We start from the raw sequence: 57,671 nt of genomic DNA on the forward strand, positions 1-57,671 counted from the left end.
TAGGTTGCTCTTTGATTTTCATTGAGTATAAACGTCACAATTATTGAGAGTGGAAATGAAATGATTTTTCTCCACTCTCTTTTTTCTTTCTTCCTTTCATGGTACAATAGCAACATGAATAACTATCAAAAGAATATTTTTAAGGGAACCATTTATTCTCTCCTATCTGGCTTGATCTGGGGAATCTGCGGAATCTTTGGAGAGTACTTTTTTTCACATTATCAGGTCTCTTCAGGGTGGATTACTTCTATGCGTTTACTCGTCGCAGGTAGTTTCGTAATCATCTTATCTAGCCTTAAACTCCGGTTCCAGCTTTTCGATATCTGGAGAAATCGAAACAACTACCTTCCTTTTCTCGCCTATGCTATCTTAGGGATCTTCTCCGTACAATTTTTCTTTTATCTCTGTGTGGAGTACTCCAACGCTACAACTGCAACCATCCTCCAATTTATCAGTCCTGTCTTTATCCTCTTTTACAATCGCATCATCTACAAGAAAAAAGCTTCTAAAAGTGCTATTTTTTATGTCTTGGTCACTATGGTTGGGGTCTTTTTGATGGCTACCAAAGGAGATCTATCCAAATTATCAATTACACCACTTGCTTTACTGACAGGACTTCTCAGTGCACTAGGTGTCATGTTCAATGTCATCTTACCCCAACGCTTTGCTAAAAAATACGGTTTTGTGCCTACTGTTGGCTGGGGAATGATTATCGCTGGGATTTTTAGTAATTTTCTCTATCCTGTTTATAAGATTAGCTTCCAGGTTGATGCCATCAGTATCTGTATTTGTTTGACTATTGCCTTTTTGGGAACAGCCTTTGCTTTCTTCCTATCGATGAAGGCTGTCTCGCTCGTTTCTCCCTTGGTGGTGTCAGTCGTTAGTGCAAGCGAACCTTTATCATCTGCTATTCTAAGCGTTCTCTTTCTAGGTTTAGTCTTGGATGGGTATCTGCTACTGGCTATGATTTTGATTATCATCCCAATGATCTTTCTATCCATTGAAGAATCAAAAAACAAAATGAAAGAATCTTCTTTTAACACTTAAGGCTTCAAAATTGAAGCCTTTTTTGGTAGAATAGTAAGCATTATAAAGAATGAGGAGACACCTATGACTGCTACAAAAATGAATGCACAAGAAATTATCCAATTTATCGCAAATGCTGAGAAAAAGACAAGTGTAAAAGTGACCTTTGAGGGACAACTTGCCGGAGCTATTCCTGCTTCTGTTATCAAGCTTGGGAATGTTCTCTTTGGAGACTGGAAAGATATCGCTCCACTTCTAGATGGACTTACAGAAAACAAGGACTATGTTGTTGAACAAGACGCTCGCAACTCGGCTGTACCTCTCCTTGATAAACGTGCTATCAATGCTCGTATCGAGCCAGGCGCTATCATCCGTGACCAGGTTGAGATTGGTGACAATGCTGTTATCATGATGGGGGCTGTTATCAATATCGGTGCTGAAATCGGTGCTGGCACTATGATTGACATGGGTGCTATTCTGGGTGGACGTGCTATTGTTGGTAAAAATAGTCACGTAGGTGCTGGCGCTGTTCTTGCAGGTGTCATCGAACCAGCTAGTGCAGAGCCTGTTCGTGTCGGTGATAATGTACTCATCGGTGCTAACGCTGTGGTTATCGAAGGTGTTCAAATCGGTAGCGGATCTGTTGTTGCAGCAGGTGCCATCGTCACTCAAGATGTTCCAGAAAATGTTGTGGTGGCAGGTGTTCCGGCTCGTATCATCAAAGAAATTGATAGCCAAACTCAACAAAAAACAGCGCTAGAGGATGCGCTTCGCACCTTGTAATTAGTAACAGAGGCGGAAATATTTCCAGCCTCTTTATCGTATTAATAGAAGGAAATTAGATATGTTAGATTTAATTCAAACTCGACGCGATCTTCACCAAATTCCGGAGATTGGTTTAGAAGAATTCAAGACTCACGCTTATTTACTCAATGTTATTGAGAAATTAACAGCTGGTAAGGATTTTGTTCAGATTCGTACTTGGCGAACAGGTATTTTAGTATACTTACAAGGAAGTCAGCCAGAACGTACCATTGGTTGGCGGACAGATATTGATGGACTCCCAATCGTTGAACAAACTGGTCTTCCTTTTGCCTCTCAATATCCAGATCGCATGCATGCTTGTGGGCATGATTTTCATATGACCATTGCACTTGGAAGTCTCGAACGTGCTTTAGAAAAACAACCAAAAAACAACCTCCTCTTTCTCTTTCAACCTGCGGAAGAAAATGAGGCAGGCGGTATGCTCATGTATGAAGATGATGCCTTTGGTGACTGGCTGCCTGACCAATTCTATGGACTTCATGTTCGTCCGGACTTAAAAGTTGGACAAATTGCGACCAATACCCATACACTCTTTGCAGGAACTTGCGAAGTCAAGATTCGTTTCAAGGGTAAAGGTGGTCACGCTGCCTTTCCACATGAAGCAAACGATGCTCTGGTTGCAGCTAGCTATTTTGTGACTCAAGTTCAGTCGGTTGTCAGCCGTAATGTCGATCCTATCGAGGGAGCTGTTGTCACTTTCGGTGTTTTTCAAGCTGGTACAACCAATAATGTCATCGCTGATACAGCTTTCTTGCATGGAACCATTCGAGCTCTTACACATAGCATGAGTCTCTTGGTTCAAAAACGTGTCAAAGCCATCGCTAAAGGTGTGGCAGCTGCTTTTGATATGGAAGTGGAAGTTGAACTCAAGCAGGGAGGTTACCTACCTGTCGAAAACAACCCTGAATTAGCCCAGGAATTGATGACCTTCTTTGATGAAAAAGAGGGCATTGAACTAATCGACATCGAACCTGCCATGACAGGGGAAGACTTTGGGTATCTTCTATCAAAGGTTCCTGGTGTCATGTTCTGGCTTGGAATTGATAGTCCCTATGCTCTTCACCATCCAAAGATGAGTCCTAAGGAAGAAGCTCTGGCAATCGGTGTCGAGGCTGTATCAAGCTTTTTAGCCAAGAAAGCTGCGGAGTAAATTAAATTATGAAAAAAAGCTTACGCAAGCAGGTCTTGCAAGGACTTAAGTCTCTATCAGCCGAAGAAAAGGAAGTCATGGACGCTTGGTTGACTGAGCAACTACTCCTACATCCCTTCTACAAGGAAGCAAAAACCATCGCCACTTACCTGTCTTTTCCTCATGAATTTCAGACAGCTGAGCTCATTGAACAAGCTCAAAAAGATGGGAAGACTATTCTCATTCCCAAAACTTATCCACAAGGGAAAATGGACCTGGTGCTCTATGAACCAGAGAAACTTGAAAAAAATTCTTTTGGTCTCCTTGAACCTCAGGGGGAAGCTATTGTCTTTGAACCTTCTCAGATTGACTTGATCCATGTTCCCGGTTTAGCTTTCAATCCTTCTGGCTATCGAGTTGGCTATGGAGGTGGCTATTACGACCGCTACTTGGAGCATTTTACTGGTCACACCATCAGCACACTTTATCCTTGTCAGATTCAGGACTTCCATCCTTATCCACACGATATTCCTGTTGAGGAGGTACTCATCTATGAAAGAAATTTTTGATCGTCGGTATCCTGCCACGAGCTTCTTTCTACTCGTGACAACCCTGGTTTTTATACTCATGTTTCTAACTAGTGGTTTCAATTACACAAGCGCAGCCACCTTGTATAAATTCGGAGCTGTTTATCCCCCAGCAATCAAGGCCATGCCTGAACAAATCTGGCGCTTATTCTCAGCAACCTTTGTCCACATTGGCTTGGAGCACTTTTTAGTCAATATGCTATCCCTTTACTTCTTGGGACGTCAGATGGAGCAAATCTTTGGTTCCAAACAGTTTTTCTTTATCTACCTTCTATCAGGTATGATGGGAAATCTCTTTGTCCTCGTTTTTAGTCCCAATGCCATTACTGTTGGTGCTTCAACTGCCCTCTATGGTATGTTCGCTTCTATTGTCGTTCTCCGTTATGCCTCACGCAACCCCTATCTTCAACAGCTTGGTCAATCCTACCTCTCCCTCTTGGTCATCAACCTAGTAGGAAGTGTTTTAATGCCTGGGATCAGCCTTGCTGGACACGTAGGTGGAGCTGTCGGTGGCGCATTACTAGCTATCGTCTTCCCAGTTCTAGGCGAACGAAAGATATACAGCCCAGGCCAACGTGGTCTTGCAACCCTAGCTTTCATTGCTTTATCAGCCTTGATGCTTTTTATCGGACTATTATAAAAACAAGAAAAACCATTGGAAGTTCTCAAATTGAGAAGTTCCAATGGTTTTTTGAATCTATATAAAAAGTTGCTTAAAATCCATTGTTATCGCTGAGTTCTTTGAACCAGTGGCCTGATTTTTTCAGGCGACGCTCTTGTGTTTTTAAGTCTAGCTCGACCAAACCATAGCGATTTTTGTAACTATTGAGCCATGACCAGCAGTCGATAAAGGTCCAGATCAAGTATCCTTTACAGTTGGCACCGTCTTCGATAGCACGATGAAGCTCACGAAGATGACCTTTGACAAAGTCGATACGGTAGTCATCTTGTATCATGCCATTTTCACGGAATTTATCCTCACCTTCAACACCCATCCCATTTTCTGTCAACATCCACTCGATATTGCCATAGTTTTCCTTGATGTTTTGAGCGATATGGTAAATTCCTTGCTCGTAGATTTCCCAACCGCGGTGTGGATTGATCTTACGACCTGGCATAACGTAAGGTTCATAGAAATGTTCTGGTAATAGTGGACTATCAGGATGCTTAGCAAAACGTGGCGCCATAACACGCAAAGGCTGATAGTAATTGACTCCTAGGAAGTCAACGGTGTTCTCACGAATGAGTTCCAATTCTTCGGCTGTGTATTCTGGTAACAAGTCATGCTCAGACAAAATTTCCACTAACTCTTCTGGATAAGCTCCCAAAACTGACGGATCTAGGAAAGATTGTGCTTGGAAGAGATCGGCAATACGAGCAGCCTTGACATCCGCAGGATGCTGGCTACGTGGATAGGCTGGTGTCAAGTTGAGGACAATCCCAATCTTAGAGCCAGGCAAGACTTCATGACAAGCCTTAACTGCAAGAGTGCTCGCCAGTTGTGTATGATAGGCAACCTTAACCGCTGCTTTGGCATCCACCTTATGTGGATAATGGGCATCATAAAAATAGCCAAACTCTACAGGAACGATAGGCTCATTGAAGGTAATCCATTGGTCCACAAGGTCACCGTAGGTCTCAAAACAGAAACGAGCATAGTCTTCATAAGCCTTAATAGTTGCTTTATTTTCCCAACCATCGCCATCTTCTTGAAGGGCAAAAGGCAGGTCAAAGTGATAGAGATTGACTAAGAGGCGAATACCCTTAGCCTTGATGGCTTCAAATACCTGGCGGTAGAAAGCCACACCTTGAGGGTTGACTTCCCCACGTCCCTGTGGGAAAATACGAGACCACTGGATAGAAGTTCGAAAGGCTGTGTGGCCAGTTTCTAACAAAAGTTCGATATCTTTTTCCCAGTTTTCATAGAAGGTCGACGTTTTGTCTGGTCCAATACCATTGTAGTAACGATTTGGCTCTACTTGAAACCAATAATCCCAGAGATTATCTCCCTTGCCATCACCAGGTACTCGTCCTTCTGTCTGCGGCCCAGAAGTTGAAGAACCCCAGACAAAATCCTTTGGAAATTTTAGCATAGTACTACCTCTTTTTACGCTTTTAATGTTTATACTCAATGAAAATCAAATTCAAACCGCGTCAACTTCCATCTGCAACCTCAAAACGATGTTTTGAGCAACCTGCGGCTAGTTTCCTAGTTTACTCTTTGATTTTCATTGAGTCTTACTTTCTCTCATTATAAAGAAAAAACAAGGCAAAAACTAGTTACATTTTTGTCTTGTTTTTCTTCTGATTATAGATTTTATTTGTTGGTTAAGATTTCAAGGGTTTCAAGCAAGTTATCTGCATGAACTTCGATTGTATCTCCTGTCGCCTTGATCTTCACTTCTACGATACCGTCGGCTGCTTTCTTTCCAACAGTGATACGGATTGGAAGACCGATCAAGTCGCTATCACTGAATTTAACACCGACACGTTCGTTACGGTCATCTGTCAAGACTTCATAGCCTTTGTTGACCAAGGCTTCTTCGATACGATTAGTCAATTCAAGACTTGCTTCGTCCTTGACATTAACTGGAATCAAATGCACATCAAACGGAGCCAATTCTTTAGGGAAATTGATACCCCAAGCGTAACGGTATTCCCCTTTAGGCGTTTTGTTCACAAAGAGGCGAGCGTGTTGCTCCATAACCGCTGAAAGGAGACGGCTAACACCGATACCGTAGCATCCCATGATGGTTGGCACAGCACGGCCATTTTCATCCAAGACATCTGCACCCATACTTGCTGAGTAACGAGTTCCCAGTTTAAAGATGTGACCGATTTCGATACCACGCGCAAAGTTAAGAATACCTTGTCCGTCTGGAGAAATTTCACCTTCACGAACTTCACGGATATCCACATACTCAGCAGTAAAGTCACGACCTGGGTTCACACCAGTCAAGTGGTAGCCATCTTCGTTGGCACCAACAACCGCATTACGGCTATCTTGTACCTTACGGTCAGCGATAATTTTAACATTTTCTGGAAGATCTACTGGGCCAAGAGAACCAAAGTCTGCTCCCAATAATTCTTTCACTTCTGCCTCAGTTGCAGGTTCCAAGAAATCTGCTCCAAGGTAGTTTTTCAATTTGACTTCGTTGAGCTGGTCATTGCCAACAAGTAGGGCCACAACTGGCTCCTCATCTGCGATATAAACCAAGGTCTTGATTGTTTGCTCTTCAGAGACATTCAAGAAGGCTGCGACTTCATCAATCGATTTGACACCTGGTGTTTCCACGCGAGCTACTTCTTCTTCCGCAACTACACGGTTGCTTGGTTTGTACTCGTTGGTTGCCATTTCCAAGTTAGCTGCATAGCTTGATTCACTTGAGTAGGCAATGGTATCTTCACCAGAAACCATCCATTTGAGCAATTCTGCCTTGATTTCTTCTTGCACTTCTGCAGGGATTTCATCAAATGATGCGACGGACTTGTCTAAAACAACCCAACGGTCAAGATCTGTACGAGCAGGTGTGATGGCCATGAATTCTTGGCTATCCTTACCACCCATAGCTCCACCGTCACCGATGATGGCTTTGAAGTCCAAACCACTACGAGTGAAGATACGCTCATAGGCTGCCTTGTACTCATCATAAGTTACATCCAAGCTATCGTAGTTAGCATGGAAGCTATAACCATCTTTCATGATGAATTCACGGGTACGAAGAAGTCCATTACGTGGACGTTTTTCATCACGATACTTAGGCTGGATTTGATACAAGTTCAGTGGCAATTGCTTGTAAGACTTGACAGAATCACGGACAATCGCTGTGAAAGTTTCTTCGTGAGTTGGACCCAAGATAAAGTCTGACTTCTCACGATTTTTCAATTTGTACAAGTCCTCACCGTAGGTTTCATAACGGCCAGACTCACGCCAAAGGTCTGCACTGAGAAGGGCTGGAGCCAACATCTCAACAGCACCAATCTTGTCAAACTCTTGACGCATGATCTTCTTAGCTTTTTCGATAACACGGTTAGCAAGTGGTAGGTATGAGTAAACACCTGCTGATACTTGACGAACATAACCAGCACGCAACATAAGGGCGTGACTGATAACTTGAGCATCGCTTGGCATTTCGCGAAGCGTTGGGATAAGCATTTTACTTTGTTTCATAATGACTCCTCTATTTCTTAAAAGAAGGTACGCATGATGTCGTTCCAAGTCACGGCGAGCATCAAGACGACCATAATGACAACTCCGACCAGAGTGACATAGGTTTCAATTTCTTGTTTTAGTGGTTTGCGACGGATAGCTTCTAGGATATTGAGCACGATTTTTCCACCATCTAGCGCAGGGATTGGAATCAGATTGAAAATTCCAATATTGATGGAAATTATAGCCAAGAAGAATAAGACATTCTCAAGACCATTTTTAGCGGCATCACTACTTGCTTTAAAGATAGCAACGGGACCGCCTAGTTTATTCAAATCTGGTTGGAAAATCAAGCTTTTCAAAGCATTAAGAATGCGCAAGGCTGAATCAGCCGCACTTGTAAATCCACCCATAAACATAGACCAGATATCTGATTTGATCCTTGGCTGAACACCCAGTATATAACGACCTTGGCTTTCTTCAGGTGTCACACTGACTTGTTTTTCAGTGCCATTTTCAGAAACCGTCACATCCAAAACGGGCGCTGTTTTGTCCTTGGTTTCTGCATCGACCGCCTGAATCAAATCTGACCAGTTTGAAATCTCATAACTGCCGACTTTAGTGATTTGGGCCACATTTTCAACACCAACCTTAGCCAAAGCGCTATCTGGAATAATACTGAAATTGTTCGTTTGCGTATCACGAACGCCACCTTGCATGAAAATCAAAATCCAGAAGACGATAACTCCTAGGATAAAGTTATTCATAGGACCAGCAAAGTTGGTAATCAATTTGCCCCAGACAGTCGCATTTTGATATTGGACGTCTAATGGAGCGATACGAATTTCCGTTCCATCAGCTTCCACAATGGTTGCATCATGGTCAACTGAGAAAGTCTTTTCCTCTTCTAAGACCAAGCCTCTAATAAAGAGTTTATCCTCAAAATCAAACTGAGTGACCTGCATAGGCAGAGCTGTCTGGTCAACCTTTTTCCCAGAGAGATTGATACGCTTGACCTTACCATCCGCTGCCAATGTTAGACTTGCAGGGGTTCCAGTCTTAATCTCTGTCGTATCTTCACCCCAACCTGCCATCCGAACGTAACCACCCAGTGGCAGGAGACGAATAGTATAAGCAGTCCCATCTTTTCCGATATGGGCAAATATTTTGGGACCCATACCAATGGCAAACTCACGAACCAAAATCCCGGACTTCTTAGCAAAGTAAAAATGCCCGAACTCGTGAACTACCACGATAATCCCGAAAACTAGGATAAATGTTAGTAATCCTATCATTTAATTTCTATTTACCTTTCCTTAAAATAAGCCAAAGAGGTGCATAATCGGGAACACAGCCAGCATACAATCAAAACGGTCCAGTACCCCACCATGGCCTGGGATAAACTTACCTGAGTCTTTGACACCAAAGTGACGTTTCATAGCACTTTCGATCAAATCCCCCAACTGACCAGCTATACTAAAGAAAATAGCAAAGACCATCATTTTGTAAATCCCATAAGGTAAAGCAACGGTACTATCAACTAGCATAAAGATTAAGGTTACGAGCATAGCAGCCAAGATACCTCCCATAGCACCCTCTATGGTCTTGTTAGGGGAAACTCTCGGAGCTAGCTTTCTCTTACCAAACTTCATTCCTACTAGATAGGCTCCACTATCGGTTGCCCAGACCATACAAAGTCCCAAAAGCGCCTTATCCAAACCTGCAATACGAGCATCGACCAAAGCATTAAAACCAAAGCCAACATAAAAACTCACGGCAATCGGAAAAACAGCATCCTCAATGGTATAGTTCTTGCTAAAAACCGTTGCTCCTAGCAAAATGAGAATCACGACACTATAAGCAACAACGTTCCCATCCACGGGCAAAAACTTCAGGTAGTTTTCCAAAGGAATAGTCAGAAAAAAGGTTGCTAGTAAAGTCAAGAGCCCTTCAGGCGTCATGGTATTTAACCCCTTCATACGAAGCAACTCATGTACTCCCAACATAGCCACAATCCCCATGGCAATCTGGAGCCATAAGCCACCAATCGCCAAGATTGGGATAAAGATAGCCAAAGCCAAGATAGCAAAAAGGGTTCTTTTTTGTAAATCCTGTATCATAATATCTCCTACACTCCTCCAAAACGACGGTTGCGACGATTGTACTCGATGATAGCTTCTTTCAAGGCTTCCTCATCAAAGTCAGGCCACAAGACATCCGTGAAATAGAGCTCGCTATAAGCAGCCTGCCATGGCAAGAAATTACTCAAACGAAGTTCACCGCTGGTCCGAATAATCAAGTCAGGATCACGCAAAACTTTTGGCAAATGACCCGTAAAGAGGTATTCCCCAATCAATTCCTCTGTGATATCACCAGGATTGATCTTAGCATCTAAAACATCCTGTGCAATAAACTTGACCGCTTGTGTAATCTCAGCTCGTCCACCATAATTAAGGGCAAAATTGAGAATCAAACCTGTATTTAACTTAGTCAGCTCTTCTGCCTTTTTCAAGGCATCAAAAGTCTGCTTCGGCAAACGATCAGTCTCCCCAATCATTTGAATTTTCATGTTCTTCTGATGCAATTCAGGAACAAACTTATCATAGAATTCAACTGGCAGGTTCATGATAAATTTGACTTCCTGATCTGGACGGGTCCAGTTTTCAGTTGAAAAGGCATAGACTGTCAAGGCTTTGACGCCCATATCACTAGCAGCAATAGCTACCTTTCTCAAAGCATCCATCCCAGCCTTATGGCCAAAGACTCGTGGCTGCATCCGTTTTTTAGCCCAACGGCCATTCCCATCCATGATCACACCGATGTGGTCTGGCACCATTGTGGGGGTTTCTGTTGCTTTATCTTTTTTTAAAAATCCAAACATGATTGTATTCCTATTCAAAAATCTATCGTTTCATTATACCATATTTTTCACTTTTCTTCTATTATTGCCTATCATTCTACGGCGAAATTTCCCATATATCTCCTATATTTCCAGTATATCAAGCCTTGCAATTCCTAAAGAAAGTTGATACAATAAAACCATAGAGATTCGATCCTTGTTCAGCCACAGGGATTTTTTATTGAAAGGATTTTATCATGTCAAAGACACTCCAACGTAAAAAACAATTGAGAAACAGCCTACGTCGCTCAGGTGCATTTTCAAACACTGTAAACAAGGTTGTCGAAGAAACAAAAAAAGTTGTGAAGCACGCTGAAAAAGCAGCAAGCGATGCAGGGAAAGCCGTTTCTAAAAAGGTTGAAAAAACTGTAGAAGCAACCAAAGAACAAGCTCAAAAGGTTACAAGCTCTGTAGAGGAATTCGCAGCCAACCTAGGTGGACTTTCAGTAGATCGCGCTAAAACTTTCTACGATGAAGGAATCAAGTCTGCTGCTGACTTTAAAAACTGGACAGAAAAAGAACTCCTTGCCTTGAAAGGAATCGGTCCAGCAACTATCAAGAAATTAAAAGAAAACGGCATTAAGTTCAAGTAATCTTTCTTGTTCCTTGCTTTTCCGTCAAAAACTTGTTAAAATAAAGCCATTAGAGGTGTTTTGAGTCCCACATTTTACAGAAAGTGGCGGTGCTGAGAAGTCCACAAATGTGTCAAAACTGGTTGCTAATGGATGAAATTTAAAAATGAAATATAAATCTTTTTGTTTCCTTTTAGGACTAGGCAGCGAGTTGCAAGCCTAATCAAAGAGAAACAAGAAGACAAAAGTTGCGGGCGTTGCCCGAAATTGGGTGGTACCGCGGATAAACATGTTCGTCCCTGTCAGATTGATGACAGGGGCGATTTTTATTTTGCACCCCTAGCCAAAGGAGGTTGTCATGAAACAATCTTTTAAAACAAGTAAGCTCTACTATGGTTTTCCTATCTTCATTTTGGGCTATCAGGACCAGAACTTTGGGCACAATATCACGACCTGCAGTTCCTCTTATAGTCTGGGAGATTGGTTGGTCATAGGTGTTGGTGCTGAGGAAAATGCAGCTGACCAGATTAAGCATTACCAACAGTTCACTGTCAACATCCCTGACGAAAACCTCATGATCCAGATGGAGCAGGCTGGCTTTATCAGCCATCGGGAGAAATTGAAACACCTAGGGCTTGACTACGAGATTTCTGAACGAACTCAGGCTCCGATTTTGGAGGCCTGTCCAGTCGTTTTGGATTGCCAGGTTGATCGGATTATCGAGGAAGATGGCATCTGTCATATCTTTGCCAAAATTCTCGAGCGACTAGCTGATCCAGAGCTCTTGGATGACAAGGGACATTTTAAAAATGACCGTTTTGCGCCGACTTACTTTATGGGGGACGGCCACCAGCGCGTTTATCGTTATCTAGATGACCGAGTCGATTCCATGGGAAGCTTTATTAAGAAAGCGAGGCAAAAGAATGACAATAGCAACATTACCTGAACGAATCGAAACCGAGCGTCTGGTCTTGCGAGTCCGTACCGTGCCGGATGCTGAGGATATCTTTGACTATGCTAGTCGTCCAGAAGTCTCTTACCCAGCAGGTTTTCCACCTGTCAAGACCTTGGAAGATGAGATTTATTACCTAGAACATATCCTTCCCGAGCGTAATCAAAAGGATAATCTCCCAGCAGGCTATGGAATTGTGATTAAAGGGACCGATACAATCATTGGTTCTGTCGATTTCCCCCATCGCCACGAAGATGATGTGCTAGAGATTGGCTATACCTTGCACCCAGACTATTGGGGTCGAGGCTATGTGCCAGAAGCAGCGCGTGCTTTAATCGACCTAGCTTTTAAAGAATTGAGTCTTCACAAGATTGAACTAACTTGTTTTGGTTACAATGTCCAAAGTCAACGAGTCGCTGAGAAACTTGGTTTCACCCTTGAAGCTCGCATAAGGGATCGCAAAGATGCCCAAGGCAATCGTTGTGATGATTTGAGATACGGCTTGCTGAGGAGTGAGTGGGAGGCGGATTGATGCATGTTTTCATCATTGGAGCTCCAGCCTCAGGGAAAATGACCATTGGTCAGGAACTTTCAAAACTCACCGGTGCGACTCTCTTTTTCAACCATCAACCAATAGATTTCGCACTCGAAATCTATCAGGATTTTACGGAAGAAATGTGGGAATTTGTTCGTAGCGTTAACTTTTCTTTTCTTGGAACAAGCGCCAGGCATCATCGGTCGGTGATTTTAACAGGTGTAACTGATTTTTCAAATCAATACCATCTGATGTATTTGAAGGACATTCAAGATTTGTTAAATGAGTATCATCAAGAGATTCTTTTTGTTGAATTGGAAACAAGCCTTGAGGAGCGCTTACGTCGCAATCGGACGGAGAATCGGTTGAAATACAAACCTTTGAAACGGAATTTTGAGGTATCTGAAAGAGAGATTTTAGATACTGATAAAACGAATCAACATAATTCTCAAAAGCAACCGAGTGATCTTCACCACTACCTTAAAATTAATAATACGAATCTGTCTGCAGAAGAAGTTGCAAAGCAGATTCAAGAAAAAATGAAAACAATAGAGAAAGGACAAACACATGTCTAAAGAACTTTCACCTAAATACAATCCAGCCGAGGTTGAGGCTGGTCGTTACCAAAAATGGCTTGATGAAGATGTTTTCAAGCCTTCAGGCGATAAAAAGGCTAAGCCTTATTCTATCGTTATTCCACCACCAAACGTAACTGGTAAACTCCACCTTGGTCACGCTTGGGATACAACGTTGCAAGATATCATCATCCGTCAAAAACGTATGCAAGGCTTTGATACGCTTTGGCTTCCAGGGATGGACCACGCGGGGATTGCGACCCAAGCTAAGGTTGAGGAGCGCTTGCGTGGTGAGGGCATTAGTCGTTACGACCTTGGTCGTGAATCTTTCTTGAGTAAGGTCTGGGAATGGAAAGACGAGTATGCCACTACCATCAAGGAACAATGGGGCAAGATGGGACTCTCTGTAGACTACTCTCGTGAGCGTTTCACTCTTGACGAAGGTTTGTCAAAAGCCGTGCGCAAGGTCTTTGTGGACCTTTACAAGAAAGGTTGGATCTACCGTGGTGAATTTATCATTAACTGGGACCCAGCAGCTCGTACAGCCCTTTCTGATATCGAGGTGATCCATAAGGACGTGGAAGGTGCCTTCTACCATATGAACTACATGCTAGAAGATGGTTCACGCGCCCTTGAAGTGGCGACTACTCGTCCTGAGACTATGTTTGGGGACGTTGCGGTTGCGGTCAATCCAGAAGACCCACGCTACAAGGACTTGATTGGTAAAAACGTCATCCTTCCAATCGCTAATAAATTGATTCCAATCGTTGGGGACGAACACGCAGATCCTGAATTTGGTACTGGTGTCGTGAAAATCACTCCTGCCCACGATCCAAACGACTTCTTGGTTGGTCAACGCCATAACTTGCCACAAGTTAACGTCATGAACGATGACGGGACTATGAATGACTTGGCCTTCGAATTTGCAGGTATGGATCGTTTCGAAGCTCGTAAGGCAGTCGTGGCTAAGTTAGAAGAAATCGGTGCCCTCGTTAAAATCGAAAAACGTGTCCACAGTGTTGGTCACTCAGAGCGTACAGGTGTAGTGGTTGAACCACGCTTGTCTACGCAATGGTTCGTCAAGATGGACCAATTGGCCAAGAATGCCATTGCTAACCAAGACACAGAGGACAAGGTAGAATTTTACCCACCTCGTTTCAACGATACCTTCCTCCAATGGATGGAAAATGTCCATGACTGGGTAATCTCTCGTCAGCTCTGGTGGGGTCACCAAATCCCTGCTTGGTACAATGCTGAGGGTGAAATGTATGTCGGCGAAGAAGCTCCAGAAGGGGACGGATGGACTCAAGACGAAGACGTCTTGGATACTTGGTTCAGTTCGGCCCTTTGGCCATTCTCAACCATGGGCTGGCCTGATGTCGACTCAGAAGACTTCAAACGTTACTTCCCAACTTCAACTTTGGTAACAGGTTACGACATCATCTTCTTCTGGGTGTCTCGTATGATCTTCCAATCCTTGGAATTCACTGGCCGTCAACCATTCCAAAACGTTCTTATCCACGGTCTTATCCGTGACGAGCAAGGACGTAAGATGTCTAAATCTCTCGGTAACGGGATTGACCCAATGGATGTCATCGAGAAATATGGTGCCGATGCCCTTCGCTGGTTCCTTTCAAACGGTTCTGCACCAGGACAAGACGTGCGCTTCTCTTACGAGAAAATGGATGCTTCATGGAACTTCATTAACAAGATCTGGAATATCTCTCGCTACATCCTTATGAACAATGAAGGCTTGACCCTCGAGCAAGCAACTGCTAATGTGGAAAAAGTTGTTAAGAAGGAAGCTGGAAATGTCACAGACCGCTGGATTCTCCACAACCTCAATGAAACCATCGGAAAAGCTACTGCTAACTTTGATAAATTTGAGTTTGGTGTAGCTGGACACATCCTATATAACTTCATTTGGGACGAGTTTGCGGACTGGTACGTTGAGTTGACTAAGGAAGTCCTTTATAGCGACTACGAAGAAGAGAAAGTCATCACACGTTCCGTTCTCCTTTACACCTTGGACAAGATCCTTCGTCTCCTTCACCCAATCATGCCATTCGTGACAGAGGAAATCTTTGGACAAATCTCTGAAGGCTCTATCGTCACAGCGGAATACCCAACTGTCAACCCAGCCTTTGAAGACCTTGCGGCCCACACAGGTGTCGAAAGCCTCAAAGACTTGATCCGTGCTGTTCGTAATGCGCGTGCGGAAGTAAACGTAGCACCAAGCAAGCCAATCACCATCCTTGTTAAGACAAGCGATAGCGACTTGGAAGCCTTCTTTAACAGCAATGTCAACTACATCAAACGCTTCACAAATCCAGAACACTTGGAAATCGCTTCAAACATTCCTGCACCTGAACTCGCTATGTCAAGCGTCATCACAGGAGCAGAAATCTACTTGCCACTGGCAGACCTCCTCAATGTCGAAGAAGAACTAGCTCGTCTCGACAAGGAACTGGCTAAATGGCAAAAAGAACTGGATATGGTCGGTAAGAAGCTCTCTAACGAACGCTTCGTAGCCAATGCCAAACCAGAAGTCGTCCAAAAAGAACGCGACAAACAAGCCGACTACCAAGCTAAATACGACGCGACCGTAGCACGTATTGATGAGATGAAGAAGTTGGTGAAATAAACATACAAACACGGCGGAATGCCGTGTTTTTTTGGTATAATGGAGAAAATATTATCATGCTTAAAATTATATTTTGAGAAAATGATGAAACTAGAAATAGAATTGGAAGTGAGTCATGATTTTACAAAAAATTATTGAAGAAATCTATTCAAAAATTGAAGAATTTGAAGATAAAGATGATAATCAAGAATTTACCTTTTGTTTTAGAGGTGAAGCAGAAGACTATAAAGCTACAAAGCTGACACCTACATTGTTTAGAGAGAAGAAAATTGAAGGTAGTATACCAGATAAAGAACTAATCAATTTGATAACTGATTATAAAATAGTTGATGATAAAAATTTGAATCCTCTGTCAAAAGCAATTGAAGGGCAACATTTTTTAGCACTAAGCAGGTTACTTGATATTACTTTTAGTATATTACCATCAATTTTTTTTGCATCTTCATCCTCAAAATATAAAGATGGATATATTTATATATTTAGATTCCCTAAAGCCTACTCCCCCAGTTCGAATTATATTAACAAATATTATGAAAAATTAATTAATGGAGAAATTGAGCCTTATTATCAAAATTTCAAAGTTCTTTCACATATCCAAAGTAATAGTAGAATTAAATCTCAAAGCGGTGGATTTATTTTGTTTCCAGGCCAAAAAATAAAAAAAATTCCAACTATTTACTATAAGAGATATAGAATTGAAGCTAAAGATAAAGCTGAAATTCTTAAAGAGCTAGATATTTTTTTCAATATTAATGAGTCTACAATTTATCCAGAAAAAGATAAAAAAAGAGATTTAATAAAAAAACGGTTATACTCAATATCTAAGGATGATATTTTTTTAGAAAACAGTAATTTTTATATACAGGAAATTGATACTGCTTTAGAAAGAATATCATTTGAGATACATTCTAAATTAGAAGTTGATAGAAAAAATATACTAAGGTTGCTACGAAAGGAAAGAAGGAATCTAGAAGAATATGTTAAAAATTTGACCATAGATGCTGATGTAAAAAAAGAGATTCTTAAAAAAATACAAAATGAGTTCAATAAATTAAAAATTAGTTTGAAAGATTAGAGGGAAGAAAATGAATGATTTACAGATAGACAATTGGGTAAAAGAAGGAATCTTACCTTCTATTTCTGAAATTGATGAATCACAAATTGAAAAAATTGATGAGAATAGACTAGTATTATTTAAAGATATGAGTGATGACGATAGTTATAAGGATGTTCTTATTTATCAATTTCATGGAAGTTTTAAAAGTGAAGATTTTGAATATGAAAAATTACTTGCAGAAATGACTCATGCGCAATTAAGTGAACGTGATATATTTGTTTCTTTTAATAGTTGGGAAGAAGAGCGTGAAACAATACAGAAGCTTAAACAAGAAGAAGATAGTGCTACAAAGAAAAATAAAATTGAGAATAACTTTGCTTTATTTAATTCTGTATATTTTCAGGATTCAGATTATATTACTATCCAAGTAGAAGATGATGGAATAAACTATTTAGAATCACCTGAACGAAACGAAAACTTGTCAGCGATAGTTGTTAATTGTTCTTTGTCTGAAATTAAAAAGCTATATAACTGCACGGGGGTGAAGTTATTTAGAAGAAATGTTAGGGATGGAATAATTTCAAATAAATCAACTATTCGCTCTATATTTAGTAAATACTTATCAATAATTGATGATACTTCTGATAATGTAGGAGACCAAAATGATTATGACCCTCCATTGTTCTGGTTTAGTCATAATGGAATTACTGTATTTGTAGACAACGAAAATCCTAGTAATTTTAATTTTCAAAATGATGAGATTGAATTGAATCGTAATTTTTGTAGTGTAATTAATGGTGCACAGACAATAACAAATTTCTTCTTAGTCTATAGCGAATTAAAATACCAGTATCAATCGGATGAAGAAAAATTGAAAAAATTGGAATCATTAATTTCTCAAATAAAAGTAAAACTTACAGTAATTCAAGGGAAAAACAAATATTCTAACTTTATTACGAGAGGATTGAACACACAAAATCCAATTACAGATGAAGATTTCATAGCAATTTCCGAAAAAGTTATGAATCTAAATAAATTGCTTTCAGAGATACATATTTTAAAAACTGGTGAAGTTGAACGAGATGGAGGACTCACTCCATTGCAATTTGTAAAACAATTTTTGATCGTGGACAACAAACCAGGTCAAAGTAAAAACTTTAATAAAGGTGATTTAGAAACTCAAATTGGCTTGATTTATTCGGAAATTGTATTGCAGGAAGGAGATGAAATAAGACTAAAATCAAAATCTGAAGAAATAATTCAAAAAATTGTATTTCTAAACGAAGTAGAATCTTGGTGGAAAAAGAAAAATAGAGAAACCACAGAAAAAGATTTAATAGATAGATATGCAAAAAATTACTTTGAGAGTTTTGTGATTAAGCATTATGAAAATATAGCAGATGCTGAAGGAAAAGAAAGAATCTTCGAAGTTTATTTTGAGAAATTTAAAGAGATTATTTCAAAAAAAGAATATAATTATAACAGTTTTAAGAACGATAACCTATATAATGAAATAATTGATGAATATGAAAAACAGATAGAAAATAATGTTGTTAATAAAAATTTAGATGATGTGTATATTAATAAATTAATTAAATTTTTAAATGACAATCCTGATTCAAAATATCAATCTTTAATATTAAAATTTAACTATGATAAAATACAAATGGATAATATTAGAGTCATCAGAAGGGTAAATGGTAATATAATGGAAAGTTTTTACTTGTCTTCTAAAACTTTTTCTGAACTCTATCAAAATTTAAGTATAGAAGATAGACTTACTAATGATAAGGAAATCAAAGAAAGTGATTTTAAAACTTTTTCTGAGTCTACCTTATACAACGAATTAATCAAAAAGTATAACATATATGTAATTGATGTTGAAGAAGATAGCACAGGAAAAGAATTAATAACACATATAACTATAAAGCGTGACTTTAACTTTAATCTGTTAGATGAATATAGTGAGAAGGTACAACAATTGTACAAAGAAACAATTAATGCATTTATTGAAGGTGAAACTAGTAAATTTCCTACTGTAAAAAACGGAGATATTATTTATGTACAGCCAAAAGCGATAAATAAAGAGGATTTATTTTTATTTACAAACGGAGAACAACTTCCAAAACAAACTTTTTGGATTTCAAAAGACTATATTAAAAATATTATAAACAATTAAAATCTTTTCAAGAAATGAATAACTTTATTTAAAAATGATTTTGATGAACTAGTGTACATCATTGTAAATGAAATGAAACCTGAGATTATCACTCAGAAAATCTATCTTTTGGGTGTTTCATTGCTGAGACGTATCATAGAATATTTTTAAGCTTTTACCTAAATTAATTGGTCATAGATTGATGTTCTTTGAAATACAATGCTTTTTTGATGAAGTAAATATTAAAAATAGTTAGAAATATAGAAAGATTTATAGATAATATGCAAGAATTAAACCGTTTAACTGTAATTGATTTTTTTTGTGGGGCAGGTGGTTTTTCTGAAGGTTTTCGAAGAGCAGGTTACGATGTAATAATGGGAATTGATAACTGGCAACCTGCGATTACCACACATAATTTTAATCACGGATTAAATGATAATATAAAAAGTGTACTTGATTTTGAGAATATAGAAGAAATAAATAAGTTGCCCGATACAGATATCATCATTGGTAGTCCACCATGCCAGTTGTTTTCTCTTTCTAATCAAGGAGGAAATGCTAATAAAGATTCAGGTATTAATTTAATTAAAACTTTTTATAAAGTAATTGCCGTAAAGAAATTTCAAAAGAATTCCAAGTTAAAAGCATGGTTAATGGAGAATGTCCCAAATTCACAAAACTATGTCCAAGAAGAATACACATTTGAAGACTTAGATTTAGCAGAATGGGCTCTGTCTCAAAACTTAAATCCCAAATCTATTGCAATAAGATCCAAGTATAATGGTGGTATTTTACACGCGGACGATTATGGAGCAGCTCAATCAAGGAGACGTTTTGTCAGTGGAGAAATAACAAAAACAGGAAATTTCCCTTTCCCTGATAAATTAAAACAAGAGAAAGTAACTCTAAATAAATTATTTAAGAACTTTCCCACCCCATTAGCCCATTCATCCTGTGATTTTATTGTGGATCCCAACTATCCCATCGAAAAGGTAAGTATTAAAGATTTTAAAGACCATTTTTATGATACAGGCGTCTATCAAGTACAGTGGCAAAAAGCTAGGGATTTAAAGCAAAGACATCCTTATATGGGGAAGATGTCATTTCCAGAAAATATGAATAAGCCAAGCCGGACAATTATGGCTACACAGTCAGCTAGTACTAGAGAGGCTATTCTATATAACTCAAATTGTAATAGAAAAGGTGACGGCGAGTATCGATTGCCAACTATCAGAGAAGCAGCTTGTATTATGGGGTATCCATTAGACTATCAATTCTTCGGTGATGAGCCTACAAAGTGGAGACAAATAGGAAATGCTGTTTGCGTTCAATTATCTTTCGCTTTAGCTGTGAAAATTTTAGAATTAATAAATTCACCACTTTTACCTGCTAAGAATATTGATAAAGATCTAAGTCAATTCAAATATTTGGATAATAAAAAGATTAAAGATTTCAATAATCCTCCCAAGCGAAGTGAAAAAGCATTATTTAGACAATTTCCTATTAAGTCAGGAAATATGACTGTTGACTTAACTAATAAAGTTAATGGAAAAGTTGGGAATTGGGGTGTAATCGCGCATGCTGGAACAGGTAAAGGGTTCAAAAGTATAATTATCTCCCGTTCTAATCAAATGGAAGCCAAAAAACTTCTTCGTAAATTAAAACCTGATTTAATAGAGGAACTGAAAAATAATGAAATTCTTAGAAAATACTCGACCAAACAATTAAATTTAGAAAACAAGAAGTATGGGTACTTTCTGGATGATATTTCACATCCATATTATATCATCAATTATATTGGCAAATTAATATACAACCATATAGAAAATGAAGACATTGAGGTTGATGTCTCTGGAACAGAGTTCACTCAACTTAAGGATAAGATTCCATTGAGCCAGTTAATGTCTATTTACCTAGTCCCGATAATAATTTACGGAAAATAATGAATGGAGAATGAAAATGAATCATGATTTAAATGAATTGATAAAAAATGGAAATATTGAAAAAACAACTTTAACAAAACGTCTGACTATTGGGAGTGAAACAAACGACTACCCAGTCTATAAATTCCCGTTAGAATATTTATACTATAATGATCAAAATGGTCGTATTAATACAGTTTACCATCAATACATATCAAATCATGGAAAATTAACACCAGAGATTGGAGAGTCAAAATATAATGAAATATTTGAAAAATTTATTTTTGAGTCTAAAAAGCAAGCTTTAAAGGATACTCAAGTTTCTATTTCTGAAAAAGGACAACAAGAACCTGGTGTAATTCTTTCCGACGGAAGAGTTATTGATGGAAATCGTAGATTTACAGCTCTCCGTAGAATACAAAAAGAAACAAAAATCCAACAATACTTCGAAGCTGTTATACTTTCATTTGATATCAGTAATAAAATTGATGAAAAGAAAATAAAAGAGTTAGAATTAGATTTGCAGCTTGGCCGTGAAGAAAGAGTTAGTTATGATCCAATTGATCGTATTTTTGATGTTTACAATACAATTGAAGTTCAAAAACTAATGACTCCTGAGGAATACAAAAAAGCTAGTGGTGCTGGTAACACTAAGGGGATTAACAAAGACTTACGACTCGCTAAATTGATTATCAAGTTCTTATCTATAGTCGCTCCCAACGAAAATCCTATTGATAAATTTTATCTTGCTAGAGAATTGAAGTTAGATGGACCTCTGGAAGATATTGAAAGAACAATTAACAAATTAAAAAAAGATAAAGAGACGATAACTCAAAATGTACTAACTATTTTAGCAGTACAGATTGCGAAGTCTGAAGTTGGTGATAGAGATATTACCAGAAAAATTCGAGATGTCAAATATAATATTTTAGATAATCCTGAAATGAAAGAACATTTCATAAGTGCTACTGATGAGCATGTAGATAATATTATTGATTTTTTTGAGTCTAATCCAATAGATCAGGCAAGTGATTTAAAAAATAATCTAAATAACAATCTTGAGATAGCAGAAATATCAAGTAAATTATTACAAACAACTAACAGATTATCAAACAAAGGCCAAATAACAGCAAATCGCAGACAATCCTTAGTAAAATTGCAGGAAATTAGAGATACATTAGAAGATTTATCTTCTGAAGATTTAAAAGAACTGTATGAAAAAGAATTTTTTGAGGCGAAAGAAATTCTTCAAGAAATTAGAGATTTAGCATTTAAATTATCCAAATAGAGAAAAGGGGAAAAGAAATGGTATTTTCTCTAAAACTTAAAAACCTAATACAACCAACATATCAAAGTGAAAATTTGGTTAAAGAATTCTATGAACCTGTACTATCTGAAGCTACTATTTATAGAAGAGTCTCAGCCTATTTTTCTAGCGAAGGACTAGGGTTATATTCAAAGGGGTTGGATAAATTATTTGGAAATAATGGATTTGCTCAATTTATAATTTCTACAGATATCTCTGAAGAAGATTTTAAAAAAATTCAAGAAGGATATGCTCTTAAAAATAGTTTAGTAGATTTGCCTACTCAGTTAAGACAAACTATTCTAAATGATCAAACGAAAGAATCGTTAGGTAATTTAGCATTCATGATTGCATGTAATCATGCAGAGGTCAAATTTGCAGTTATTCCTAGAGGACGAGGGATTTTTCATGATAAATTTGGTCTTATTGATTCAGATGATGAAACTGTCTTTTTTAACGGATCTGTTAACGAAACTAGAAACGGGTTAGAATACAATTATGAAAGTATTTCTGTAGATGTTTCTTGGGATTCAAGTACGAATGTTCAAACACGAATATTAGCTAACAAAAATAGATTTGACCGATTGTGGAAAAATGAAGAGAAAGATATTCTGACAATTGATGCTACAAGAATTGTTTATGATGAAATAAAAAAATACCAGCAATATTCCACATTAAATAAAGTTAAAGAAAATCAGTCAGAAAATAATATCTATTTTTATTTAAAAAGTGGAAATATAATTGTACGTCAAGATAACTCTTCTATACAGATCACAAGCTCAGATAGAAAACTAAAGCCTGGATCGGATTTGTCCAATAAATATTTTGAAGATGATAATTCCACTATCAAACCAGAATTTTCTTATATGGATATAAATTACATTATTAAAGAAACAAGGAAAAGATGTGATAGAAAAAATATTATAGTTGAAGTATCAGAGGAAGTACAAGAATACCTAAAGTCAAATCAATACTCGATTGAACAATATCGTAAGTTGGGAATTTATTTAAAATCACCTGAACAATATACAATTCATAGGGAACAAGAAAAGTTTGAAGAGTTTGTTTCTGTTGTTAGTTCAGAGGTTGTACGGCCGTTTAAAAAATTGCAACTTGAGGCAGCCTTCTACGAATACAGGATGGCTAGAGCTGCGAATTTTTCTGTGCCAGGTTCTGGTAAAACTGCTATGATTTTGGCCGTTTTTGCATTTTTGAATTCCTCGAAAGTTGAAAGTGAGCATGTAGATAATTTATTGGTTATTTGTCCTATTAATGCCTTCAACAGTTGGAAAGAAGAATTTAAACAAGTTTTTGGAAACAAGAAACAGTTAGAAGTAATTGATTGTCAAAGTTCCAAAGATTTTGATTACGATTTATCTTTGAACTGGAAAACATCAAATCTTGTATTAGTGAATTATGAATCGCTGACAAAATACAAAGAGAAGTTGCAGGAATTGTTGTCAATTAAGACAATGATTGTCTTTGATGAAGTTCATAGAATAAAAAATCCTTTTGGAGTTCGTGCTCAAGCTGCTTTAGAACTAGTTAAGGATTCAAGATTTAAGTTTGTTTTAACTGGGACACCTATACCTAATTCTTATCAAGATATCTATAATTTCCTCCATCTATTGTATTCAAATGAGTATAATTCCTTTTTTAGATGGAATTTAGATGAATTAAAAAATCCTAGTGTTAGGAAAATTGAAGAAATTAATAAAGCTTTAATTCCATTCTTCTGGCGCTTAAACAAAAACGATTTAGGAGTACCTAAACCAGATCCAGATAAATTTTTGGTTGTGGAACCTAGCGAAGAGCAGAAACAATTAGCACAGTCCATATACTATAACGAATCTTCGAGTTTGGCTAGATTGATTCGTTTAATACAAGCATCCACAAATCCTGAATTACTTAACAAAAAGATTGAATATAAAGATATGTGGTTTGCAGATGATAATGATCAAGATGACACCGTTGAAATATCGGAAGAAATATTTAATAATCGACTACAGAATACTTCTGACTCAGTAATCAAAGAAGCCAAAGGATATGATGAGTTTGACTTTTCTAGTATGATTTCTCCTAAATTTGAGAAAGGTATTGAAAAAATTCAAAAGCTCATATCTGAGGGGAAAAAAGTCATAGTCTGGGCAATATTTGTTGATACCATGAAAAAAATACAAAATAGGTTAGATCAAATTGGAGTGAAAGCTAATTTAGTGTATGGTGGTACGGACGTTTCTGATAGACAGAATCTCATTGATGATTTTCGATTTGGTAATACCATGGTTATGATTTCTAATCCTCAAACTCTAGGTGAATCAGTATCTTTGCATAAAGAAGTTCATGATGCTTTATATTTTGAATACAATTTTAATCTAACTTTTATGCTTCAATCTAGAGATAGGATTCATAGATTAGGATTAGAAGATAACCAATACACACGATATTATTATCTACAAACCAAATGTGAACCAGATGATAGTGGTGATCCAGGTTATATTGACCAACAGATTTATAAGAAACTGGAATCTAAGTCTAACATAATGTACAAAGCTATTGATAGTAATACCCTATCACCAGAATTTTCTCAGAATGAAATTGATGAAGCAATTAGTATTATAGATGAAGAAAGAAAACGTATTTTATCACACCAGAACTAAAATGAACTTTTTTACTCTCGAAATTTTCAAATTTTCTGACTCAGATAGTTTTTTTCTGCCATTAATATACTCTGTGCGTAATAAGAAATAAATAAAAACCTCCTGATTTATTCAGGAGATTTTTATTTATCCCCTCACAACCAGCCTTCTTCTTCGGCAGTTTTGGCCGCTTCGGTTCGGTTGCTGGCACCTAGTTTGGAGAGGATATTGGTCATGTAATTACGGACGGTGCCGTTTGAGAGGTAGAGTTTGTCCGCAATTTCTTGGTTAGATAGGCCTTGGGCAACTCCATGCAAGACAGCGACTTCCTGCTCGGTCAAGGGATTGGGATGAGTCATCATGACTTCCATGAGCTCTGGAGAATACTCCTTGCGCCCCTCTAACACCGTATGCAGGGTTTGCATGAGCTCGGCAATGCTCCGCTCTTTCAAGACATAGGCATCGACTCCTGCTTTGACCGCTCGTTCAAAATAACCTGGCCGTTTAAAGGTTGTAACAATAACCACCTTGGTTTTAGGCATTTCTTGTTTGATCCACTCGAGAGCTTCTAGTCCAGTCTTGACTGGCATTTCAACGTCAAGGATGGCAATATCTACTGCTTCTTTCCCCAAAACCTCAATAGCCTCGGCTCCATTTTTCGCCTGCAGAACAGTCTCCACATCTGGTTGAAAGCTCAAGAGCTGGCACATGGCGTCTCTAAGCATACTTTGATCTTCTGCGACTAATACTTTCATCTACTTTCTCTCCTTATAAGGCAGATGCACGCGCACCTCTGTTGGATGTTTCAAACTGACCAGCTCTACTTGACCTGAGAAGGCTGCAGCACGATCTCGGACTGTATGGAGTTCATTTCCTTTTACAGTTGCAAAACCTTTCCCATCATCTCTGACTGTCAGGAGCAATTCCTGATCTGTACGTTCCAGTTTTAGATAGGCTTTATTAGCGCTGGCATGTTTGATGATATTGGTCGCCAGTTCTAACAAAATCATAGCAGCTGTCGACTCTACATCCTGGGTCAAACTAGCCTTGTCCAATTGATTGTCAACCTCAACCTTAATCCCAGCAATCTCAAGCATCTTCTTGACAGTTTCAAGCTCTGAAGTTAGGGTCCGTGATTTCAGATTTTCCACAATGGTTCGCACTTCATTCATGGAGTCCTTGCTGATCTGGTGAATTTCTTTTAATTCCTTTTCCACCTGTGGATAAGCCTCCATCTGAAACAACTGCAAGGCTAAATCTGTCTTGACACTCAGCATAGCAAAGGTATGCCCCAGGCTATCATGCAAATCCTGACCGATACGACTACGTTCATTTTCAGCAAGCAATAGATTTATCTGGGCATTTTGCTTGGCCTGCGCTTCTTTCAAATCCTCAACAATGCGAATCCGAACCAAGCCCAATGTCATCAAATCGACAAAAGTAAGAATCCCAAGCTCAAAGGCTACAGCCTCAGTTTCGACTGACTGAAACATCATGAGTTGTCCAACAACAAGAACTTGAGCAAGGAGAAAAGTCCAGACATGCAGAGAACGAAGACTCCGCACCCTGAAATGATAAATTAAGAGATTAGAAAGGTAAAAGAAAAACCAGATATAATTAACAGCAACAAAGGCAGTATTCCCAACTACATAAGTCAGCATGAGGCCCCAATATAGCCAAGATCGGCGCTGGCTCTTAGTTGTTAAAACGCCTAAATAAGCCACCACAAATAGAATATCAACTAGTAAATGCCAGGCAGAAAGCCACCCAGTCACTACAGGTAGGATGGGGAAAATCATAAAAATTAAACTGGCCCAAAACATATAGTGTATGTTTTTCAGTCTTTCAAGCATTAAGCATTCTCCTTATGACCTTGAAGGTAAATAGTCAAACCAAATAAAACTGCTGAAAAAACAAGTAGATAAACTGTGGCTGATAAATTGATGCCACCCTCGTTTAAGAAGGTTTTGAGCAACTCCATCAACTGATAGGTTGGTAGACACTTCCCGATTGCTTGCATCCAGTCTGGAAATAAAGTGATGGGCATCCAGAGTCCGCCTAAAACAGCCAAGCCTAGATAGAGAAGATTGCCCACGACAGACATCAACTGACTAGAAGGTAAGAGAGTCAAGGTCAAGCCAAGAGCTACAAAAGCTATACTTCCCGCAATCAGCAAGAGCGCAGCCCCAACCCAGCTTCCTAGAGGCATATCCACACCCCTGACCAAGTGCCCAACTGAGAAAACAACCAGGATTGAAACCAGATAATCAACCATCATACTTGTTATCTTTGATAGATAATATTCTACCATATTTACTGGAGTATGGCGTAATGTTTTCTGCCAGTTGTTGATTTTATCGGTATGTAAGACAGCTGGGAATGAAAACATAGCTGTCGACATCATAGAAAAAGCTGTCATAGAGATGAGGTAGTCGCGCATAAAATTTGCTGGCCCATCTGGTGTGTCCTGGTACATGCCTGAAAAGAATAAATAGAAGGCCGTCGGCATCCCTACGGATAATAGATAATAGACTAATTGACGTTTGGTCAATAGAAATTCTATCTTGTTTAGTGCGATCCATCGTTTCATCTTAGTCATCTCCCTTTTGTGTTTCTTCAAAGATTGTATCCAGCAAGCTACGGTTATTGACTTCAATTTCTTGAATCCTACATCCTGCTTGCACTAACAGTTCCCAGAAAGCATCCGCTTCGCGTGTGACTACTTGCAGGGCATCTTGTTTTTGTGACCAGTTTTCAACCAGGTTAGACTGCTCAATGACTTCCTTGTAAGCCAGAGGTAGGATGAAGTGCTTTTCAATCTCCTCACTGCGCATGGCTAGAGGTGTCGTATCACGAATCAACTCTCCCTTATTCAAAACCAAAATTCGGTCCGCTGTATGCTCTACCTCTTCGATATAATGGGACGAATAGAGAATGGTGACTCCCTGAGTTTTTAGGTCCTGAACAATTTCCCAAAAACGTTGACGGGTTGAAGTATCCATGGCAGCAGTTGGTTCATCTAAAAAGACTAGCTTTGGTCGGCCAATCAAGGTCAAGACAAAAGAGAAGAGACGCTTTTGCCCACCTGACAATTTTTCTGCCAATTGCTCTTTTTGTTGCTGGTCAAACTGCAATAGTTGATCGATTTCCTGATTGCTCAAGGGATTTGGGTAAATGCTTTGAAAGAAAGCAATCAACTCTTTGACCTTTAATTTCTGAACGATGACATTTTCTTGAGGGAGGTAGGATCTTGTGTAGTCTAACTGAGAACTCGTCACTGGCAAGCCTTGGATGGATACTTGACCGCTTGTGACCAGTTTATCTCCAAGTAAACAGTCCAAGAGTGTGGTCTTTCCAGCACCATTGGGTCCAATCAAGGCGACGCATTCACCTTCAGCTACCTCAAAGGAAATATCCTTCAAAATAGCCTTGCCCTTGATATTTTTATGTAAGCCTTGTACCTTAATCATGTTCATGATATTCTCCTTTCAGCCACTCCTTTCCCATCGGAAAGGCGATAAAAATCATAAATCCTAATCCCCAGGCACCACGGATGAATTGGTGAAGGAAGGCTTGATCAAACCAACCTGTAAACATTTCGACCAACCATACCACTAGTGATAGTGCAATAAAGAGATAGAGAATCGCTTTTTTCATTTTTCAAACTCCTTTTTCACATCTGAGACCAATTTCAAACCTTCCCGGATCAACCAAGACATCATGCCAAAGCCTGCAAATAACTCCCAAGGAAAATGATAGAAGCCTTCGTCCAATCCTGAAAACATGAGATAAGTCATGACTCCTGCTGCTACTAAACTCATTGCGAAAATTACTTTATGTTTCATTTTTTCTTCCTCCATTTGATACATCTATTATAATTCTTTGAAGCATGTGTCACTAGAAGCTTCTGTCATGAGGAGATATGACAAATGTCACAAAAAGTCTACTCAGCTATGAAAATAGAATTCTTTCCAAATCAAAAAAGGTCGGGAAATCCCGACCTCTTTCGTTTTCTATTTAATTCTTATTCCACACTGAAAAGATATGGGTACACTGGTTGTTGACCTTGGTGGATTTCAACTTCTACATCTTCAAATTCTTCTGTGATTTCTTGGGCGATTTGGTTAGCCAATTCTTCGCTTCCGTCTTCTCCGACATAGAAGGTTACGATTTCACTGTCTTCATCCAACATATGTTTCAAAGTTTCAGTCAGAGTTTGGTGCATATCAGGGTTTGATACGAGGATCTTACCATTAACCATACCAAGATTATCATTTTCATGAATTTCCAAACCATCGATAGTCGTATCACGGACAGCTGTTGTTACACTACCGCTGACTACATCACCAAGAGCTGCAGTCATGCGTTCTTTATTTTCTTCGATAGACTTGCTTGGATCGAAGGCAAGAAGACTGGTCAATCCTTGAGGAAGGGTACGAGCTTCTACCACTACTGCTGGTTGTTCCAACACTTCAGCTGCAGATTGAGCTGCCATGAAGATGTTTTTGTTGTTCGGCAAGAAGATAATGTTGCGAGCATTGACTTGCTCAACGGCCTTGATAAAGTCTTCTGTTGAAGGGTTCATGGTTTGTCCACCTTCGATGACATAGTCCACACCTTGAGCACGGAAGATGTCTGCCAAGCCTTGTCCAGCTACTACTGCGATAAGGGCATATTCTTTTTCTTCAGCTGGTTTGCTGACTTGAGCTGCTTCTTTTTCTACTTGTGCTTCGTGTTGGTTACGCATGTTATCGACTTTAACCTTAACCAAGCTACCATATTTCAGACCTTCTTGCATAACAAGACCTGGATCTTCTGTATGGACGTGAACTTTAACGATTTCATCGTCATTGACAACAAGAAGTGAATCCCCAAGTTCGTTCAAGTAGTTACGGAATTCTTCGTAGTCAAACTCTTTAGCATAAGTTGGGCCTTGTTTAAGGGCAACCATGATTTCTGTACAGTAACCAAAGGTGATGTCTTCTGTTGCCACATGTCCGGCTACAGACTTATGGTGTTCAGCATTGATCATTTCACTCATGTTGGCTGGAGTCGCTACAAAGTCTTCAGAAGCGCTATATTCACCAGTAAGAGCTGAAAGGAAGCCTTCATAGATGAAGACCAAACCTTGACCACCTGAGTCTACAACTCCAACTTCCTTCAATACTGGAAGCATTTCAGGAGTTTTAGCAAGAGCCGCTTTAGCTCCATCCAAGGCTGCACGCATAACCTCGATAGCATCGTCTGTCTGCTCTGCTTTTTTCTTAGCACCGATGGCAGCACCACGTGATACAGTCAAGATTGTTCCTTCAACTGGCTTCATAACAGCCTTGTAGGCTACTTCAACTCCTGATTGGAAGGCACGAGCTAGATCTTTCCCTGTTAATTCATCTTTTTCCTTGATAGCTTGCGAAAATCCTCGGAAAAGCTGAGAAGTGATAACTCCTGAGTTCCCACGCGCACCCATCAAAAGACCTTTAGCTAAGATACTTGCAGCCTCACCAACTGTTGAAGCTGGTTTGTCTGCTACTTCTTTAGCACCGTTTTCGATAGTCATTCCCATGTTTGTTCCTGTATCTCCATCTGGAACTGGGAAGACGTTCAATGAGTTGACATATTCGGCTTGCTTGTTCAAACGAGTAGATGCAGCCTGTACCATTTCTTGAAATAAGCTTGTAGTAATATTTGACACGATTATTCTCCTACAACTTTGATATTTTGAATGTAGACATTCACAGTTTGAGCAGTGATGCCAAGTTGGTTTTCCAAACTAAATCGAACACGCTCTTGGATATTTTTTGAGACTTCACTGATTTTTGTTCCGTAACTCAACACGGTATATACATCAACTGCAATGCTACCATCTTCGGCCGCTTTTACAACGACACCTTTAGAATAATTTTCCTTCCTAAGGAGGGCTTGGAAATTATCTTTGAGGGCTTTCTTACTTGCCATACCGACCACACCAAAAATCTCAGTTGCTGCACCGCCTACAACGGTAGCAATCACTTCATCTGTTAGTTCGATTTGACCATCTTTTGTATTAATTTTTACAGTCATTTTTTCTACCTCAACTAGTTGATACTCTATTTTATCATATTTCAAGCCAAGTGTAAAAGCAGAATACTGTATCGGCGGATATTTGCTCCTTTGACGAGACTTTTTGAGCTTAGAGCAAAAGAAAAAGACCTGATGGCCTTTTACTCTTTATTAAACGCGTTCTACTTTACCTGATTTCAAAGCACGAGCTGAAGCCCAAACTTTTTTAGGTTTACCATCGATAAGTACAGTAACTTTTTGAAGGTTTGGTTTTACGGCACGTTTTGTTTGGTTCATCGCGTGTGAACGGTTGTTTCCTGATACAGTCTTACGACCTGTAAAGTAACATACTTTAGCCATTGTGTTTTCCTCCTATTAGATCTAATATAGCGGATGTGCTAGCACCACATACTGTACTATGTTATCACACTTTCTCTTTTTTGGCAAGGGGATTGGAAGATTTTTTTATTTAACGTAAACAACTTCTAATTTCCCAAAAACAACGTCTCCACGGATAATCAAAGTTTTGCTGGTTGGGGCTGTCGCCACTTCGACCTGCGGATTGCTAAACACTGATTCTACCCTAAGATCCACTTTCCAATGTTGAGGGATATAAATGGTTGCACTTCCAAAAACTACGTCCACACTTAAGATTGCTACATCACCCAGAATATTTGCATTATCATAGTAAATCTTAGCATCTCCAAAAACAGCTTCCACTTGGTCTTCTACCAAGTCTTGGTCTTGATTATAAAAAGTCCCACTACCAAAAATGATTTCCTTATCAGTAGAAACTTTTTTCTCTCTATTGTTCCACAATGTCTTTCCACTCCAAGTCTTATTTGAGTGAGTCAGCATACTTACTCCAAGCACGATGAGAACACTCGCCCAGAACAGTGATTGATTGGGAATTGGTAAAAAGTCATAAAAATGATTAGCAATCATGAGGGCTACTAGGGCTGTAACAGAGGCTGAAGTAAAATGACGACGAAGGATTGCCTCAACTGATTGATAGGCAAAAAATCCAATACCGATCAAGGGCCAAATTTCCCCTTCAAGTGAAGGGATTCCAAAATTCCCCTGTAATAATACTAAGGCTGCCAATACTAGCAACACAATACCAAATGCTTTCTTTTTCATCTTCTTACCTCATGTTTCTTAGATTTTCTTTTAGGAGGGATTGGTAGTGCCGTGACACGTGCACCTCCTTGTGGGTCTGATAAAAGGAAATAGTGCCTGTCCCTGAGAAGGACTTGTCCACCGAGTAAACCTGCCGGATATTGGCAATGGTCGACTTGGATACCCGACTGAAATAGCGGGGCAGAATGGACTCCAACTCATAAAGCTTGAGTCGAACCTCGTAGGCTTCTTTCTGGGTATGAGCGTAAATCTTGCTACCTTCTGTCTCAAAAAAGAGAATTTCTGACAAGTCTAAGTAGTACTCACCCGTCCCCTTATAAAAGATCAACCTAGGAGCCTTGGTTTCTTGCAAGAGTCGTTGCAAATCAGCTATTTCATCTGTCAGGGCTGCAGCCTTGATGACAATCTCTGTCTCAGTTAATTCACTATCAATCTCGATTCGTAACTTCATCCTATCTCCTTTCTGCATCTACTATACCAAAGCCCAGAAGACTTTACAAGGGCAAAAAAGCAAGTGGTCACTTTTGACCCGTAAGTGGTTACGAGGCCAAGCCCACTTGCTTTGCATTTCACAAAATAAAGAAAAGAATTCCCCAAAGGAGCCCACAGGCATAGCCTACCAGAACATCCTTGGGATAATGAACGCCTCCTAAAACCCGCACAAGACCGAGAAGAGCTGATAAGACCAATAAAATCAACCCTGCAGGCAGATTTGCATGCACACAAGCCATGGAAATAATGGTTGCTGAAAAGACATGGCGACTGGGCATTGAATTGCCAGAACTGTCCTTGTCTAATAGTGGGACAATTCCCCAAGTCTCATAAGGTCGTGCTTGATTGATCCACTTACGAACTAGCGTCAATAGGACAAAGCCAGAAGCTGGCACTAAGATATAGGTGGCAAATTCTTTTCCCAATCCCTTGCTCATAAAGCTTGTCCCCAACAAGGCCATGTAGGCTAGGGGAATCAGAACTGTCATCATGCGATTAAAAACTCGCATCAATTGTAATAGCTGTGGATGTTGAAGGAGGCTTGATTTCCTTTTGTCGTACCACTCTTGATAGTTTTTCATATCTATTTCTCATACTTTTCTAGGACCTGCTGGGCTGTTTTCCCTTTGGCAAGCCAGTCCACTAATTTGTCCAGACGGCGGATTTCCTGCATCAGAGGATCCTCAATTTCCTCAATACGAACACCACAAATCTTCCCTGTAATCGCCATCCGTTCAGGTGCATAAGACGGTACCTGTCGAAAAAAATCTCCATAAGTAAGATCCCTATCCAGACAAGCGAGGATCTCACTCACCTCATAACCTGTCAGCCAACTGGTCACTTGGTGAACGGACTCTGCCCTTCCACCCTTTCGCTCAACCTTTGCAATCAAGGCTGGATAGACAGTTGAAAATTTCATATTGTATAATTTCTGACTCATACATTCCTCTTTCTATTATACCAGTATAAAGAAGAAAAAGAAGGCCGTCAAGCCTTCTTTGGTTTTATTCTTCTACTTCATCTTCTGTAAATTGACTATTGTAGAGGTCGGCATAGAAACCACCTTGAGCCATGAGTTCCTCATGATTGCCTTGCTCGATGATGTTTCCTTCTTTCATGACCAGAATCAAGTCAGCATTACGGATTGTTGATAAACGGTGGGCGATGACAAAGGATGTGCGTCCCTCCATCAAACGGTCCATAGCCTTTTGAATCAACTCCTCCGTACGAGTATCGACTGAGGATGTTGCTTCATCCAGAATCAAGAGCGGAGCATCCTTGAGCAGAGCACGAGCAATGGTCAAGAGTTGTTTCTGTCCGACTGACAAGGTCACTGTATCATCTAAGACTGTATCGTATCCATCAGGTAAGGTTGTGATAAAGTGGTGAATCCCTACTGCTTTGGCAGCTTCAATCACACGTTCATCACTGATACCTGTTTGATTGTAAATGAGATTGTCACGAATGGTTCCTTCAAAGAGCCAGGTATCCTGCAAGACCATTGAAAAGGCATCGTGTACTTCTGAGCGCTTCATAGCCTTGGTATCCACACCATCAATGCGAATACTTCCCTTATCAATCTCATAGAATTTCATCAAGAGGTTAACTATGGTAGTTTTCCCAGCACCAGTTGGTCCGACAATCGCGACCTTTTGACCTGCATGAGCTGTCGCAGAAAAGTCATGAATGATCGTTCGCTCCGGTGTGTAGCCAAATGAAACTCTGTCAAAGACCACTTCACCCTTCATGTTGGTCAATTGTCTTTCCTTATGAGATTCATCTTCCATTTCCTCTTCACCTAGAAATTCGAAGACACGAGTCATGGCTGCACTAGCTTGTTGTAAGCTGGTGATTCCTTGGGCAATCTGTGATAAGGGTTGCGAGAAGGTACGAACATAAACCATGAAGGCTACGATGATACCGATACTGATATGTCCTTCAAGAGCTAGAACTGCACCGACGATGATCACCAAAACATAGCTAAAGTTCCCAACAAAGATCATTGCTGGCATCATGATTCCAGAAATAAATTGAGATTTCCAAATACTATCATGTAGGTCTTGATTCAATCCTGCGAATGTTTCTTTAGTGGTGTCCGCAGCGTTATAGCTGGTCACCACATTGTGACCTGAGTACATTTCTTCCACATAACCATTGACAGCTGCTAGATTGTTTTGTTGGGCTTTAAAATAACCTTGTGACTTAGCCATAATGACTGAAACAGCTGCAAAACCTACAAGGGTTGAAACAACTGTTACCAATGCCAAAATCCAGTTCATCCCAAACATGGTAATCAAAACAGCAATCAGCAAGAAGCTAGCTGAGAGAACCGTTCCCAGACTTTGGTTGAGGGACTGAGCTGCCGTATCGACGTCATTGGTTACACGTGAGAGAGTATCTCCTTGAGAATGACGGTCAAAATAAGCAAGTGGCAGACGATTAATTTTTTCAGCAATGGCCGTCCGCAAGCGTTTTGAAAAATGTTGGATACTCGTTGAAAAGATATAGGCTTGAGTATAGTTGAGAATGGCACCAAGCACATACAAAACAGCTAAAAAGCTGGCGATGCTAGACACAGCTACCAAATCGATTTCTGTAGCCAAACCGTCTGAAATCAAGTTGGTGATTTCCTTAATCTTAGTTGGTCCATAAACAGTGATAATACTTGAACATACAGCAGCCACAACTGCAACTAGTAGAGGAAGTTGGAGACCTGCTAGAAAAGGTTTATATTGTTTCCAAAAGGACATCTTCTTATTTTCCATGTTCCAATTCCTCCTTCGATAGTTGTGAATAGGCAATTTCTTGGTAAATTTCGTTGGTTGCAAGAAGTTCCTTGTGGGTGCCTTGTCCCACGACTTTACCCTGATCTAAGACTAAGATCAAGTCTGCGTCCATAATGGTTGAAATACGTTGGGCAACGATCAACTTGGTCATAGATTGGGTTTTTTCAGCTAGTTCTTGGCGCAAGATACGGTCTGTCTTGTAGTCCAAGGCTGAGAATGAATCATCAAAAATGAGAATCTCTGGCTTACGAGCCAAGGCACGCGCAATGGCCAAACGTTGTCTTTGTCCTCCTGAGAAGTTGGTCCCACCTTGGGCCACTTCTGAGTTTAGACCTGCTTCCTTATCCTCGATGAAGCTTTTAGACTGAGCCAACTCAAGAGCTTGCCACATAGCAGTCTCGCTTAGTGGGCTTTCTTGACTTTTACCGAAGTCTAGATTGCCTTTGACATTTCCTGAGAAAAGGACGGCTTTTTGTGGGATATAGCCGACTTTATTCCGCAAGTCTTCCAAATCATAATCCTGCACATTGACGCCGTCTACTAGGATTTCCCCATCTGATACATCATAAAAACGAGGCAAGAGGTTCACAAGCGTAGATTTACCAGAACCAGTTGAGCCGATAAAGGCAATGGTTTGTCCTGCTTCTGCCTTGAAACTGACATGCTCCACAACCGCTTCTGAGTTTTTAGAATAACGGAAGGTTACATCACGGAATTCCACTTGACCTTGAATAGATGAATCTGCCGTCTGTGGTTGACTAGGATTTTCAATAGAAGAATGCAAGTCTAGCACCTGATTGATACGTCCTGCAGAAACCAAGGTACGAGGAAGAACGATAAAGAGCGCTCCCATGAGAAGGAAGCCCATCACGACCTGCATAGCATAGGACATGAAGACCACCATATCACTAAAGAGTGGCAAACGTTCTGCCAAACTTGCGTCGTTGATGATATAGGCACCAATCCAGTAAATGGCTAAACTTAATCCACTCGAAATCCCCATCATAATTGGGTTCATAATGGCCATTAAGCGACTGACAAAGAGATTGAGTCGTGTGACCTCATCATTAGCTTCTTCAAATTTCTTATCTTGGTAATCCTCAGCATTGTAAGCACGAACCACTCGAATCCCTGTCAAGCTTTCACGAGTGATACTATTGAGTTTATCTGTCAATTTCTGGATGACAGATTGTTTTGGAAAGGCTAGCGTCATGAGAACAGTTGTCATCAGAACATTGACGATAACGGCCACCACTACTGCCCAGATCCAGTATTCCGATTTCCCAAGGATTTTTCCAATGGCCCAGATAGCCATAATTGGCCCACGAGTGACCACTTGCAAGCCCATGGTAAAGAGCATCTGTACCTGGGTAATATCATTGGTCGTCCGAGTCAAAAGACTAGGAATAGAGAAACGTTTAATTTCTGTCTGAGAATAATCCAATACACGATTAAAAATATCACTGCGTAAATGAGCCGTGTAGGAGGCTGCAACACGAGCAGCAAAGAAACCAACCATAACAGATGAAAAGAAAGCCAATAACGACAATCCAATCATCTTCGCAGCTGGTGACCAGAGTTCACCCAACTGCGTCCCTGGTGTCCCAAGTAATGCTGTAATTTGCGAAATGTAGGTCGGCACCTCTAACTCGAGATAGACCGAGAAACAAGTGAAAAGAATCGTAAGGACAATCATTCCCCACTCTTTTCCTGTAATACGTTTAGCGAGTTTCTTCATTATCCCCTCCTATTTTTCCTACATTTGCTTGTAGTTGACCGAGTACCTTTTCAAAGATTGCCAAGTCTGACTTTGAAACACCATCTAGTAGACTCTGATCAATCCGATCAAAAAAAGCCTTAACTTCTTGCATCTGAGATCGTGATTTATCCGTCAATCGAACGTACTTGGCTCTCTTGTCATTTGGACTCACTTCCAATTCCACCAAACCATTTTGTACCATACGCTTCACTAGATTGCTGGCGACTGACTTGGTGATATTGAGTTCCTGCTCAATATCCTTGATTAACACCGCCTGTTCAGACTCCTCACGATAGTCTAAAAATCGTATGACTTGGCCCTGCGGTCCACCCATAAATTCAATACCACAACGTTTAGCTTCCTGTTGCACCATAAGGTGAACCTGATGCCCAAAACGTTTAAAAGCTAACATCGGCTTATCCATGATTGCTCCTTTTTACACATAAATAGTTCTCACGAGAACCAATTGGTTTTCATGAGAACTATTTTATCATTTTCAGAAAAGATGTCAAGAAAAAAGTTTCTATGAGAACTATCTCGGTATAAATTGACATCAGCTCTTATTTTATCTATAATAAACACTATCTCACACGAACACAAATCCAGTTTACTAGAAATGAGTAATTCACAAATGAAGCAAAAAGAACAGAAAATCTTAGGAATCTTTGCCATCATCTTTGGAACCCTGGCACTTCTTGGTTCTTGGATACCTATTGTAAACATCCTATCATTTTTCCTTGCCATTGCCTCTTTGATTTTAGGAGTTTTGGGTATTGCCATCAATCTCAGAAACCGTAAAACATTAGCTATCATCGGGACAACCTTAGGTCTTATTTCCATTGTCCTAGTTTTAATAACTCAAGTTCTATCTACTAATGTCTTTACTGACCTTGCCAGAACCTTTAGTCACCCCTATAGAAACATCACTTTTTCAACTAATGCTGGGGAGTATGATGAACTTCCTGATAGTAGTACAACTGAGGAAGATGACGAAGAGGATACCGAATTCTTCACTTGGAGTCAGGAACAGTTTGATGCCTTGGTAGAAGGGGACACTTCTGATAGCGGGAAGGGAGGCAGCAACTACAAAGATATTATCAGGAAACACGGAATCCCAGATTCAGAAACAGATTCAGTTATGGGAGACTATGAAATAAAAAGAATCACCTATCTCTCCATCAGTTCAGATCCTAAGACAGTTGTGCTCACCTTCGTAAAACAAGAAAATGGCCAGTTTCTTCTGATCCGTAAATTTGCTGTCGGACTGGACCGAAAAGAACAATCTGATTCTGGAGTGAAAGTTTAACATAACTAAAAAGGTGCCGGGAATAGCAATCGGTAGACCAAGTCTCGATTTCTAAATCCCAACACCAGGATATTTCCACAATCCATTGGATTATGGACAATTATAGATTACTAATAACGTTTTGAGCAAAAGAAATCTTTGTTTCTTTCCTACCCTTTTGTTATCACAAGATAAACAACCCCCTTGAAAACACTGAATTTTCAAAGGGGTTATTTTTATTTTTAGAATCCGTCTACGTTTGTGTAGATTTTTTGTACGTCTTCGTCGTCTTCAAGGACTCCGTAGAGTTTTTCAAATGTTTCCAAATCTTCACCTGACAACTCAACTTCTGATTGAGGAATCATTTCCAATTCAGTTACTTGGAATTCTTCAATACCAGATTCACGCAAAGCAACGATAGCCTTGTGAAGATCAGTTGGAGCTGTGTAAACAGTGATTGTTCCTTCTTCTGCTTCTACATCGTCTACATCGACATCTGCTTCAAGCAAGAGTTCAAAGATAGCATCAGCATCTTCACCTGCAAAGACGATAACACCTTTGTTGTCAAAGAGGTAAGATACAGAACCTGAAGCTCCCATGTTCCCACCGTTTTTACCAAAGGCAGCACGCACGTTGGCAGCTGTACGGTTAACGTTTGAAGTCAAGGTATCAACGATGAGCATTGAACCATTTGGTCCGAAACCTTCGTAACGTCCTTCTGTAAAGGTTTCGTCTGTGTTTCCTTTTGCTTTATCAATAGCCTTATCAATAACGTGTTTTGGCACTTGCGCTTGTTTGGCACGATCGATAACGAATTTCAAAGCAGTGTTTAGTTCTGGATCTGGCTCACCTTTTTTAGCTGCTACATAGATTTCTACACCAAATTTTGCATATACTTTAGAGTTAGCTCCATCTTTAGCCGTTTTCTTAGCTACGATATTGGCCCATTTACGTCCCATTAGGAATCTCCTTTTTTCACATTTTAATCTTTCTTATTATAACACAAGTCTATCCGATTTTCACTAGAGGAAATGGATTTTTCTTTTGTAAATTAAGCTAGGATTTCCCGCCAGTAGCCAAGAGTTTTTTGCCTTCTTTGATCCATGGATGTTTGGAAAGTGAGAAGTAAAGTTGGGCAGTCATAACTAGCCAGAGAAGGGGCTCACATAGAATCACACCTGTATAACCTGTCCAAGGAATAATCCAAGCCACGAAAAAAATTTTACCAAAAAACTCGATAAAGCTTGATACAAGTGGCAAGAATTTTTGACCGAGACCCTGCAAGCTATTTCTATAGATCAATAAAAGACTCAAAAACGGATAGAATACAGAACTGATGCGTAGGTACAAAGCCCCATTTTCAATCAAGTAACCGTCTGTCGAACTTGCCAGGAAAGAAACTAGGCTAGGACTTGCAAAAAATAGGAATACACAAGCAAAGCTTGCCCAAGCCATACTGATATAACTCCCTAGTCGAAGACCGTGGACAATGCGATCTGGACGTTTTGCCCCAAAGTTTTGAGAGATAAAAGTCGTCATCGATGCTGAGATAGCCGTCATTGGCAATAAGGCAAAGGCCATGATTCGGCGTGCTGCTGTCTGAGCACTGATAATGACTGCTCCAAAACTATTGACAGAGGATTGCAAAATAACACTTCCGACAGAGACGATTGAACCCATCAAGCCCATGGCTAGCCCCTGCTCTAAGAGATCGACATAGAGGGCCTTATTCCATTTAAAATCCTTCAACCTAGGAAGGAGCTCTGGAACACTCTTGCGAATATAGAAATAGCAGAGAATTGCGGACAAACCTTGCGAGATGATGGTTGCGAGACCTGCAGACTGAACTCCCAACTGCAATTGTGTAATAAAATACAAATCCAGAATGACATTAACGATGGCTGAGAAAATAAGAAAACCAAGCGCAGCAAGGCTATCACCAATTGAGCGCAGTAATCCTGCAAAGAGATTGTAAGCAAAACTAACCCCCACACAGCTAACAATCATGGAGATATATTCATAGGACTGAGGGAGAATTTCTGCAGGTGTTTCTAGGTACTGTAAGAGCGGATAAAGACCAAAAAAGCCCATCAACATGACAAGCACACTCAAGATAATCCCTAAAATCCAAGTTGCTGCGACAGCTTCCTTAATCTTTTCAAAATTACGAGCGCCGTAGAGACGTGCAATAACAACACCCATTCCATTGCCGACTCCGAGAGCAAAACCGATAATCAAATCAAAAATGGCTGTTGTTGCTCCGACTGCCGCCAAGGATTCTTGCCCTAAAAAACGCCCAACAATCAAGATATCAGCCGTATTGTAAAGTTGCTGAAAGATATTGGACAGTAGAATCGGTAATGCAAAACTAATTAGCGCGGGAAGGATGGGACCATGAATCAGGTCCACAGTTGATTTTTTATTCATAAGGCTATTATATCAGCTTTCTAGTAGGGGAACAAGGGAGTTTGGATAAGAAAGCGTTGCCTAGATACAAACAATCTGGTATAATCGTGACAGAAAAGGAGGCTATGTATGAGCTTAACAAGCCAGTTAATTACAGATGTATTCCCAGACCTTGAAAAAGTTGACCAATTAAACAAGGAAGCCTTTCCTGAAGAAGAACGGGTCCCTTTGGAAGAATTTTTAAGTTACCAGGATAGAGATGATGCTCACTTTTTCGCTTTCTATAACGAGGAAGAATTTGTCGGCTTCGCTTTTGCCATTTCCAACCAAAAAGCTTTCTACATTAGTTTCTTTGCCATTATGCCCCATCTCCGTAGTCATGGCTACGGGAGAGAAATCATTGAAAAACTCATTGATTTTTACCAACGTACCATGATTCTTGAAGTGGAGCGGTTGGACGAAGATTGTGATAACCTCGAACAACGAAAAGCCCGCATGGATTTCTACTTACAAAATGGTTTTAAAACTGCCAATGCCTTTTTAGAATACGAGGGTATGAGCTTTGAAATTCTCTATCGTGGTGACCATTTTGATGAAGAAGCCTATCGGAATATCTTTCAAAAATTGCAAGAAGAGAATTACTTTGACTTCCACATCGAGTACCGTCGCTTTAGTGAACACTAATCTAGATTGCAACCTTGAATCTCCATTAAAGATTTGTAATTTTCTCTATAACCGATTTACAATCACCTGTCGCAGGTGATTTTTTATTTTTCCCAAAGAAGATGAAAATTTGAAAAAAACTATCCCTAGCTCATCATAAATAAGGCTGAAACAATTTTGTCTCAGCCTTATCATGATTTATCTTATAAAGATGCACGAAGTTTACGCTTCTGTTCCAGCTTCTGGCATGATGAGCCAAAGAATGAGGTAAGCAAGAATTCCTGATCCACCTAGCAATGTGAAGAGAATCCAAATAGCACGAACCAATGTTTGGTCCATATCTAAGTAGTCAGCAAGACCTGCACAAACACCTGCAATCTTTTTATCTTGAACATTACGAACTAAACGTTTTTCCATAATAATCTCCTAATACTAATTTTTCTTTTTATTTTATCATCAAATCAAATCTTTTTCAATAGTCTTTCTACTTTTTATCTGTAGATGCTAGTTTTATACTCAATGAAAATCAAAGAGCAAACTAGGAAGCTAGCCGCAGGTTGTACTTGAGTACGGCAAGGCGAAGCTGACGTGGTTTGAATTTGATTTTCGAAGAGTATTAGCAATTCTTAAGCTCTCATTGTTTCGGTTCCTTAGTCCAAAGAACAGAAAAAGTGGGGATTCCTCCGCCACTTTTACTTTTTAATCTTCAATTTCGATTTCAAGATCATCGCCAAGGTCAAGAGTCACTTCTTGATTAGCTACTTCTGATTCCGCAGGTGCAACTTTTTCATCAGCTACTGCATCATCTTCAATCAAGCCAAACTTGACACGAACTTGGTGGTCAATCTCATCAAAGACTTCTGGGTGATCTGCCAAGTATTTCTTAGCATTTTCAGAACCTTGACCGATCTTTTCGTCTTTGTAAGAATACCATGCTCCTGCTTTCTTGATGATGTCAAGATCACTTGCAATCTTCAAAAGCTCACCAGTTCTTGAAATTCCTTCACCATACATGATTTCAACAAAGGCTTCTTTAAATGGTGGAGCCACCTTATTTTTAACAACCTTAATCTTGGTTTCCTTACCTACGCTCGTATCTTTTTGATCACCAGTTCCCTTGATTTGTGTGCTTCCACGAACATCCAAACGGACAGAAGCGTAGAATTTAAGGGCACGTCCACCAGGAGTTGTCTCTGGATTACCAAACATAACTCCTACTTTTTCACGCAATTGGTTAATGAAGATAGCGATTGTCTTAGTCTTATTAATAGAAGCTCCGAGTTTACGCATAGCCTGGCTCATCATACGAGCTTGAAGACCAACGTGGCTATCTCCGATATCTCCATCGATTTCTGCACGAGGTACAAGGGCAGCAACTGAGTCGATAACAACAAGATCAACTGCACCTGAGTCAATCAATTTCCCAGCAATTTCAAGACCTTGCTCACCTGAATCTGGTTGTGACAAGAGCAATTCATCGATATTAACACCAAGCGCTGCTGCATAGGCTGGATCAAGAGCGTGCTCCGCATCGATAAAGGCAGCAATTCCGCCTTCTTTTTGCGCTTGCGCTACCGCATGAAGGGCAACCGTTGTCTTACCTGATGATTCTGGCCCGTAGATTTCGATGATACGTCCCTTTGGATAACCACCTGATCCGAGTGCGATATCAAGAGCCAAAGATCCTGAACTCATCACTTGGACCTTTTGCTCTGCACGTTCACCCAAGCGCATGATTGATCCCTTACCGAAATCTTTTTCAATCAATTTAAGGGCATCGTTTAGGGCTTTTTCACGATCAGCACCAAATTTTTTGCCAATTTCGTCTAATTTTTTTGTTGGTTTTTTCGCCATTTTGTTCTCCTATATTCTAATAGTCCTAAGACCTTCTTCTATTATAACAAATCTCCAGCACTTAATAAAGCTTTGCGAACTAGGTTAAAAGCATGTAGGACTGCAATTTCTCGCACATCTGCTCGACTTCTGCCTGCTATATTGGCCTGGATAACTTCTGTCCCCGAAGCTTGCGCCAAAGCGATAAAGACTGTACCTGCTGGATGTCCTTCTAGGCTATCTGGTCCAGCCACTCCTGTCAAACTAATTCCAAAATCTGACTGGGTCTTGATTCGCGCCTGTTCAGCCATTTTTTCAGCAGTAAAGGCTGAGACTACTCCGTGTTTTTCCAATTCAGCATTTGGAATATCAAGCATCTTAGCTTTTTCTTCAAGGCTATAGGTCACAAAACCACCTTTAAAGATAGCAGATACACCTGAGAAATCAGCCAAAGTAGCTTGAAAAAGACCTGCAGTCAAGCTTTCTGCTGCAGTGATAGTTTTCTTTTGCTTTTTCAACTCTTCTACTACCAGGCTAGCCAAGCTAGTTTCTTCCCCATAGCCATAGCAAATTTCTCGAAGTGAAACACCTTCAAAGGTTTCTCTTTCAAGGATTTTTTGTTCTAAAGCATCTAGAACACGATCCGCTTCTTCTTGACTCTTAGCCTTGGTTGATAAGCGAAGGGTCACTTCCCCAGTTTTAGCATAAGGTGCCAAGGTTGGATCCGTCTGCTGGTCAATCAAATCTGATAGAATGGTCACTAGCTGGCTCTCACCAACGCCAAAGAAACGAAGCACACGTGAATAGAGCTTAGATCCCGTTGTCAATCTTGGAAGCAGCTCATTTAAGACCATAGGTTTCAATTCACTTGGAGGTCCTGGTAGAACGACGTAGGTTACCCCAGCCACCTCGATCATGCCACCTACTGCTAGCCCTGTTTCGTTTGGTAATGGAGTTGAACCTTGAACAATTTGAGCCTGGCGTTCATTATTTGGAGTTCTAGCATAGTCTGGTCGGTGAGCAAAAAAGTCATCTAGCTTAGCCTGAGCCTGAGGATCAAAAGTCAAGTCACGTCCCAAAAATTGGGCCAAAGTTTGCTTGGTCAAATCATCTTCCGTTGGCCCCAAGCCACCTGTTAAAATAACTAGACTACTGCGATTCTGAGCAATTTCTAACAAGGATAAGAGACGATCCTCGTTATCTCCTACGGCCGTCTGAAAATAGACATCTACACCGATTTCAGCCAACTTTTCAGACAAGAATTGCGCATTAGTATTGACAATCTGACCTGTCAAAATCTCTGTTCCAACAGCTATAATTTCTGCTTTCATGTTTTCCTCCTACTTACCTATTCGGATTTCTTTGAAAAAATCGCAGGATAATTCCTACGATTTGATGAATAGTTTCCTATTATTCTAATTCTTCTACTGCAACACTAGTAGATTGAGGCAACTGACCCTGACCATAAAGATTCTCATACAAGACTACATTAGTCTCCAAATTCGTAACCTCTGGTTGCCCGAGCGAACGGCGTAAAAGATTTTGCATCTCTAACATATGCTCAGATGTCACGATTTGGTAAGATGTCCCTTGAAGCATTGCGTCCTCTCCACGCAATTGTTGAGACTCAATATTTTTAAATGAATCTTGATAACCCATCAACTGAGGAATCGTTGTCGTTGTAATTTCGATATTTGTCTGCATATTATCGCTAAGAGCCTTCAGAATCTCTTGATAGTGACTCACACTATTCAAACTAAGAATCTTCTCGACAACTTTTTGAATCACTTCACGCTGACGTTTTTGACGACCATAGTCTCCTTCTGGATCCTGATAACGCATACGTGAATAAACAAGGGCTTCTTCACCATTTAGCTTCTGTTCGCCAACACCGATAGAAATCGTATTAAATGGTTCCTGATCTTGGATAGAGATTGGGAAACCTAGAGTGTTGTTCACTGTAATACCACCCACAGCATCAACCATTCTTTGAAGTCCATGCATATTGACCATCACATAGCGGTCGATATGGATATTCATCATTTTTTGAATCGTTGAAATAGACAACTCTGCTCCACCATTGGCATAGGCGGCATTGAGTTTAGCCTCTATTACACTACCATCTGGTTGCTGGATTTGTGTGAGAATATCACGCTCCAAACTCATCATGACTGTCTTCTTAGTTTTAGGATTCACTGTGACCAAAATCATCGAATCACTATTACCCGCCCATGGATCTGTACGTTCAACATTCCCTGTGTCCACGCCCATAAGCAAAATCGTCAGAGGTTCGGTCGCTTCAATGACCTTGGTTTCTTCACCGATTTTTTTATAGGTTTTAGCCAAAGTCTGTGTACTCTGTTGGTAGATCGTATAGGCATAAGCTCCCACACCAAGTACTGTCACAAGAACAAAGCCTAAAAACATTCCGATTATCTTTTTTGCCATACTTTTATTCATCTATCAGTTGACCCATCAGGTAAACATCTAGAAACTCTCCTCCTTCTATACAAGCGCCACGTTCCTGTAATCCTTCTATAATAAAACCCATTTTTTCATATAGATGCACCGCAGCAAGATTTCTTTTTTGAACTGTCAATTGTAGACGTCGTACACTATCACTTGATTTGGCCCATTCAATAGCTTCTTCCATCAGGACACTACCGAGACCATTTCCCCAGTAAGCTTTTTTTATTCCTAAAAAGACATCCCCAATATGACGGACTCGCGGACGTTGATCAGCTGTTATATTGATGATTCCTACTAACTCATCATTCAAAAAAGCGAGTAGGGTAATTTGATTATACGACTGGGCCTGCTTGTCCAAAAAATGTTGCATCTCAGACTCAGTCATTGCAATCCCATTTTCATCCAGACTGGTGAAACTGGACTCTTGACCAATTTGATCTAAGAGAGCAATGACCGCTGAAGCATCCTGGGCTTCCGCTTCACGGATTAAAAGATCATACTCCATCCGTCAATCCTTTCAAAAGTTCTGTCGCTCTTTGGCCATGAGCATGAAAGACGATTTCTCGGCCCTCATCTTTTTTAAGGATTTCTAACTCCAGATAATCTGATGGAAGATTTTCCCCCAATAGATGTCCCCACTCAATAACCGTTACACCTGAACCAAAAAGGAATTCATCCAAGTCGATAGAATCTGCATCCCCTTCGATGCGATAAACATCTAAGTGATACAAGGGTAGACGTCCTTCATATTCTCTAACAATGGTATAAGTAGGACTCTTAATCATTTGATAAATACCTAATCCCTTAGCCAGACCCTTTGTTAGCGTTGTTTTCCCAGCACCTAATTCACCAGTCAAAATCAACACATCATTTTTTTCTAAAAAGTGCCCTAGCTTTTCCCCAAGTGCAACCAACTCATCTTCATTTTTTGTGTACATGTAATTATTATACCAAAAAGTTTTATTTTGTGATATTTCCATCAACAAAAAAAGAGGAGACTCCCCTCTTTTTTTAGTTTTTGTCATTAGTTAAGAGCCATACTGATGTAGTTCAAGATAAACAAGGCATCCAAAATCCAAATCATGACATGCACATCTTTCACTTGACCTTTGACAACCTTCGTCAAAGTATAAGTTAAGAAACCAACGGCAATCCCTTGTGTGATTGAGTAGCTGAATCCCATAAAGATAGATGTGAAGAAAGCTGGAACAGCTTCAGCCATATCATCCCAAGGGATATTTTTCAAGTTAGAAAGCATCATAATTCCGACGATGATCAAAATTGGTGCAGTTGCAGCTGTTGGAACAATTGCTAGAAGTGGGCTAAAGAAGCTTGATAGGGCAAAACAGATGGCAACAACCAAAGCTGTCAAACCAGTACGTCCACCAGCACCGATACCCGCTGCAGACTCAACATAAGTTGTAACGTTTGAAGTACCTGCAATAGCACCTACTGAAGTTGCCACCAAGTCAGAGTAAAGAGCCTTATCCAATTTAGCTGACTCATGGTTTTCACCACTTGTTGCAATGATACCAACTTTTTCACCAGTACCGATAAGAGTACCGATAGTATCAAAAATATCTGTCAATGAGAAAGCAAGAATGGCCATTAAGGTTTCTGGCAAACGAGAAGTGTTTGAAATCAGAGATCCCAATCCTTCTGAACCAAGAGCAGCACCAAACAAGGTTCCTAGGTCGTTAACTGCTGATGAAAGATTATTGCTTGCAAAGTCAATGCTAGACAAATTAACAAGACCAACAGCAATGGCAAGAACTGTCGTTGTCAAAATAGAAAGGATGATACCACCTTTGATCCCCTTAACAACGAAGAAGATAGTAATGGCAAGACCTGCAAGAGCTACCAAGACAGCTGGAGTGTTGAAGTCTACCAATCCTGGAACAGCTGCTGAGTTTGCAGTAAGTGCTGCTTGAGCCTTATCTGCTCCTTCACCTGCTACTGTATAGGTACCTGGGTCAATCGAGAATTTCAAGAGACCAGCATTCTTAATCCCAACATAAGCAAGGAAAACCCCAATACCAGCTGAAATCGCTGAACGAAGAGTTGTAGGAATAGATTCGATGATCATTTTACGAACATTGGTCAATGTAATAATCAGTGAAATAACTCCACAGATGAAGACCATCCCAAGAGCTTCTTTCCAAGTATAGCCCATCCCAAATACGACGGTAAATGTAAAGAAGGCGTTTAGTCCCATACCTGGGGCTTGTGCATATGGCAAGTTAGCATAGAAAGCCATCATCAAAGTTCCCACAACAGAACCGATGATTGTTGCCAAGAATACACCTTGAACAGGCATTCCTGTTTGTGAAAGCATTTGAGGGTTTACAAAGAGAATATAACTCATTGCAAAGAAAGTTGTTAAACCAGCAAGAACCTCTGTACGGACGTCTGTCCCGTGCTCTTTTAGTTTAAATAGTTTGTCCATTTTTAATCTCCTTTGTCATTTTACGAACAATACTACCATTATATCACCAATCATTCATCTTTTCAAGATGTTTTTTCTAATTTTAAAAATTCTTATGAGATATTATTGTCTCTATTTTCGCTTATTATCAGCTTTTCTAGTCACTTTCTGATATAATAGAAAACATCTTATCTGAAACTAGATTCGGGAGGATTTTATGACTAAAAAAATGATTGCCGTCGATTTGGACGGAACCTTGCTCAACTCTGAAAGCAAACTTTCTGATTTTACTATTGAAACGATTAAGAAAATTTCTAAAAAAGGCCACCAAGTTGTTATCGCAACTGGTCGCCCTTACCGTATGGCCAAAGATTTTTATGACCAACTTGAACTTGAAACCCCTATGATCAACTTCAACGGTTCACTCACTCATCTGCCAGGTAAGACTTGGAAACATGAAAAGTGTCTGACTGTGGACAAAAAATACCTCTTGGATATCGTGAAACGAAAAGAGGATATTGAGGCAGACTTTATCGCAGGTGAATACCGTAAAAAGTTTTACATTACAGCCCCGGACAAAAAAATTGCCAACCCTAAATTATTTGGTGTTGAAAACTTTCGCCCTGAAAATCAATTCCAGTCTGATTTAGTGACCAAGGGTCCTAACTGCATTTTATTACAAACGAGGGCAGACGATAAATATGCACTAGCTGAAGAGATGAACAGCTTCTACAAGCACCAACTCAATATTAACACTTGGGGTGGCCCTTTGAACATTCTCGAATGTACTACAAAAGGAGTTCACAAGGCCTTTGCCCTTGAATATCTTCTCACGGTCATGAATATAGACAAACAGAATTTGATTGCCTTTGGTGACGAACACAATGACCAAGAAATGCTTTCTTTTGCAAGTAAAGGCTATGCCATGAAAAACGCAAATCCTGCTCTGTTACCTTTCGCAGACGAGCAATTACCACTAACCAACGAAGAAGATGGCGTCGCTCAGTTTTTACAAGAACGATTTCTTTAATTTCACTCATTCTATACTTTTGTGGTAGACATTAGCTACCTTAAGAGTATGGAATTTTTTTGAGCTCAAAGTCAATGAAAAAAGGATTTGAATCCGTCTTTTACAGATCCAAATCCCAACAAATGATGTCTATTTCTTTAAAACGATACGATCTGAAGCCTCACGGTCCATGTCATCGATAATAATCTGGTTCTCTTCAGCCACATAAATCTTGATATCGTCTCCAATAAAGACTCTCTGATTTTCTGGTTCGAAGGTTACCTTCTTCACCTCTTGATCTCCGTTCGCTTCAACTTCTGTCCACGTTCCGGTATTTCCAGTGACTACAAGAGTAATGCTATCACCCTCGTCTTGTCCCTTGTAGGTCCCATCTATATTAGTAGTTGTGTCAGCCTTTGCACTAGTAGTAGAACTAGAAGCACTGGTTTCTGATACTTGACTAGTGCTCACTTCAGAGCTAGAGCTTGCTTGGGATGACGGTGTCGACTTAGTTGTTGACGAACAAGCAACTAAAAGACTAAGACTTGCTACAGTAGCAAGAGAAAGTGTAAATTTTTTTAGTGACATAATGTCTCCTTTCTTTCAGGAGCTAAAGGCAGAAAAACTGCAGAACTATTCCACTTATACTATATCAAATAAAGGAAACAAGGTCAATCAAGCAACTATGTTTTTATAAGGTAGGCACGAACTTCAGATATAAAATAGAGGGAACCTGTAACAAACAGTAAGTCTTTCTCCCCTGCAGACTTTTCAAAATCATCTATAAAGTCTCGATAGGAAGCAACTCTATGATAGCCACTCAAATCCTGCTCCTCCAAAGATCCCTGATAGTCAAAACTCGTCACATAGAGAGCTGTATCAGGTAAATGATCTGTCAGATAACCAAGCATGCCACTGTAATCTTTACGCTTTAAAGCACCAAAAAGGATTTGAGGTTGATAACCTTGCTGAATTTTTTCCTGGATAAATTCAACCAATCGTTCTAAAGCCGGTAGATTATGGGCACCATCTAAATAAATGTGCTCCGTCACAGCTTCTAGACGCCCAGCCCAGCTGGTTGTTTTCAGAGCACGCCGGATAGCTTCCTCATTGACTTTTTCACCTCTCTCTGTCATAAACAACAGAAATGCCTGCAAAGCCAAAGCAGCATTCTCCTCTTGATAAGTTCCTTCCAAACCTAGTTTTAGTCGGGACAAGTTCGCAATAGAAGAAGAAAAAACTCCTGATTTGAAAGAAAAATCTCGGTCAGCTTGGTAGAGAGTAACATCCAAATCTTCTGATATCTTTTGACAAACGAGCTGGGATTCAGGAGCTAGATTGGCAACAACGGCTGTCTTTTCTGGCTTAAAAATTCCTGCTTTCTGTTCAGCGATTTCTTCCAGACTATTGCCCAAGGTCTCCTGGTGATCTAGGCCGATTGATGTAATAACTGCGATTTCTCCAGTCACCACATTGGTCGTGTCAAGCAAGCCACCAATTCCAACTTCTAATAGAACTAGTTCCACCCCTTGTTCTTTAAAATAAAGCAAAGCAATCACGGTTAACAACTCAAAAAAAGATAGCTGATCGTGTGTTTCTAGAAGTCTTTGCTCCATTTCCTTAACTTGATTTGCTAAACGGATAAAGTCTGCGTCCGATATGGGTTGACCATTGATACAAATCCGATCATGGATGCTAACAATGTGGGGCGAAGTAAAGGTCCCCACCTTCTTACCATGAGAAAGAAAGAGCTCTCTCATAAAGGCGATGGTTGAACCCTTTCCATTTGTCCCTGTCACATGGATAATAGGATAGGCTTGCTCAGGGTTCCCCAGCAAGTCTACCGCTCTCTGCATCCGCCCCAAACCTGATCTGAAATTCAAACCGATTCGACTATGAAGCCATTTTTCTACTTCAAACACGCTTAATCTCCTTAATCCTTAACAAAAAAGCGAAGATTCTCTTCGCTTTTTACTTCATTAGCTAGTATTTAATTCTAGTATGGGAGAAAAATGTCCCCCGGACGTTCCAAGTCTCCCTAGTTTCTAGGAGTTGGGGTAAAAACGTTCCCCGAACTCGCCAGCTCTCTCTTATTTTAAGGAACTGGGCTAAAAACATCCACTGGACTTACCAGTTCTTTCTTATTTCAAGGAACTGGGCTGATACAGTCTCCCAGACTACCTGCATTTCCAATTTCTAGCGCAGGGCTAAAAACGTCCCCCGAACTTACTGACGGTTTTTATTTTTAGCGTCAGGCTAAAAACGTCCACTGGACGTTTTTACTCCTCCATAAAGCTGTTGAAGACTTCTTCAATCATATTCCATTCATCTTCTGAATCTTCAGGGATTGGTTGCAATTCGCCTTCTGTTCCATCTTCGTTTTCGATGAATGAGTATGCTTGGATTTCAACTTCGCCGTTTTCATCTTCTTCTGCGTTAACTGGTACAAGAAGGACATAGTTTTTACCAAATTCTTCTTTTCCGTCAATAGTCAAAAGGATTTCAAATAAAGTTTCATTTCCTTGCTCATCTACAAGTGTAATAAGTTCACGTTCTTCGTGATCGTGGTTGTGATCGTGTGACATAGTTTCTCCTCTGTCTTAAAATTTTCTATCTAAATAATTTTGCAAAATTAATTGAGCAGCTAGTTTATCAATAACTTTTTTACGCTTATTGCGACTAATATCTGCTTGCTCAATCAACATACGCTCTGCAGCGACCGTAGTTAGGCGTTCATCTTGATACTCTACTGGTAGACCAAAGAGTTCTTCTAGTTTAGCTCCATAGGCTTGACTGGCCTCCACGCGCGGTCCGCTGGTATTGTTCATGTTTTTAGGCAAACCAACAACAAAACGGTCTACCTTATAGGTTTCAACGAGTTCCTTGAGGCGTTCAAAACCAAACTGACCTTGATCTTCATTGATTTGGATGATTTCAAGCCCTTGTGCCGTAAAACCTAACGGATCGCTAATCGCTACTCCTACCGTTTTGGAACCAACGTCCAATCCCATAATTCTCATAGATTATAGATCGACTCCTTGTCCTTTAAGGTAGTAGCGAACCAGTTCTTCAACGATTTCATCTCGCTCATACTTACGGATTTGATTTCGTGCATTGTTATAACGAGGAACGTAAGCTGGGTCTCCACTGAGAACATAGCCCACGATCTGGTTAATAGGGTTATAGCCCTTTTCATTCAAAGAAGCATAGACATCTGTCAATGTTTCACTGATTTCTTTTTTATTGGAATCGTCCAATTTAAAACGTACGGTTTCTTCAGTAAATCCCATTCTAACACCCTCTTTCCTTAGAATAGTACTATTATAGCACATTCGCGGTCGTTCTACAAATCACACAGTCTGATTCTGCTGATTTTCTCTGACTTTTTACTGGACTGTTGCCCCATTTGCAACACGATTAGCAATATAGTCCTCTGGTTCGTTTTTCAATAGATTTTCCAGTCCAACATTCTTCAAGTATTCGTTTTCACTTGCTTTTTTGAGATCCAGTGTTTGGAAATCATAGCTAGTCTTGGTTTCCATTTCTTTCTCATTTAAAAGAGTCGTTTCAATGGTAAATCCTGAAATTTTTCGAGCCGCTTGAACAGACTCATCCTTGTCCTCAGCTTCTTTAAGAGCTTTTTTAGCTTCATCTAATCCTCGCTCAGAAATATAATTTTTTAAATCTTCTGATACAGGACGCTTTTGCTGAATGGTCAAGCTTAAAAATTGATTGCCTTTGTAGGTAATGATTTGAGTTTGCTGTGCTCCACTCTCATCAGCTGGCAAAACCAAGGTCTTGGTAACAACTGTATTCTTGGTTGCATTTTCTAATACGGGCAAGGTAGACTGTAGGGCTTCTTGAGAACTCTCAGTAGTTGAAGCTGCTGTTTCTTTTTTCTGACCACATCCAACGAGCAAAAATAGTGCTGCGAATGTTCCAATGACTAACTTTTTCATAAATCCTCACATGTTATCCAATTTAAATATTAGAGAAGGCCAGGAGTCACTCCCAGCCTTGATGTTTTATAGAGCCGCACGTAAACGCGCTTCTGCATTTTCCACATTACGGACAGAGCGTGGCAAAAAGGCACGGATATCGTCTTCTTTATAGCCAACTTGTAGGCGTTTCTCATCTACAAGAATCGGACTTTTCAAGATACGTGGTGTTTCCATGATTAGGTTGAGCACTTCATTGACACTCAAATCTTCGATATCAACACCAAGGGCCTTTGCATAACGATTTTTCGATGATACGATACTTGCAATTCCATTGTCTGTTTTTGTCAAAATATCAAGTAGTTCTTCTCTCGTGATTCCTTCCTTACCAAGGTTTTGTTCTTTATAACTTAACTGGTGGGCATTGAGCCAGGTCTTCGCTTTTTTACAGCTAGTACAACTTGAGACTGTATAAATTTTGATCATGTACCTACCCCTTTCGCTACATGTTACTATCAGTTTAGACTATTATACCATAAAAAACATCGGACTTGCGACCTATTTTTAAAAAATTTTAACTTTTTTGGCAATTTTTGAACTTTTTTCTTGACAAAACACGAACTATAACCATTCTTTATATTTCTTAATGTAAAATTTCTTAATAACTGTGACGCTAAACATATACAAGAAAATAATACAAATTAAGAACAAGAAGTAAGGAAGTCCTAAGGGTGCTAGACGAAGGATATTTACTAGTGGTCCATAAGGTAGACTGGTTACGAAAAAGGCTGCAACCAGAGTCATCAAAATCACAAGCCAAGCTGGTCTGCTTTGTACAAAAGGAACTTTTGCTGTACGAAGCATATGGATGACCATAGTTTGAGACCACATAGATTCGATGAACCATCCTGTTTGGAACAAGATAATAAACTGAAGGGCAGATTCAGACCCGTGAACATAGTGATGACCTGTCACCAATGGAACAATGATAAAGTAGAGGAAGATAAAGGTCAAAATATCAAAGACTGATGAGATCGGTCCCATCCAAACCATAAATCGCGTAATGGATTTTGCTTCCCATGTATGGGGTTGTTTAAGGAAGTCTTGATCCACATTATCAAATGGCAATGCCACACAAGACAAATCATAGACTAGGTTTAGGACAATGAGATGAACAGGAGCCATTGGTAAAAATGGTAAGAAAATACTCGCAACAAGGAGTGAGAAGATATTCCCAAAGTTTGAACTGACGGTCATCTTGATGTACTTGGTCATGTTGGCGTAGACCTTACGACCCTCAACGATACCAGTTTCAAGAACCATGAGATCCTTGTCTAGCAAAATAACATCCGCAGTTTCCTTGGCGATGTCTACTGCTGTATCTACAGAAATACCGACATCTGCCACCTTCATGGATGGAGCGTCATTAATACCGTCACCCATATAACCAACACCGTGACCATTTTTCTTTAACTGTAGAATGATACGGGCTTTTTGATCAGGAGACAATTTAGCAAATACTGTTACACTTTCAACCGCTTCTGCCAATTCTTGATCTGTCATTTGGTCAATGTCAGCCCCTAAGAGCATATGCTCAACGTCCAAACCAACCTTTTCACAAATGGCTTGGGTTACTTTTTCGTTATCCCCAGTTAAAATTTTTGTTTTGACACCATGCTCAAGTAGAGCTTGAATGGCTGGTGCTGCAGATGGTTTTGGCGGATCCAAAAAGGCAAGGTAACCTGTAAGGATCATGTCACTTTCATCAGTCACAGCATAGGCATAATCTTCACGTAGACCTGACTTGTAACCAACACCTAAAACACGCAAACCTTGACGGTTTAATTGACCAACTTCTGCTAATACTTCTTGGCGAATGTCTTCGGTTAGGGGAATGATTTCTCCGCGATATTCCACATGTGTTGAAATAGTTAACATTTCTTCCAAAGCGCCTTTGGTCACCATACTAACAACATTGCTATCATCTTTGACGATAACACTCATGCGTCTACGCTCAAAGTCAAAAGGCAGTTCATCAATCTTTTGGAAGATGTTATCCAAATCTTGTAGAATAGCGTGTTCTTTGGCTTCTTTTTCGGTTCTACTGATAATGGCACGGTCCATCAAGTTTTTCAAACCTGTTTGGAAATGTGAATTTAGATAAGCTCTTCTTAAGACTGCCATATCCAAATCACCGTGGATATCCAAGGGGTATTCTAAGACAATCTCATCTTGTGTTAGAGTTCCAGTTTTGTCCGTACATAGGATATCGATTGCTCCTAGGTCTTGAATAGCATTGAGTTTTTTGATAACCACCTTTTCCTTGGCCATGATAATGGAACCTTTGGCCAAGCTGGCTGTGATAATCATTGGAAGCATTTCTGGTGTCAGTCCGACACCGACACTCAAGGCAAAGACTCCAGCCTCTAGCCAGTCTCCGTCGGTCAACCCATTTGCAAAAAACACAATCGGAACCATGACAAGCATCAAGCGGATCAAGAGCCAAGAAATGCTGTTCATTTCACGTTCAAAAGAAGTTGGCTCATCATAGGTGTTGAGAGTTTGCTCAATAGCTCCCATCATGGTGTCATCACCAACAGCGAGAACCATAGCTGTAGCACTTCCTGAGATAACGTTTGTCCCCATGAAGGCCAAAGATTCTGCTTCTAAAAGACTCTCTACATTTTGATTAGTAGCTTTATTTAAAGCAAGTTTTTCGACTGCATCACTTTCTCCAGTCAAACCTGACTGTTGAACAAAAAAGTCGCGTGATTCAAATAAGATGACATCTGCGGGAATCATATCTCCAGCGCTCAATTTCACGAGGTCTCCCACAACCAAGTCATCGATGGGTAACTCTTGTTCAAGACCATCGCGAATAACAGTTGCTGTGTTGACAATCATTTTTGAAAGATTGGTTGTTGCCTTATCGCTTCGCAATTCTTGGACAAAACGGATGCCTCCTGAAATCAAAACCAAGACAACGATAATGATAGATGTCGTTGGATCTTCTTGACCAGGTTTGGCAAGCCAGACATTTGTAACGAGAGAGATAAAGGCAATCACAAGCAAAATGATTGTGAAAGGATTGATAATGGACTCATAAATCTTTTTAAAGATGGAATCCTCTTGACCCTTGGTAATGGTGTTTTCACCATATAGGTCACGGTTTTCTTCGACTTGTTCTTGGTCTAAGCCTTTTAGACTTGTATGGTAAAAAGCTAGACTATCTTTAAATGGAGTTTGAATAGCTGCTGCTAATCTTTCTTTTGTAGTTTTCATTGGTTTCTCCTATCTGTATGAATGGTGATTTCATACTCAATGAAAATCAAAGAGCAAACTAGGAAGCTAGCCGCAGGTTGTACTTGAGTACGGCAAGGCGAAGTTGACGTAGTTTGAATTTGATTTTCGAAGAGTATCATACACAGAGACCAATCACTTTATAGGGACAAAACGACACAAATCAGCGATTGGCTGTGTATGTGCGGTTCTGGATGATCGTCAATTTGCATCGTTTTTCTCCTTTCTTTGTTCTAAAACAGCAGAAAATCCTGCCATAAAATGGCAGGACTAAAAAACTTATTATCTGTTTTCGTTCAAGCTTTAACTCCATAGGGCGATGTAATGAGCTTAGTCTTGACCTTCGCGACCAGGACTGTTGACCAACGAGTAGTGTCTCCACTGCTTTGCGGTAGTCATCCGTATCCCTATGGTAGCCTCACCTACCGTTTTCGCCTTTCAGTATAAACCTTTAACTCGTAAAAGTCAACGATTTATCTCATTTTTCTTAGATTACGATTAATTCTTTTGGAGCAAGGGTTAATAACTCACAACCTGTATCTGTAATCAAGATATCATCTTCGATACGAACTCCGTATTTACCTTCAATATAAATACCAGGTTCATCAGTCAAGACCATTCCAGATTTAATAACTTCTTTGGAAGTTTGGCTAAAGTAAGGTTCTTCGTGGATATCAAGTCCAATACCGTGCCCGATACCGTGTGTAAAGTATTCTCCATAGCCTGCTTCCACAATAATATCACGAGGGATTTTATCAAAATCACGGAAACCTAAGCCATCCTTAGCTTGGTCAATCAGAGCTTGGTTAGCCTTCAAAACGGTGTTGTAGATTTCTGCTTGTTCGTCGCTGGCATGACCTAGGTAGATGGTACGTGTCATATCACTGACATAGTGGTCATAAAGGCACCCAAAATCCATAGTGATTGCTTCGCCTAGTTCTACTGGCTTGTGCATTGGGTGGGCATGAGGTTTAGAAGAGTTGATTCCACTTGCTAAGATTGTGTCAAAAGACAAACCTGCCGCTCCCAGCTCACGCATACGGAAGTCAAGGAAATTGGCAATTTCAATTTCTGTCTTACCTGGCTTGATAAAGTCAAGAGCATCGTGGAAAGCTTGGTCTGAGATGGAACAAGCCTTACGAATAGTCGCA

General features: G+C 39.8%; 57 protein-coding genes and 1 riboswitch (1 of these 58 only partly in view). Of the genes, 18 read left to right on the forward strand and 39 right to left on the reverse strand.

The genetic code is table 11. The annotated features are described in order from the left end of the window. Positions 1–114: 114 nt before the first annotated feature. From HMPREF2795_RS00110 to HMPREF2795_RS00130, 5 genes are all read left to right on the forward strand, one after another. Positions 115–1,047 carry a DMT family transporter gene (locus HMPREF2795_RS00110; protein WP_075228010.1) on the forward strand — a complete coding sequence of 311 codons (933 nt, stop codon included), beginning with the start codon at positions 115–117 and terminating at the stop codon, positions 1,045–1,047. Positions 1,048–1,110: 63 nt separating this feature from the next. Then, positions 1,111–1,809, forward strand: coding sequence for a 2,3,4,5-tetrahydropyridine-2,6-dicarboxylate N-acetyltransferase (gene dapD / locus HMPREF2795_RS00115; protein WP_075227854.1), 699 nt, complete (start codon positions 1,111–1,113; stop codon positions 1,807–1,809). 61 nt (positions 1,810–1,870) lie between these two features. Then, positions 1,871–3,001, forward strand: a complete 1,131-nt coding sequence (locus HMPREF2795_RS00120; protein WP_075227855.1) for an N-acetyldiaminopimelate deacetylase — start codon at positions 1,871–1,873, stop codon at positions 2,999–3,001. A gap of 8 nt (positions 3,002–3,009) precedes the next feature. After that, on the forward strand, positions 3,010–3,549 hold the full coding sequence (locus tag HMPREF2795_RS00125) for a 5-formyltetrahydrofolate cyclo-ligase (protein WP_075227856.1): 540 nt from the start codon (positions 3,010–3,012) through the stop codon (positions 3,547–3,549). Beyond that, positions 3,533–4,207 (forward strand): rhomboid family intramembrane serine protease, encoded by a 675-nt coding sequence (locus HMPREF2795_RS00130; protein ID WP_075227857.1) that lies wholly within the window; start codon positions 3,533–3,535, stop codon positions 4,205–4,207. Before HMPREF2795_RS00125 ends, HMPREF2795_RS00130 begins: the two co-directional genes overlap by 17 nt. A gap of 73 nt (positions 4,208–4,280) precedes the next feature. Here the strand turns inward: HMPREF2795_RS00130 and HMPREF2795_RS00135 are convergent, their stop codons facing one another. The 5 genes from HMPREF2795_RS00135 to HMPREF2795_RS00155 all read right to left on the reverse strand — a co-directional run bounded on the left by HMPREF2795_RS00135 (position 4,281) and on the right by HMPREF2795_RS00155 (position 10,598). After that, a complete protein-coding gene (locus HMPREF2795_RS00135) occupies positions 4,281–5,660 on the reverse strand; it encodes a glycoside hydrolase family 1 protein (RefSeq protein WP_075227858.1) in 1,380 nt (459 codons plus the stop codon). 224 nt (positions 5,661–5,884) lie between these two features. Continuing rightward, a complete protein-coding gene (locus tag HMPREF2795_RS00140) occupies positions 5,885–7,738 on the reverse strand; it encodes a proline--tRNA ligase (RefSeq protein ID WP_075227859.1) in 1,854 nt (617 codons plus the stop codon). A 17-nt stretch (positions 7,739–7,755) separates the two neighbouring features. Beyond that, positions 7,756–9,012, reverse strand: coding sequence for an RIP metalloprotease RseP (rseP, locus tag HMPREF2795_RS00145; protein ID WP_075227860.1), 1,257 nt, complete (start codon positions 9,010–9,012; stop codon positions 7,756–7,758). Positions 9,013–9,033: 21 nt separating this feature from the next. After that, the gene (locus tag HMPREF2795_RS00150) at positions 9,034–9,837 is read right to left on the reverse strand and encodes a phosphatidate cytidylyltransferase (protein ID WP_075227861.1); all 804 of its coding nucleotides are present in this window, start codon (positions 9,835–9,837) and stop codon (positions 9,034–9,036) included. A gap of 8 nt (positions 9,838–9,845) precedes the next feature. Beyond that, positions 9,846–10,598: an isoprenyl transferase gene (locus HMPREF2795_RS00155; protein ID WP_075227862.1), complete on the reverse strand. Its 753-nt coding sequence runs from the start codon at positions 10,596–10,598 to the stop codon at positions 9,846–9,848. Between the two features lie 215 nt (positions 10,599–10,813). Here HMPREF2795_RS00155 and HMPREF2795_RS00160 point away from each other — a divergent pair, with 215 nt between their 5' ends. The 10 genes from HMPREF2795_RS00160 (at position 10,814) to HMPREF2795_RS00205 (ending at position 24,997) form a co-directional block, all read left to right on the forward strand. Continuing rightward, entirely contained in the window at positions 10,814–11,209 is a 396-nt protein-coding gene (locus HMPREF2795_RS00160; RefSeq protein WP_000047728.1) for a helix-hairpin-helix domain-containing protein, read from the forward strand. A 337-nt stretch (positions 11,210–11,546) separates the two neighbouring features. Beyond that, complete coding sequence (locus HMPREF2795_RS00165; RefSeq protein WP_075227863.1) at positions 11,547–12,134, forward strand: flavin reductase family protein; 588 nt, start codon at positions 11,547–11,549, stop codon at positions 12,132–12,134. Next, a complete protein-coding gene (locus HMPREF2795_RS00170) occupies positions 12,112–12,672 on the forward strand; it encodes a GNAT family N-acetyltransferase (RefSeq protein WP_075227864.1) in 561 nt (186 codons plus the stop codon). Before HMPREF2795_RS00165 ends, HMPREF2795_RS00170 begins: the two co-directional genes overlap by 23 nt. Beyond that, positions 12,672–13,250 (forward strand): AAA family ATPase, encoded by a 579-nt coding sequence (locus HMPREF2795_RS00175; RefSeq protein ID WP_075227865.1) that lies wholly within the window; start codon positions 12,672–12,674, stop codon positions 13,248–13,250. The genes HMPREF2795_RS00170 and HMPREF2795_RS00175 overlap by 1 nt, the downstream gene beginning before the upstream one ends. Next, positions 13,243–15,894: a valine--tRNA ligase gene (locus HMPREF2795_RS00180; RefSeq protein ID WP_075227866.1), complete on the forward strand. Its 2,652-nt coding sequence runs from the start codon at positions 13,243–13,245 to the stop codon at positions 15,892–15,894. The genes HMPREF2795_RS00175 and HMPREF2795_RS00180 overlap by 8 nt, the downstream gene beginning before the upstream one ends. Before the next feature lie 115 nt (positions 15,895–16,009). Further along, positions 16,010–16,969, forward strand: a complete 960-nt coding sequence (locus HMPREF2795_RS00185; RefSeq protein ID WP_075227867.1) for an FRG domain-containing protein — start codon at positions 16,010–16,012, stop codon at positions 16,967–16,969. 10 nt (positions 16,970–16,979) lie between these two features. Beyond that, positions 16,980–19,130, forward strand: a complete 2,151-nt coding sequence (locus tag HMPREF2795_RS00190; RefSeq protein ID WP_075227868.1) for a hypothetical protein — start codon at positions 16,980–16,982, stop codon at positions 19,128–19,130. A gap of 260 nt (positions 19,131–19,390) precedes the next feature. Then, positions 19,391–21,052: a DNA cytosine methyltransferase gene (locus HMPREF2795_RS00195; protein ID WP_075227869.1), complete on the forward strand. Its 1,662-nt coding sequence runs from the start codon at positions 19,391–19,393 to the stop codon at positions 21,050–21,052. 16 nt (positions 21,053–21,068) lie between these two features. Beyond that, positions 21,069–22,319, forward strand: a complete 1,251-nt coding sequence (locus tag HMPREF2795_RS00200; RefSeq protein WP_075227870.1) for a ParB N-terminal domain-containing protein — start codon at positions 21,069–21,071, stop codon at positions 22,317–22,319. 17 nt (positions 22,320–22,336) lie between these two features. Beyond that, positions 22,337–24,997, forward strand: a complete 2,661-nt coding sequence (locus HMPREF2795_RS00205; protein ID WP_075227871.1) for an SNF2-related protein — start codon at positions 22,337–22,339, stop codon at positions 24,995–24,997. 134 nt (positions 24,998–25,131) lie between these two features. Here HMPREF2795_RS00205 and HMPREF2795_RS00210 read toward each other — a convergent pair whose 3' ends face one another. The 16 genes from HMPREF2795_RS00210 to HMPREF2795_RS00285 form a co-directional block, all read right to left on the reverse strand. Further along, entirely contained in the window at positions 25,132–25,731 is a 600-nt protein-coding gene (locus HMPREF2795_RS00210) for a response regulator transcription factor (protein WP_075227872.1), read from the reverse strand. Next, entirely contained in the window at positions 25,732–26,829 is a 1,098-nt protein-coding gene (locus tag HMPREF2795_RS00215; RefSeq protein ID WP_075227873.1) for a sensor histidine kinase, read from the reverse strand. Further along, a complete protein-coding gene (locus HMPREF2795_RS00220; RefSeq protein ID WP_075227874.1) occupies positions 26,829–27,566 on the reverse strand; it encodes an ABC transporter permease in 738 nt (245 codons plus the stop codon). Before HMPREF2795_RS00220 ends, HMPREF2795_RS00215 begins: the two co-directional genes overlap by 1 nt. A 1-nt stretch (position 27,567) precedes the next feature. Next, the gene (locus tag HMPREF2795_RS00225; protein WP_075227875.1) at positions 27,568–28,452 is read right to left on the reverse strand and encodes an ABC transporter ATP-binding protein; all 885 of its coding nucleotides are present in this window, start codon (positions 28,450–28,452) and stop codon (positions 27,568–27,570) included. Continuing rightward, positions 28,439–28,633, reverse strand: coding sequence for a hypothetical protein (locus HMPREF2795_RS00230; protein WP_075227876.1), 195 nt, complete (start codon positions 28,631–28,633; stop codon positions 28,439–28,441). Before HMPREF2795_RS00230 ends, HMPREF2795_RS00225 begins: the two co-directional genes overlap by 14 nt. Further along, positions 28,630–28,836 carry a hypothetical protein gene (locus tag HMPREF2795_RS00235; RefSeq protein ID WP_049496214.1) on the reverse strand — a complete coding sequence of 69 codons (207 nt, stop codon included), beginning with the start codon at positions 28,834–28,836 and terminating at the stop codon, positions 28,630–28,632. Before HMPREF2795_RS00235 ends, HMPREF2795_RS00230 begins: the two co-directional genes overlap by 4 nt. Before the next feature lie 164 nt (positions 28,837–29,000). Continuing rightward, complete coding sequence (locus HMPREF2795_RS00240) at positions 29,001–30,668, reverse strand: DAK2 domain-containing protein (RefSeq protein WP_075227877.1); 1,668 nt, start codon at positions 30,666–30,668, stop codon at positions 29,001–29,003. Positions 30,669–30,670: 2 nt separating this feature from the next. Continuing rightward, entirely contained in the window at positions 30,671–31,036 is a 366-nt protein-coding gene (locus tag HMPREF2795_RS00245) for an Asp23/Gls24 family envelope stress response protein (protein WP_075227878.1), read from the reverse strand. A 150-nt stretch (positions 31,037–31,186) separates the two neighbouring features. After that, positions 31,187–31,375 carry a 50S ribosomal protein L28 gene (rpmB, locus tag HMPREF2795_RS00250; protein ID WP_001140948.1) on the reverse strand — a complete coding sequence of 63 codons (189 nt, stop codon included), beginning with the start codon at positions 31,373–31,375 and terminating at the stop codon, positions 31,187–31,189. Between the two features lie 105 nt (positions 31,376–31,480). Continuing rightward, the gene (locus HMPREF2795_RS00255; protein ID WP_075227879.1) at positions 31,481–32,155 is read right to left on the reverse strand and encodes a LiaF transmembrane domain-containing protein; all 675 of its coding nucleotides are present in this window, start codon (positions 32,153–32,155) and stop codon (positions 31,481–31,483) included. Between the two features lie 4 nt (positions 32,156–32,159). Continuing rightward, a complete protein-coding gene (locus HMPREF2795_RS00260) occupies positions 32,160–32,606 on the reverse strand; it encodes a LytTR family DNA-binding domain-containing protein (protein WP_000776599.1) in 447 nt (148 codons plus the stop codon). A gap of 118 nt (positions 32,607–32,724) precedes the next feature. Beyond that, on the reverse strand, positions 32,725–33,228 hold the full coding sequence (locus HMPREF2795_RS00265; RefSeq protein WP_075227880.1) for a phosphatase PAP2 family protein: 504 nt from the start codon (positions 33,226–33,228) through the stop codon (positions 32,725–32,727). Positions 33,229–33,230: 2 nt separating this feature from the next. Continuing rightward, positions 33,231–33,587: a DUF2200 domain-containing protein gene (locus HMPREF2795_RS00270; RefSeq protein WP_075227881.1), complete on the reverse strand. Its 357-nt coding sequence runs from the start codon at positions 33,585–33,587 to the stop codon at positions 33,231–33,233. A gap of 64 nt (positions 33,588–33,651) precedes the next feature. Then, positions 33,652–35,412 (reverse strand): ABC transporter ATP-binding protein, encoded by a 1,761-nt coding sequence (locus HMPREF2795_RS00275; protein WP_075227882.1) that lies wholly within the window; start codon positions 35,410–35,412, stop codon positions 33,652–33,654. After that, a complete protein-coding gene (locus HMPREF2795_RS00280) occupies positions 35,402–37,171 on the reverse strand; it encodes an ABC transporter ATP-binding protein (protein ID WP_075227883.1) in 1,770 nt (589 codons plus the stop codon). The genes HMPREF2795_RS00275 and HMPREF2795_RS00280 overlap by 11 nt, the downstream gene beginning before the upstream one ends. Further along, entirely contained in the window at positions 37,155–37,616 is a 462-nt protein-coding gene (locus tag HMPREF2795_RS00285) for a MarR family winged helix-turn-helix transcriptional regulator (RefSeq protein WP_075227884.1), read from the reverse strand. The genes HMPREF2795_RS00280 and HMPREF2795_RS00285 overlap by 17 nt, the downstream gene beginning before the upstream one ends. A 207-nt stretch (positions 37,617–37,823) precedes the next feature. On the opposite strand from HMPREF2795_RS00285, the gene HMPREF2795_RS00290 reads away from it, so the two are divergent. Continuing rightward, positions 37,824–38,498 (forward strand): CD20-like domain-containing protein, encoded by a 675-nt coding sequence (locus HMPREF2795_RS00290; protein WP_075227885.1) that lies wholly within the window; start codon positions 37,824–37,826, stop codon positions 38,496–38,498. A 221-nt stretch (positions 38,499–38,719) separates the two neighbouring features. On the opposite strand, the gene HMPREF2795_RS00295 is transcribed toward HMPREF2795_RS00290, so the two are convergent. Together HMPREF2795_RS00295 and HMPREF2795_RS00300 are read right to left on the reverse strand one after the other, a co-directional pair. Further along, on the reverse strand, positions 38,720–39,436 hold the full coding sequence (locus HMPREF2795_RS00295; RefSeq protein ID WP_045762594.1) for a YebC/PmpR family DNA-binding transcriptional regulator: 717 nt from the start codon (positions 39,434–39,436) through the stop codon (positions 38,720–38,722). A 97-nt stretch (positions 39,437–39,533) separates the two neighbouring features. Then, positions 39,534–40,904, reverse strand: coding sequence for an MATE family efflux transporter (locus HMPREF2795_RS00300; RefSeq protein ID WP_075227886.1), 1,371 nt, complete (start codon positions 40,902–40,904; stop codon positions 39,534–39,536). 108 nt (positions 40,905–41,012) lie between these two features. On the opposite strand from HMPREF2795_RS00300, the gene HMPREF2795_RS00305 reads away from it, so the two are divergent. Next, complete coding sequence (locus HMPREF2795_RS00305; protein WP_075227887.1) at positions 41,013–41,567, forward strand: GNAT family N-acetyltransferase; 555 nt, start codon at positions 41,013–41,015, stop codon at positions 41,565–41,567. Positions 41,568–41,768: 201 nt separating this feature from the next. Here the strand turns inward: HMPREF2795_RS00305 and HMPREF2795_RS00310 are convergent, their stop codons facing one another. The 7 genes from HMPREF2795_RS00310 to HMPREF2795_RS00340 form a co-directional block, all read right to left on the reverse strand. Further along, the gene (locus HMPREF2795_RS00310) at positions 41,769–41,963 is read right to left on the reverse strand and encodes a PspC domain-containing protein (RefSeq protein WP_049502854.1); all 195 of its coding nucleotides are present in this window, start codon (positions 41,961–41,963) and stop codon (positions 41,769–41,771) included. Between the two features lie 282 nt (positions 41,964–42,245). After that, positions 42,246–43,400, reverse strand: coding sequence for a recombinase RecA (recA, locus tag HMPREF2795_RS00315; protein WP_045762591.1), 1,155 nt, complete (start codon positions 43,398–43,400; stop codon positions 42,246–42,248). Between the two features lie 41 nt (positions 43,401–43,441). Continuing rightward, complete coding sequence (locus HMPREF2795_RS00320) at positions 43,442–44,710, reverse strand: competence/damage-inducible protein A (RefSeq protein ID WP_075227888.1); 1,269 nt, start codon at positions 44,708–44,710, stop codon at positions 43,442–43,444. Positions 44,711–44,789: 79 nt separating this feature from the next. Beyond that, a complete protein-coding gene (gene brpA / locus HMPREF2795_RS00325; RefSeq protein ID WP_049502894.1) occupies positions 44,790–45,827 on the reverse strand; it encodes a glycopolymer--peptidoglycan transferase LytR in 1,038 nt (345 codons plus the stop codon). A gap of 4 nt (positions 45,828–45,831) precedes the next feature. Beyond that, positions 45,832–46,353 (reverse strand): GNAT family N-acetyltransferase, encoded by a 522-nt coding sequence (locus tag HMPREF2795_RS00330; RefSeq protein ID WP_075227889.1) that lies wholly within the window; start codon positions 46,351–46,353, stop codon positions 45,832–45,834. Next, entirely contained in the window at positions 46,343–46,786 is a 444-nt protein-coding gene (gene tsaE / locus HMPREF2795_RS00335; RefSeq protein WP_075228011.1) for a tRNA (adenosine(37)-N6)-threonylcarbamoyltransferase complex ATPase subunit type 1 TsaE, read from the reverse strand. Before tsaE ends, HMPREF2795_RS00330 begins: the two co-directional genes overlap by 11 nt. Before the next feature lie 86 nt (positions 46,787–46,872). Beyond that, a complete protein-coding gene (locus tag HMPREF2795_RS00340) occupies positions 46,873–48,294 on the reverse strand; it encodes an NCS2 family permease (protein WP_061863670.1) in 1,422 nt (473 codons plus the stop codon). A gap of 196 nt (positions 48,295–48,490) precedes the next feature. Between HMPREF2795_RS00340 and HMPREF2795_RS00345 the strand changes: the two genes are divergently transcribed. Further along, positions 48,491–49,303: a Cof-type HAD-IIB family hydrolase gene (locus HMPREF2795_RS00345; protein WP_075227890.1), complete on the forward strand. Its 813-nt coding sequence runs from the start codon at positions 48,491–48,493 to the stop codon at positions 49,301–49,303. Positions 49,304–49,432: 129 nt separating this feature from the next. On the opposite strand, the gene HMPREF2795_RS00350 is transcribed toward HMPREF2795_RS00345, so the two are convergent. The 9 genes from HMPREF2795_RS00350 to HMPREF2795_RS00390 form a co-directional block, all read right to left on the reverse strand. Then, positions 49,433–49,870 (reverse strand): SP_0198 family lipoprotein, encoded by a 438-nt coding sequence (locus HMPREF2795_RS00350; RefSeq protein WP_075227891.1) that lies wholly within the window; start codon positions 49,868–49,870, stop codon positions 49,433–49,435. A gap of 95 nt (positions 49,871–49,965) precedes the next feature. Then, positions 49,966–51,204, reverse strand: a complete 1,239-nt coding sequence (locus HMPREF2795_RS00355; protein WP_075227892.1) for a bifunctional folylpolyglutamate synthase/dihydrofolate synthase — start codon at positions 51,202–51,204, stop codon at positions 49,966–49,968. 357 nt (positions 51,205–51,561) lie between these two features. After that, positions 51,562–51,867: a DUF1292 domain-containing protein gene (locus HMPREF2795_RS00360; RefSeq protein WP_000017624.1), complete on the reverse strand. Its 306-nt coding sequence runs from the start codon at positions 51,865–51,867 to the stop codon at positions 51,562–51,564. 15 nt (positions 51,868–51,882) lie between these two features. Beyond that, positions 51,883–52,302, reverse strand: a complete 420-nt coding sequence (gene ruvX, locus HMPREF2795_RS00365) for a Holliday junction resolvase RuvX (protein ID WP_049502846.1) — start codon at positions 52,300–52,302, stop codon at positions 51,883–51,885. Positions 52,303–52,305: 3 nt separating this feature from the next. Beyond that, positions 52,306–52,572, reverse strand: a complete 267-nt coding sequence (locus HMPREF2795_RS00370) for an IreB family regulatory phosphoprotein (protein WP_000507060.1) — start codon at positions 52,570–52,572, stop codon at positions 52,306–52,308. 96 nt (positions 52,573–52,668) lie between these two features. After that, positions 52,669–53,241 carry an SP0191 family lipoprotein gene (locus HMPREF2795_RS00375; protein ID WP_000737513.1) on the reverse strand — a complete coding sequence of 191 codons (573 nt, stop codon included), beginning with the start codon at positions 53,239–53,241 and terminating at the stop codon, positions 52,669–52,671. A 66-nt stretch (positions 53,242–53,307) separates the two neighbouring features. Continuing rightward, positions 53,308–53,706, reverse strand: coding sequence for a transcriptional regulator Spx (gene spx / locus HMPREF2795_RS00380; protein WP_000591165.1), 399 nt, complete (start codon positions 53,704–53,706; stop codon positions 53,308–53,310). A gap of 135 nt (positions 53,707–53,841) precedes the next feature. Next, positions 53,842–56,502, reverse strand: a complete 2,661-nt coding sequence (gene mgtA / locus HMPREF2795_RS00385; RefSeq protein WP_075227893.1) for a magnesium-translocating P-type ATPase — start codon at positions 56,500–56,502, stop codon at positions 53,842–53,844. A 298-nt stretch (positions 56,503–56,800) separates the two neighbouring features. Continuing rightward, positions 56,801–56,954: riboswitch (M-box (ykoK) riboswitch) on the reverse strand. Positions 56,955–57,007: 53 nt separating this feature from the next. Next, on the reverse strand, positions 57,008–57,671 hold the 3' portion of the coding sequence (locus tag HMPREF2795_RS00390; RefSeq protein WP_075227894.1) for a M24 family metallopeptidase. It continues 398 nt past the right edge of the window; the window shows 664 of its 1,062 coding nt (coding positions 399–1,062); its start codon lies off the right edge, out of view — the gene reads right to left on this strand; its stop codon occupies positions 57,008–57,010.

The organism is Streptococcus sp. HMSC056C01, assembly GCF_001811305.1.
GTDB lineage: Bacteria > Bacillota > Bacilli > Lactobacillales > Streptococcaceae > Streptococcus.

What these genes read in the sequence shown, in the direction of transcription:
- HMPREF2795_RS00275 (WP_075227882.1), bottom strand. Translation starts at nt 35,412, where the DNA reads ATGGAAAATAAGAAGATGTCCTTTTGGAAACAATATAAACCTTTTCTA.
- HMPREF2795_RS00370 (WP_000507060.1), bottom strand. Translation starts at nt 52,572, where the DNA reads ATGGGATTTACTGAAGAAACCGTACGTTTTAAATTGGACGATTCCAAT.
- HMPREF2795_RS00305 (WP_075227887.1), top strand. Translation starts at nt 41,013, where the DNA reads ATGAGCTTAACAAGCCAGTTAATTACAGATGTATTCCCAGACCTTGAA.
- HMPREF2795_RS00255 (WP_075227879.1), bottom strand. Translation starts at nt 32,155, where the DNA reads ATGAAAAAGAAAGCATTTGGTATTGTGTTGCTAGTATTGGCAGCCTTA.
- HMPREF2795_RS00165 (WP_075227863.1), top strand. Translation starts at nt 11,547, where the DNA reads ATGAAACAATCTTTTAAAACAAGTAAGCTCTACTATGGTTTTCCTATC.
- HMPREF2795_RS00125 (WP_075227856.1), top strand. Translation starts at nt 3,010, where the DNA reads ATGAAAAAAAGCTTACGCAAGCAGGTCTTGCAAGGACTTAAGTCTCTA.
- HMPREF2795_RS00235 (WP_049496214.1), bottom strand. Translation starts at nt 28,836, where the DNA reads ATGGAGGAAGAAAAAATGAAACATAAAGTAATTTTCGCAATGAGTTTA.
- HMPREF2795_RS00375 (WP_000737513.1), bottom strand. Translation starts at nt 53,241, where the DNA reads ATGAAAAAGTTAGTCATTGGAACATTCGCAGCACTATTTTTGCTCGTT.
- HMPREF2795_RS00230 (WP_075227876.1), bottom strand. Translation starts at nt 28,633, where the DNA reads ATGAAAAAAGCGATTCTCTATCTCTTTATTGCACTATCACTAGTGGTA.
- HMPREF2795_RS00310 (WP_049502854.1), bottom strand. Translation starts at nt 41,963, where the DNA reads ATGGAAAAACGTTTAGTTCGTAATGTTCAAGATAAAAAGATTGCAGGT.
- HMPREF2795_RS00110 (WP_075228010.1), top strand. Translation starts at nt 115, where the DNA reads ATGAATAACTATCAAAAGAATATTTTTAAGGGAACCATTTATTCTCTC.
- HMPREF2795_RS00300 (WP_075227886.1), bottom strand. Translation starts at nt 40,904, where the DNA reads ATGAATAAAAAATCAACTGTGGACCTGATTCATGGTCCCATCCTTCCC.
- HMPREF2795_RS00135 (WP_075227858.1), bottom strand. Translation starts at nt 5,660, where the DNA reads ATGCTAAAATTTCCAAAGGATTTTGTCTGGGGTTCTTCAACTTCTGGG.
- HMPREF2795_RS00140 (WP_075227859.1), bottom strand. Translation starts at nt 7,738, where the DNA reads ATGAAACAAAGTAAAATGCTTATCCCAACGCTTCGCGAAATGCCAAGC.
- HMPREF2795_RS00330 (WP_075227889.1), bottom strand. Translation starts at nt 46,353, where the DNA reads ATGGAGTATGATCTTTTAATCCGTGAAGCGGAAGCCCAGGATGCTTCA.
- brpA (WP_049502894.1), bottom strand. Translation starts at nt 45,827, where the DNA reads ATGGCAAAAAAGATAATCGGAATGTTTTTAGGCTTTGTTCTTGTGACA.
- HMPREF2795_RS00320 (WP_075227888.1), bottom strand. Translation starts at nt 44,710, where the DNA reads ATGAAAGCAGAAATTATAGCTGTTGGAACAGAGATTTTGACAGGTCAG.
- HMPREF2795_RS00360 (WP_000017624.1), bottom strand. Translation starts at nt 51,867, where the DNA reads ATGTCACACGATCACAACCACGATCACGAAGAACGTGAACTTATTACA.
- HMPREF2795_RS00185 (WP_075227867.1), top strand. Translation starts at nt 16,010, where the DNA reads ATGATTTTACAAAAAATTATTGAAGAAATCTATTCAAAAATTGAAGAA.
- HMPREF2795_RS00295 (WP_045762594.1), bottom strand. Translation starts at nt 39,436, where the DNA reads ATGGGACGTAAATGGGCCAATATCGTAGCTAAGAAAACGGCTAAAGAT.
- HMPREF2795_RS00345 (WP_075227890.1), top strand. Translation starts at nt 48,491, where the DNA reads ATGACTAAAAAAATGATTGCCGTCGATTTGGACGGAACCTTGCTCAAC.
- HMPREF2795_RS00220 (WP_075227874.1), bottom strand. Translation starts at nt 27,566, where the DNA reads ATGAAACGATGGATCGCACTAAACAAGATAGAATTTCTATTGACCAAA.
- HMPREF2795_RS00120 (WP_075227855.1), top strand. Translation starts at nt 1,871, where the DNA reads ATGTTAGATTTAATTCAAACTCGACGCGATCTTCACCAAATTCCGGAG.
- rseP (WP_075227860.1), bottom strand. Translation starts at nt 9,012, where the DNA reads ATGATAGGATTACTAACATTTATCCTAGTTTTCGGGATTATCGTGGTA.
- HMPREF2795_RS00285 (WP_075227884.1), bottom strand. Translation starts at nt 37,616, where the DNA reads ATGGATAAGCCGATGTTAGCTTTTAAACGTTTTGGGCATCAGGTTCAC.
- HMPREF2795_RS00170 (WP_075227864.1), top strand. Translation starts at nt 12,112, where the DNA reads ATGACAATAGCAACATTACCTGAACGAATCGAAACCGAGCGTCTGGTC.
- HMPREF2795_RS00265 (WP_075227880.1), bottom strand. Translation starts at nt 33,228, where the DNA reads ATGAAAAACTATCAAGAGTGGTACGACAAAAGGAAATCAAGCCTCCTT.
- rpmB (WP_001140948.1), bottom strand. Translation starts at nt 31,375, where the DNA reads ATGGCTAAAGTATGTTACTTTACAGGTCGTAAGACTGTATCAGGAAAC.
- spx (WP_000591165.1), bottom strand. Translation starts at nt 53,706, where the DNA reads ATGATCAAAATTTATACAGTCTCAAGTTGTACTAGCTGTAAAAAAGCG.
- HMPREF2795_RS00215 (WP_075227873.1), bottom strand. Translation starts at nt 26,829, where the DNA reads ATGCTTGAAAGACTGAAAAACATACACTATATGTTTTGGGCCAGTTTA.
- HMPREF2795_RS00350 (WP_075227891.1), bottom strand. Translation starts at nt 49,870, where the DNA reads ATGTCACTAAAAAAATTTACACTTTCTCTTGCTACTGTAGCAAGTCTT.
- HMPREF2795_RS00180 (WP_075227866.1), top strand. Translation starts at nt 13,243, where the DNA reads ATGTCTAAAGAACTTTCACCTAAATACAATCCAGCCGAGGTTGAGGCT.
- ruvX (WP_049502846.1), bottom strand. Translation starts at nt 52,302, where the DNA reads ATGAGAATTATGGGATTGGACGTTGGTTCCAAAACGGTAGGAGTAGCG.
- dapD (WP_075227854.1), top strand. Translation starts at nt 1,111, where the DNA reads ATGACTGCTACAAAAATGAATGCACAAGAAATTATCCAATTTATCGCA.
- HMPREF2795_RS00205 (WP_075227871.1), top strand. Translation starts at nt 22,337, where the DNA reads ATGGTATTTTCTCTAAAACTTAAAAACCTAATACAACCAACATATCAA.
- HMPREF2795_RS00290 (WP_075227885.1), top strand. Translation starts at nt 37,824, where the DNA reads ATGAAGCAAAAAGAACAGAAAATCTTAGGAATCTTTGCCATCATCTTT.
- HMPREF2795_RS00210 (WP_075227872.1), bottom strand. Translation starts at nt 25,731, where the DNA reads ATGAAAGTATTAGTCGCAGAAGATCAAAGTATGCTTAGAGACGCCATG.
- mgtA (WP_075227893.1), bottom strand. Translation starts at nt 56,502, where the DNA reads ATGAAAACTACAAAAGAAAGATTAGCAGCAGCTATTCAAACTCCATTT.
- HMPREF2795_RS00175 (WP_075227865.1), top strand. Translation starts at nt 12,672, where the DNA reads ATGCATGTTTTCATCATTGGAGCTCCAGCCTCAGGGAAAATGACCATT.
- HMPREF2795_RS00130 (WP_075227857.1), top strand. Translation starts at nt 3,533, where the DNA reads ATGAAAGAAATTTTTGATCGTCGGTATCCTGCCACGAGCTTCTTTCTA.
- HMPREF2795_RS00160 (WP_000047728.1), top strand. Translation starts at nt 10,814, where the DNA reads ATGTCAAAGACACTCCAACGTAAAAAACAATTGAGAAACAGCCTACGT.
- HMPREF2795_RS00155 (WP_075227862.1), bottom strand. Translation starts at nt 10,598, where the DNA reads ATGTTTGGATTTTTAAAAAAAGATAAAGCAACAGAAACCCCCACAATG.
- HMPREF2795_RS00150 (WP_075227861.1), bottom strand. Translation starts at nt 9,837, where the DNA reads ATGATACAGGATTTACAAAAAAGAACCCTTTTTGCTATCTTGGCTTTG.
- HMPREF2795_RS00190 (WP_075227868.1), top strand. Translation starts at nt 16,980, where the DNA reads ATGAATGATTTACAGATAGACAATTGGGTAAAAGAAGGAATCTTACCT.
- HMPREF2795_RS00200 (WP_075227870.1), top strand. Translation starts at nt 21,069, where the DNA reads ATGAATCATGATTTAAATGAATTGATAAAAAATGGAAATATTGAAAAA.
- HMPREF2795_RS00340 (WP_061863670.1), bottom strand. Translation starts at nt 48,294, where the DNA reads ATGGACAAACTATTTAAACTAAAAGAGCACGGGACAGACGTCCGTACA.
- HMPREF2795_RS00260 (WP_000776599.1), bottom strand. Translation starts at nt 32,606, where the DNA reads ATGAAGTTACGAATCGAGATTGATAGTGAATTAACTGAGACAGAGATT.
- HMPREF2795_RS00245 (WP_075227878.1), bottom strand. Translation starts at nt 31,036, where the DNA reads ATGACTGTAAAAATTAATACAAAAGATGGTCAAATCGAACTAACAGAT.
- HMPREF2795_RS00280 (WP_075227883.1), bottom strand. Translation starts at nt 37,171, where the DNA reads ATGAAGAAACTCGCTAAACGTATTACAGGAAAAGAGTGGGGAATGATT.
- tsaE (WP_075228011.1), bottom strand. Translation starts at nt 46,786, where the DNA reads ATGTACACAAAAAATGAAGATGAGTTGGTTGCACTTGGGGAAAAGCTA.
- recA (WP_045762591.1), bottom strand. Translation starts at nt 43,400, where the DNA reads ATGGCGAAAAAACCAACAAAAAAATTAGACGAAATTGGCAAAAAATTT.
- HMPREF2795_RS00270 (WP_075227881.1), bottom strand. Translation starts at nt 33,587, where the DNA reads ATGAGTCAGAAATTATACAATATGAAATTTTCAACTGTCTATCCAGCC.
- HMPREF2795_RS00225 (WP_075227875.1), bottom strand. Translation starts at nt 28,452, where the DNA reads ATGAACATGATTAAGGTACAAGGCTTACATAAAAATATCAAGGGCAAG.
- HMPREF2795_RS00195 (WP_075227869.1), top strand. Translation starts at nt 19,391, where the DNA reads ATGCAAGAATTAAACCGTTTAACTGTAATTGATTTTTTTTGTGGGGCA.